Origin of the sequence: Yimella sp. RIT 621, from assembly GCF_004146205.1 — a bacterium.
Lineage (GTDB): Bacteria > Actinomycetota > Actinomycetes > Actinomycetales > Dermatophilaceae > Yimella > Yimella lutea.
Window position 1 is genome coordinate 281,157 of record NZ_SEIP01000001.1, and the last position, 57,671, is coordinate 338,827.

Annotated in this window: 48 protein-coding genes and 2 riboswitches (2 of these 50 cut by a window edge); of the genes, 7 read left to right on the forward strand and 41 right to left on the reverse strand. The window is 67.1% G+C overall.

The genetic code is table 11. From position 1 onward, the window contains the following. The 22 genes from EU513_RS01450 to mraZ all read right to left on the reverse strand — a co-directional run. Positions 1 to 2,004, reverse strand: the 5' portion of a protein-coding gene (locus EU513_RS01450; protein WP_129624060.1) for a S9 family peptidase. The gene continues 108 nt to the left of window position 1, outside the view; 2,004 of the gene's 2,112 nt are visible here — the first part of the coding sequence; it begins with the start codon at positions 2,002 to 2,004; its stop codon lies off the left edge, out of view. A gap of 79 nt (positions 2,005 to 2,083) precedes the next feature. Then, on the reverse strand, positions 2,084 to 5,656 hold the full coding sequence (gene dnaE, locus EU513_RS01455; RefSeq protein ID WP_129624061.1) for a DNA polymerase III subunit alpha: 3,573 nt from the start codon (positions 5,654 to 5,656) through the stop codon (positions 2,084 to 2,086). A gap of 84 nt (positions 5,657 to 5,740) precedes the next feature. Beyond that, positions 5,741 to 5,920, reverse strand: coding sequence for a hypothetical protein (locus EU513_RS01460; RefSeq protein WP_129624062.1), 180 nt, complete (start codon positions 5,918 to 5,920; stop codon positions 5,741 to 5,743). 76 nt (positions 5,921 to 5,996) lie between these two features. Then, entirely contained in the window at positions 5,997 to 6,923 is a 927-nt protein-coding gene (locus tag EU513_RS01465) for an RluA family pseudouridine synthase (RefSeq protein WP_205744622.1), read from the reverse strand. After that, positions 6,916 to 7,446, reverse strand: coding sequence for a signal peptidase II (lspA, locus tag EU513_RS01470; protein ID WP_240795869.1), 531 nt, complete (start codon positions 7,444 to 7,446; stop codon positions 6,916 to 6,918). Before lspA ends, EU513_RS01465 begins: the two co-directional genes overlap by 8 nt. 23 nt (positions 7,447 to 7,469) lie before the next feature. After that, the gene (locus EU513_RS01475; protein WP_240795870.1) at positions 7,470 to 8,606 is read right to left on the reverse strand and encodes a TraR/DksA C4-type zinc finger protein; all 1,137 of its coding nucleotides are present in this window, start codon (positions 8,604 to 8,606) and stop codon (positions 7,470 to 7,472) included. A gap of 170 nt (positions 8,607 to 8,776) precedes the next feature. Beyond that, positions 8,777 to 9,859: a DivIVA domain-containing protein gene (locus EU513_RS01480; protein ID WP_129624065.1), complete on the reverse strand. Its 1,083-nt coding sequence runs from the start codon at positions 9,857 to 9,859 to the stop codon at positions 8,777 to 8,779. Positions 9,860 to 9,943: 84 nt separating this feature from the next. Then, positions 9,944 to 10,222 carry a YggT family protein gene (locus tag EU513_RS01485; RefSeq protein ID WP_129624066.1) on the reverse strand — a complete coding sequence of 93 codons (279 nt, stop codon included), beginning with the start codon at positions 10,220 to 10,222 and terminating at the stop codon, positions 9,944 to 9,946. 55 nt (positions 10,223 to 10,277) lie between these two features. Beyond that, positions 10,278 to 10,787: a cell division protein SepF gene (locus EU513_RS01490; protein WP_129624067.1), complete on the reverse strand. Its 510-nt coding sequence runs from the start codon at positions 10,785 to 10,787 to the stop codon at positions 10,278 to 10,280. A 148-nt stretch (positions 10,788 to 10,935) separates the two neighbouring features. After that, positions 10,936 to 11,637 carry a YggS family pyridoxal phosphate-dependent enzyme gene (locus tag EU513_RS01495; RefSeq protein ID WP_129624068.1) on the reverse strand — a complete coding sequence of 234 codons (702 nt, stop codon included), beginning with the start codon at positions 11,635 to 11,637 and terminating at the stop codon, positions 10,936 to 10,938. Continuing rightward, positions 11,634 to 12,365, reverse strand: a complete 732-nt coding sequence (gene pgeF, locus EU513_RS01500; protein WP_129624069.1) for a peptidoglycan editing factor PgeF — start codon at positions 12,363 to 12,365, stop codon at positions 11,634 to 11,636. The genes EU513_RS01495 and pgeF overlap by 4 nt, the downstream gene beginning before the upstream one ends. 9 nt (positions 12,366 to 12,374) lie before the next feature. Further along, positions 12,375 to 13,793, reverse strand: a complete 1,419-nt coding sequence (gene ftsZ, locus EU513_RS01505) for a cell division protein FtsZ (RefSeq protein WP_129624070.1) — start codon at positions 13,791 to 13,793, stop codon at positions 12,375 to 12,377. A 116-nt stretch (positions 13,794 to 13,909) separates the two neighbouring features. Further along, on the reverse strand, positions 13,910 to 15,358 hold the full coding sequence (gene murC, locus EU513_RS01510; protein WP_129624071.1) for a UDP-N-acetylmuramate--L-alanine ligase: 1,449 nt from the start codon (positions 15,356 to 15,358) through the stop codon (positions 13,910 to 13,912). Next, complete coding sequence (gene murG / locus EU513_RS01515) at positions 15,355 to 16,455, reverse strand: undecaprenyldiphospho-muramoylpentapeptide beta-N-acetylglucosaminyltransferase (protein WP_129624072.1); 1,101 nt, start codon at positions 16,453 to 16,455, stop codon at positions 15,355 to 15,357. The genes murC and murG overlap by 4 nt, the downstream gene beginning before the upstream one ends. Positions 16,456 to 16,459: 4 nt before the next feature. Further along, the gene (gene ftsW / locus EU513_RS01520) at positions 16,460 to 17,701 is read right to left on the reverse strand and encodes a putative lipid II flippase FtsW (protein WP_129624073.1); all 1,242 of its coding nucleotides are present in this window, start codon (positions 17,699 to 17,701) and stop codon (positions 16,460 to 16,462) included. A 3-nt stretch (positions 17,702 to 17,704) separates the two neighbouring features. Beyond that, the gene (gene murD, locus EU513_RS01525) at positions 17,705 to 19,210 is read right to left on the reverse strand and encodes a UDP-N-acetylmuramoyl-L-alanine--D-glutamate ligase (protein ID WP_129624074.1); all 1,506 of its coding nucleotides are present in this window, start codon (positions 19,208 to 19,210) and stop codon (positions 17,705 to 17,707) included. Then, positions 19,207 to 20,283, reverse strand: coding sequence for a phospho-N-acetylmuramoyl-pentapeptide-transferase (mraY, locus tag EU513_RS01530; protein ID WP_129624075.1), 1,077 nt, complete (start codon positions 20,281 to 20,283; stop codon positions 19,207 to 19,209). Before mraY ends, murD begins: the two co-directional genes overlap by 4 nt. After that, complete coding sequence (gene murF / locus EU513_RS01535) at positions 20,280 to 21,674, reverse strand: UDP-N-acetylmuramoyl-tripeptide--D-alanyl-D-alanine ligase (protein ID WP_129624076.1); 1,395 nt, start codon at positions 21,672 to 21,674, stop codon at positions 20,280 to 20,282. The genes mraY and murF overlap by 4 nt, the downstream gene beginning before the upstream one ends. Continuing rightward, positions 21,671 to 23,437 carry a penicillin-binding protein 2 gene (locus EU513_RS01540; RefSeq protein ID WP_240795871.1) on the reverse strand — a complete coding sequence of 589 codons (1,767 nt, stop codon included), beginning with the start codon at positions 23,435 to 23,437 and terminating at the stop codon, positions 21,671 to 21,673. The genes murF and EU513_RS01540 overlap by 4 nt, the downstream gene beginning before the upstream one ends. A 331-nt stretch (positions 23,438 to 23,768) precedes the next feature. Next, entirely contained in the window at positions 23,769 to 24,506 is a 738-nt protein-coding gene (locus EU513_RS01545; protein ID WP_129624077.1) for a hypothetical protein, read from the reverse strand. Then, the gene (gene rsmH, locus EU513_RS01550) at positions 24,503 to 25,495 is read right to left on the reverse strand and encodes a 16S rRNA (cytosine(1402)-N(4))-methyltransferase RsmH (RefSeq protein WP_129624078.1); all 993 of its coding nucleotides are present in this window, start codon (positions 25,493 to 25,495) and stop codon (positions 24,503 to 24,505) included. Before rsmH ends, EU513_RS01545 begins: the two co-directional genes overlap by 4 nt. Before the next feature lie 180 nt (positions 25,496 to 25,675). Then, positions 25,676 to 26,110, reverse strand: coding sequence for a division/cell wall cluster transcriptional repressor MraZ (gene mraZ / locus EU513_RS01555; RefSeq protein ID WP_129624159.1), 435 nt, complete (start codon positions 26,108 to 26,110; stop codon positions 25,676 to 25,678). Positions 26,111 to 26,496: 386 nt separating this feature from the next. On the opposite strand from mraZ, the gene EU513_RS01560 reads away from it, so the two are divergent. Genes EU513_RS01560 through EU513_RS01570 form a run of 3 tightly spaced genes read left to right on the forward strand, consistent with a single transcriptional unit; the run spans position 26,497 to position 31,058 of the window. After that, positions 26,497 to 27,525: a MoxR family ATPase gene (locus tag EU513_RS01560; RefSeq protein ID WP_129624079.1), complete on the forward strand. Its 1,029-nt coding sequence runs from the start codon at positions 26,497 to 26,499 to the stop codon at positions 27,523 to 27,525. 39 nt (positions 27,526 to 27,564) lie between these two features. Then, a complete protein-coding gene (locus EU513_RS01565; protein WP_129624080.1) occupies positions 27,565 to 28,800 on the forward strand; it encodes a DUF58 domain-containing protein in 1,236 nt (411 codons plus the stop codon). Further along, on the forward strand, positions 28,797 to 31,058 hold the full coding sequence (locus EU513_RS01570; RefSeq protein ID WP_129624081.1) for a DUF3488 and transglutaminase-like domain-containing protein: 2,262 nt from the start codon (positions 28,797 to 28,799) through the stop codon (positions 31,056 to 31,058). Before EU513_RS01565 ends, EU513_RS01570 begins: the two co-directional genes overlap by 4 nt. A gap of 73 nt (positions 31,059 to 31,131) precedes the next feature. Here the strand turns inward: EU513_RS01570 and EU513_RS01575 are convergent, their stop codons facing one another. The 5 genes from EU513_RS01575 to EU513_RS01595 form a co-directional block, all read right to left on the reverse strand. Further along, complete coding sequence (locus EU513_RS01575; RefSeq protein WP_240795872.1) at positions 31,132 to 32,823, reverse strand: RNA polymerase sigma factor; 1,692 nt, start codon at positions 32,821 to 32,823, stop codon at positions 31,132 to 31,134. A 214-nt stretch (positions 32,824 to 33,037) separates the two neighbouring features. Beyond that, positions 33,038 to 33,403 (reverse strand): universal stress protein, encoded by a 366-nt coding sequence (locus tag EU513_RS01580; RefSeq protein WP_129624082.1) that lies wholly within the window; start codon positions 33,401 to 33,403, stop codon positions 33,038 to 33,040. Between the two features lie 33 nt (positions 33,404 to 33,436). After that, positions 33,437 to 34,681 carry a homoserine O-acetyltransferase gene (locus EU513_RS01585; protein ID WP_168990093.1) on the reverse strand — a complete coding sequence of 415 codons (1,245 nt, stop codon included), beginning with the start codon at positions 34,679 to 34,681 and terminating at the stop codon, positions 33,437 to 33,439. 32 nt (positions 34,682 to 34,713) lie between these two features. After that, a riboswitch (SAM riboswitch) is annotated at positions 34,714 to 34,826 on the reverse strand. 67 nt (positions 34,827 to 34,893) lie between these two features. After that, complete coding sequence (locus EU513_RS01590; RefSeq protein WP_129624083.1) at positions 34,894 to 35,922, reverse strand: DUF4192 domain-containing protein; 1,029 nt, start codon at positions 35,920 to 35,922, stop codon at positions 34,894 to 34,896. A 116-nt stretch (positions 35,923 to 36,038) separates the two neighbouring features. After that, a complete protein-coding gene (locus EU513_RS01595) occupies positions 36,039 to 36,719 on the reverse strand; it encodes an EcsC family protein (protein WP_129624084.1) in 681 nt (226 codons plus the stop codon). A gap of 74 nt (positions 36,720 to 36,793) precedes the next feature. On the opposite strand from EU513_RS01595, the gene EU513_RS01600 reads away from it, so the two are divergent. The 3 genes from EU513_RS01600 (at position 36,794) to EU513_RS01610 (ending at position 40,046) form a co-directional block, all read left to right on the forward strand. Continuing rightward, on the forward strand, positions 36,794 to 37,216 hold the full coding sequence (locus EU513_RS01600) for a SufE family protein (RefSeq protein WP_129624085.1): 423 nt from the start codon (positions 36,794 to 36,796) through the stop codon (positions 37,214 to 37,216). A 95-nt stretch (positions 37,217 to 37,311) separates the two neighbouring features. Continuing rightward, complete coding sequence (locus tag EU513_RS16060) at positions 37,312 to 38,346, forward strand: hypothetical protein (RefSeq protein WP_205744623.1); 1,035 nt, start codon at positions 37,312 to 37,314, stop codon at positions 38,344 to 38,346. Continuing rightward, a complete protein-coding gene (locus EU513_RS01610; protein ID WP_129624086.1) occupies positions 38,316 to 40,046 on the forward strand; it encodes a DNA polymerase in 1,731 nt (576 codons plus the stop codon). Before EU513_RS16060 ends, EU513_RS01610 begins: the two co-directional genes overlap by 31 nt. A 60-nt stretch (positions 40,047 to 40,106) precedes the next feature. Here EU513_RS01610 and EU513_RS01615 read toward each other — a convergent pair whose 3' ends face one another. From EU513_RS01615 to EU513_RS01635, 5 genes are all read right to left on the reverse strand, one after another. Further along, on the reverse strand, positions 40,107 to 41,027 hold the full coding sequence (locus EU513_RS01615; protein ID WP_129624087.1) for a PAC2 family protein: 921 nt from the start codon (positions 41,025 to 41,027) through the stop codon (positions 40,107 to 40,109). Between the two features lie 81 nt (positions 41,028 to 41,108). Next, on the reverse strand, positions 41,109 to 41,534 hold the full coding sequence (locus EU513_RS01620) for an HIT family protein (RefSeq protein ID WP_129624088.1): 426 nt from the start codon (positions 41,532 to 41,534) through the stop codon (positions 41,109 to 41,111). Positions 41,535 to 41,561: 27 nt separating this feature from the next. Further along, positions 41,562 to 45,554, reverse strand: a complete 3,993-nt coding sequence (gene hrpA, locus EU513_RS01625) for an ATP-dependent RNA helicase HrpA (RefSeq protein WP_129624089.1) — start codon at positions 45,552 to 45,554, stop codon at positions 41,562 to 41,564. Between the two features lie 28 nt (positions 45,555 to 45,582). Then, positions 45,583 to 46,752, reverse strand: a complete 1,170-nt coding sequence (locus EU513_RS01630; RefSeq protein ID WP_129624090.1) for a DUF4185 domain-containing protein — start codon at positions 46,750 to 46,752, stop codon at positions 45,583 to 45,585. A 34-nt stretch (positions 46,753 to 46,786) separates the two neighbouring features. Further along, a complete protein-coding gene (locus EU513_RS01635) occupies positions 46,787 to 47,644 on the reverse strand; it encodes a serine protein kinase RIO (RefSeq protein WP_205744624.1) in 858 nt (285 codons plus the stop codon). A 239-nt stretch (positions 47,645 to 47,883) separates the two neighbouring features. Then, positions 47,884 to 48,001: riboswitch (SAM riboswitch) on the forward strand. Between the two features lie 58 nt (positions 48,002 to 48,059). Between EU513_RS01635 and EU513_RS01640 the strand changes: the two genes are divergently transcribed. Further along, positions 48,060 to 49,400 (forward strand): bifunctional o-acetylhomoserine/o-acetylserine sulfhydrylase, encoded by a 1,341-nt coding sequence (locus EU513_RS01640; RefSeq protein ID WP_129624091.1) that lies wholly within the window; start codon positions 48,060 to 48,062, stop codon positions 49,398 to 49,400. On the opposite strand, the gene EU513_RS01645 is transcribed toward EU513_RS01640, so the two are convergent. The 9 genes from EU513_RS01645 to EU513_RS01685 form a co-directional block, all read right to left on the reverse strand. Next, positions 49,384 to 50,664 carry a DUF445 domain-containing protein gene (locus tag EU513_RS01645; protein ID WP_370447329.1) on the reverse strand — a complete coding sequence of 427 codons (1,281 nt, stop codon included), beginning with the start codon at positions 50,662 to 50,664 and terminating at the stop codon, positions 49,384 to 49,386. The genes EU513_RS01640 and EU513_RS01645 overlap by 17 nt on opposite strands. A 146-nt stretch (positions 50,665 to 50,810) precedes the next feature. Continuing rightward, positions 50,811 to 51,557 (reverse strand): DUF4352 domain-containing protein, encoded by a 747-nt coding sequence (locus tag EU513_RS01650; protein ID WP_129624092.1) that lies wholly within the window; start codon positions 51,555 to 51,557, stop codon positions 50,811 to 50,813. Positions 51,558 to 51,743: 186 nt separating this feature from the next. Next, a complete protein-coding gene (gene serA / locus EU513_RS01655; RefSeq protein ID WP_129624093.1) occupies positions 51,744 to 52,943 on the reverse strand; it encodes a phosphoglycerate dehydrogenase in 1,200 nt (399 codons plus the stop codon). 28 nt (positions 52,944 to 52,971) lie between these two features. Continuing rightward, positions 52,972 to 54,234, reverse strand: coding sequence for a cytochrome P450 (locus EU513_RS01660; RefSeq protein WP_129624094.1), 1,263 nt, complete (start codon positions 54,232 to 54,234; stop codon positions 52,972 to 52,974). Beyond that, a complete protein-coding gene (locus EU513_RS01665) occupies positions 54,227 to 54,568 on the reverse strand; it encodes a DUF3349 domain-containing protein (protein WP_129624095.1) in 342 nt (113 codons plus the stop codon). Before EU513_RS01665 ends, EU513_RS01660 begins: the two co-directional genes overlap by 8 nt. A gap of 1 nt (position 54,569) precedes the next feature. Continuing rightward, positions 54,570 to 54,821 (reverse strand): hypothetical protein, encoded by a 252-nt coding sequence (locus EU513_RS01670; protein ID WP_129624096.1) that lies wholly within the window; start codon positions 54,819 to 54,821, stop codon positions 54,570 to 54,572. Further along, a complete protein-coding gene (locus EU513_RS01675; protein ID WP_129624097.1) occupies positions 54,821 to 56,032 on the reverse strand; it encodes an inorganic phosphate transporter in 1,212 nt (403 codons plus the stop codon). The genes EU513_RS01670 and EU513_RS01675 overlap by 1 nt, the downstream gene beginning before the upstream one ends. Before the next feature lie 99 nt (positions 56,033 to 56,131). Further along, entirely contained in the window at positions 56,132 to 57,604 is a 1,473-nt protein-coding gene (locus tag EU513_RS01680; RefSeq protein WP_129624098.1) for an HAD-IB family hydrolase, read from the reverse strand. Between the two features lie 9 nt (positions 57,605 to 57,613). Next, positions 57,614 to 57,671, reverse strand: the end of a protein-coding gene (locus EU513_RS01685) for a triacylglycerol lipase (RefSeq protein ID WP_129624099.1). The gene runs 1,196 nt beyond the window's last position; only the last 58 of its 1,254 coding nucleotides appear in the window; its start codon lies off the right edge, out of view — the gene reads right to left on this strand; the stop codon is at positions 57,614 to 57,616.

Sequence of the window (57,671 nt, forward strand, 5' to 3'; positions counted from 1 at the left end):
CAGCACGATCGGGCGGTCGGCCCCGTTGGTGGTGATCTCGCGCAGCTGCTGCACCCACTTCACCGGTTCCACGAACGAGACGCGGGTGTCGTTGATGCTCGTGGTCGCGAGGATCGCCGGGTACTGCACGGGACGGATGTTCTCGTACGGGCTGTAACCCTTCATGTACGCGTACACGCGGGGATCCTCGATCGGGTTGCCCCATTCCTCCCATTCCCCGACCGTGAGCGGCAGGGTCGGGTCGAGGATCGTGGTGAGGGCGTCGACGAACGGCACCGCGGCGTGCACCACACGGAAGACCTCCGGCGCCCGGTTGACGACAGCACCGATGAGCAGTCCTCCGGCCGAACCTCCTTCTGCCGCAAGCCGATCCGGTGCAACCCATTGCTGATCGATCAACCAGCGCGAGCAGTCGACGAAGTCGTCGAAGGTGTTGTTCTTGGCGAGCATCTTGCCGTCGTCGTACCAGGCTCGGCCCATCTCACCGCCGCCACGCGGGTGCGCCAAGGCGTACACGACCCCTCGGTCGAGCATCGACAGTCGCAGCGCGGAGAACGCCGGATCGATGCTCACCTCGTAGGACCCATAGCCGTAGATGAATCCGGGGTTAGTGCCGTCGGCGCGGACGTCGGCCCGGCGGGCGATGTCGACCGGCACCTGGACGCCGTCCCGCGCGGTGACCCAGACCCGCTCCTCCACGTACTTCTCCGGGTCGAACCCGCGCACGTCCTGCACCTTCAGCACGGAGCTCGCTCCGTCGGAATCGACGTCCACGACCGTGCGTGGCGTGAGAAGCGACGTGGCGACGAGTTGCACCGTCGTCTGGTCATAGCTCGGATTCGAACCGGGGCCGATGCGGGGAATGCCGTTCACGTCGATCGGACGCGGGTCGCCGTACGGCTCCTCACCCGCGATCGCCTTCGACAGCAGGTCGGCGGTCGGCAGACCGCCGCGGCGCAGGAACATCGTCACGAAGCCCTCGAATGCCAGCGCCCCGAGCACCCGCTCCCCCGCAGCCGGCTCGTACACCGGCTTCCAGTTCGCTCGGCCCGGAGCTTCCAGCGGTGCCCAGGCGAGCGCAAAGTCGGCGTGAGTTCCGTTGTGCGTCACAATGATTCGGTCGCCGTCGACCTCGACCGAGTAGTCGAGTCCGTGTTTGCGGGGTTCGACGAGCAGCGGTTCGGAGAGCGGGTCACGCAGGTCGAGCAGTCGGACCTCGCTGGTCAGCTGCGACCCGGACTGGATGACCAGCCACTTGTCGTCGCGCGAGGATTCGATGCCGAGAGCGAACATCTCGTCCGCCTCCTCCAGCACCAGCACGTCGGACTCGGTGTTCGAGCCGAGTTCGTGGCGCCAAACCTGGTGAGCACGCCACGCGTCGTCGCGGCGGACGTAGAACAGGTGCGTGCCGTCGTAGGACCACGCCAGATCGTGACTCGCCTGCTTCACCGTGTGGTCGAGCACCTGTCCGGACGCGATCTCGCGAACGTCGAGGTCATAGAGCTCGCCGCCGGTGCGGTCGACCAGGATCGCCATCCGTTCCCCGGTGCGGTCGATCTCCAGTGCGGCCAGTTCGAAGAACTCCTCGCCCTCGGCTTCGGCGTTGCCGTCGACCAGCACCTGCTCCCCCGCCAGCGGCGTCCCGGGGACGGGTGTGGGTCGATCGGCGTGTGCGGATCGTGGTGTGCGGCAATGAATCTCGTACTGCTGCCCCTCGACCGTGCGCGCGTAGTACCACCAGTCACCGAGCAGAACCGGCACCGAGACGTCGTCCTGGACGATCCTGGACTTCATCTCGGCGAAGATGGCCTCCGTGCCCGCAGCGAGGTGACCGGTGACCGCCTCGGTGTACGCGTTCTCCGCCTTGACGTGCGGGAGCAGGCGCGGGTCGTCGTGGTCACGCATCCAGGCGAAGTCGTCGACGAACACGTCGCCGTGGAAGACGCGCTCACTCGGGATGCGTTCGGCCAGTGGCGGTTGCAGAGGGGTCTCAGAATCGGTCACCGGGACACGCTAACCCGCAGCGAAAGTCCGCAGAACTCGCGGGTCACCTCGCGGGTTCTGCGGACTTTCGGTTGCTGTCTCAGGCTGTCAGGCAGGTCGGGCCGAGCAGCGCCTTCAGATCGCCGAAGAGTGCGGGCGACGCCGCGACCTTCAGCTTCTCGTCGAGTTTCACCGTGACCTGACGTCCGGGCTGGACGAGGCGGATGTGCACCTCGGTGCCGCCCGGGTGTTCGGCCAGCACGCCCTTGAGCTTCAGCGCCAGACCGTTGTTGGCCCGGGCGAGCGGCATGGTCAGCACGATGGGCCCGCGCAGGTCGCCCTTGAGTTCGGGGATGGTCATCTCCTGGGCGTTGAGACTGATCGAGTCGTCGCGCGACATCACCTGCGCCCGGATCACACACACGGTGTCGGTGTTGAGCATGGTCGAGACCGTCATGTACGTCTTGGCGAAGAACAACACCTCGACCGAACCCTCGAGGTCCTCGACCTCGGCGATGGCCCACAACTCACCCTTCTTGTTGCGCTTCAGGGTGAGGCTGGTGACGAGTCCGGCGATCGTCACCTGGGAACGATCCTTGGGCGGGTCTTCGCCGAGCAGCCGCGAGATCGGGGTGTCGGCGTGCTGGGCGAGCACGTGTTCGATTCCGAAGAGCGGGTGGTCGGACACGTAGAGGCCGAGCATGTCGCGCTCGAACGCCAGCAGTGTCTGCTTGTCCCACTCGATGTCGGGGATCGGCGGCAGCGCCGCGAAGGTGACCGCGTCGTCGTCCCCGAAGCCGCCGAACAGGCTGTCCTGGCCGTGGGCCTCGTTGCGCTTCTCCTCCACCAGCGAGTCGACATACGTCTCGTGCACGTGCACCAGACCTTGGCGCTTGTGCTGCAGGTCGTCGAAAGCCCCTGCCTTGATGAGGGATTCGATGGTGCGTTTGTTGCACACCACCGCCGGCACCTTGCGCAGGAAGTCCTCGAAGGAGGTGAAGCGTCCCTTCTCCTGCCGCGCCTGCACGATGCCGTCGACGACGTTGCCGCCGACATTGCGTACAGCGGCCAGACCGAAACGGATGTCCTCGCCGACAGCGGTGAAGTCGTCGATCGACTCGTTGACATCGGGCGGCAACACCTTGATGCCGAGCTTGCGCGTGTCGGCGAGGTAGATCGCCATCTTGTCCTTGGAGTCCTCGACGGACGTCAGCAGCGCCGCGGCGTACTCGGCCGGGTAGTTCGCCTTCAGGTAGGCGGTCCAGCAGGACACGAGTGCGTACCCGGCGGCGTGCGACTTGTTGAAGGCGTAGCCCGCGAACGGGAGCATGACGTCCCACAACGCCTGGGTGGCTTCCTTGGAGTAGCCGTTGGCGGTCATTCCGGCGGAGAAGTTGTCCCACTCCTTCGCCAGCACCTCGGGCTTCTTCTTACCCATGGCACGACGCAACAGGTCTGCACCACCGAGGGTGTACCCGGCCAGCTCCCGGGCGATCGCCATGATCTGCTCCTGGTAGATGAGCAGGTGGTAGGTCTCACCCAGGATCGGGTCGAGCGCGTCCTTCAGCTCGGGGTGGATCGCGGCGATCGGCTTGCGACCGTTCTTGCGGTCGGCGTAATCGGTGTGCGCGTTCGCTGCCATCGGTCCCGGCCGGTACAGCGCGAGCACAGCGGTGATGTCCTCGAACCCGGTCGGCGCCATCTGACGCAGCAGCGTCCGCATCCCGCCGCCGTCGAGCTGGAACACACCGAGCGTGTCACCACGACCGAGCAACTCGTAGGTCTTCGGGTCGTCCAGCGGGATCGTCTCGGTGCTGATCTGCTCGCCACGGTTGGCCTCGATGTTCTTCAGCGCCTGGTCGATGATGCCGAGGTTGCGCAGCCCCAGGAAGTCCATCTTGACCAGGCCCATGTCCTCGCACTGAGGGTAGGAGAACCCGGTGATGATCGTGCCGTCCTTGTCGCGGCGATGCATCGGGATCAGGTCGAGCAACGGCTCGGACGACAGGATGACGGCGGCCGCGTGCACACCGGTGCCACGGATCTTGCCCTCGAGGCCGCGCGCGGTCTCGAAGATCTTCTTCACCTCCGGCTGGGCCTCGATCATCGATCGGAAGTCGACGCCCTCGTTGTAGCGCGGGTGGTCCTTGTCGTAGGTCGAGGCCAGCGGAACGCCCTTGCCCTGGACGTCGGGCGGCATCGCCTTGGAGATCTGGTCGCCGAGGCTGAACGGGAAACCGAGGATTCGGTTCGCGTCCTTGATGGCGGCCTTGGCCTTGATGGTGGAGAAGGTGTTGACCTGCGCTGTGTAGGCGGCGCCGTACTTCTCGGTGACGTAGCGAACCATCTTGTCGCGCTGGCGGTCGTCGAAGTCGAGGTCGACGTCGGGTGGGCTGATGCGCTCGGGGTTGAGGAATCGCTCGAACAGCAGGCCGTGTTCGAGCGGGTCGAGCTCGATGATGCGGGTCAGGTAGGCGACCAGCGAACCGGCGGCAGAACCACGACCCGGGCCGAGCGGGATGCCGTTGTCCCGCGCGTACTTGCAGATGTCGGCGACCACGAGGAAGTAGGAGCTGAAGCCCATCGGCTCGATGACCGACATCTCGGTCTCGATGCGCTCCCAGACGCCGTCGGGCACCTGGTCGCCGTACCGCTCGGTGACGCCGATCTTGATCTGTTCGCGCAGGTACTGCGACTGGGTCTGCTCGGCGGGGACGTCGGGGAACTGCGGCATCCGGTCGATGTGCTTGAAGACGTCTTCGTAACTCTCGATCTGTTCGGCGATGCGCAACGTGTTGTCGCACGCCTGCGGCAGCTCCCGGAACAGTTCACGCATTTCGTCGGCCGACTTGATGTAGTAACCCGACCCGTTGAACTTGAACCGGCTGGGGTCATCCTTGTTGCGGCCGACGCCGACACACAGCAGGTCGTCGTGGCTGTCGGCCTGGTCTTCGGTGACGTAGTGGGAGTCGTTGGTGGCCAGCAGCGGCAGGTCGAGACGCTTGGCGACCCGCAACAGGTTCTCGCGGACCTGGCGCTCGATGTCGACGCCGTGGTCCATCAGCTCGAGGTAGAAGTTCTCCTTGCCGAAGATGTCCTGCAGTTCGGCCGCCGCCGCACAGGCCTCCTCGAACTGCCCCAAGCGAAGCCGGGTCTGAACCGCGCCGGAGGGGCAGCCGGTGGTGGCGATGATGCCCTCGGAGCGCGCCGCCATGATCTCGTTGTCCATGCGCGGCTTGCCGTAGAAACCCTCGAAGCTGGCCAGCGAGCTCAGCGCGAACAGGTTGCGCAGACCCGTCGCGTTCTTGGCCCACATCGTCATGTGCAGGTAACGACCGCCACCGGAGATGTCCTTGCCACCCTCGCCGTCGACGTTGTTGTCGCGCTGACCGCTGGTGGCCCAGAACTCCTGCTTGCGGTTGCGCCGGTCGGACGGCGCGACATACGCCTCGATGCCGATGATCGGCTTCACGTCGGGGAAATCCTTGGCCGCGCCCTGGAAGTCGTAGGCGCCGAACATGTTGCCGTGATCGCTCATGGCGACGGCCGGCATGCCGAGGCGATCGACCTCCGCCAGCAGCGGTTTCACCTGCGCAGCACCGTCGAGCATCGAGTACTCGGTGTGCACGTGGAGGTGGACGAAATCGCTGCGGGTGTGGCTCTGGCTGGACATCGCGACGAGTCTAAGTCCGACCTGCGACAGCCGCCTCCTCAGCGCGCACGGTGGGACGAATGAGGCCTGTGTTATGTCCCCCGGTCAGGAGCGGTCCTCTTCGATGTGCTCAGCAATGGCGCGGTGAACGACGGCGACGAATGACAGGAACAAGCACCCGACCAGTAGCGAGCCGGCGAGGGTCAGCAGGTCCGAAACCGGTTGTCCGAGGGCGAACTGCATGACCCCGAAGCCACCGACGAGGACGGCAGAGATGAGTGCCACGACGCAGAGCAGTCGTGAAATCTTTTACGACAGGCGTTCGTTGGATGCGGTCGCACGTGACGCTCGGCGTCCGAGGTCAGCCACGAGCAACCTCGAGCGCGTGCTGCAGGTCCGCAGGGTACGGACTCTCGAAAGTCACCCACTCCCCTGAACCCGGGTGCTCGAAGCCGAGCTTCACCGCGTGCAACCACTGGCGGTCGAGGCCGAGCTTCTTGGCCACGGTGGGGTCGGACCCGTAGAGCGGATCGCCGACGCAGGGGTGGTGCAGCGCGGAGAAGTGCACCCGGATCTGATGGGTGCGGCCGGTCTCCAGGTGGATTTCGAGCAGCGACATCGATCGGAAGGCCTCGAGCAGTTCATAGTGGGTCACGCTCTCGCGACCCGACTGCATCACCGCGAACTTGTAGTCGTGATTGGGGTGGCGACCGATCGGAGCCTCGATCGTGCCGACGACAGGGTCCGGAAGTCCTTGCACGAGAGCGTGATACGTCTTGTCGACGGTCCGGTCACGGAACGCCTGCTTGAGCACCGTGTAGGCCCGCTCCGACTTGGCGACGACCATCAGACCGGACGTGCCGACGTCGAGGCGCTGGACGATGCCCTGCCGCTCCGGAGCACCCGAGGTGGAGATGCGGTAACCGGCCCCGGCCAGTCCGCTCACGACGTCCGGACCGTCCCAACCGACACTCGGATGGGCCGCGACCCCCGCGGGTTTGTCGACGACGACGATCTCGCTGTCGTCGTGGATGATGCGCAGGTTGTCGATCTTCTGGGGCTTGACCTGTGGGGTGCGGTCGACCTGCGCGGGGATGTCGACTTCGAGCCACTGACCGGCACTCACACGGTCGGACTTGGCGACCGGACGATGGTCGAGGGTCACCGCACCTGAGGTGACCAGTTCGACCGCACGGGTCCGGGAAAGACCGAGCATCCGAGCCATTGCGGCGTCGACGCGTTCGCCTTCGAGACCTTCGGGAATCGACAGCGCTTTGAGTTCACTCATCGTCGGACACCTGCCTGCTGTGGGCCGGCGCATCCTCGGTCACTTTGGTGCCGTCGAGACCGATGCCGCGGATCGACAGCAACGCGATCAGACAGGCGGCGGTGACGACGCAGATGTCGGCGACATTGAAGATCGGCCAGTTCGGCAGTTCGAGGAAGTCGACGACATGCCCTTTGCCGAAGCCGGGCTCACGGAAGAAACGGTCGGTCAGGTTGCCGAGCGCCCCGCCGATCAGCAGACCCAGACCGAGCGCCCAGACCCGACTGCGCAGCTTGCGTGCCGAGTAGATGGTGAACGCGATGACGACGCACGCGATGATCGTCAACACCCAGGTCGCGTTCGTGCCGATGGAGAACGCCGCGCCCGGGTTGAACGTCAGCCGCAGCTGCACCAGCGTCCCGATCAACTCTCGTGGCTGCCCGGGTTCGAGGGCCGCCAGGGCCCACTCCTTGGTGCCCTGGTCGAGGGCGAACCCGGTCGCAGCGACCACTGCGAGCAGGCCGACGGACCCTCGACGGGTCACGCGGGATCTACGGACGGATGGACTCAGCGGCGTTCCTGCTTCTGTTTGCATTGCAGGCACAGTGTCGCACGCGGGAAGGCCTGCAGCCGAAGCTTGCCGATCGGCTTGCCGCAGCTTTCGCACTGACCGTAGGTGCCGTCATCGGTGCGGGCCAGCGCGCGCGCCGCCTGCTCCATCGACGCACGGTTGGTCTGGGCGAGCGAGTACTCGTACTCCCGCTCGAGGGCTTTGCTGCCGACGTCGGCCTGGTCGTCACCCGCCCCTACATTGCCGTCGTCGAGGAGACCGGCGATGTCGGCTTCGATCGACTTCAGCTCGTGCTCGAAGTGGTTGATCTCGTCGGTGAGTTCCTTGCGCACGTCGGCGATCTCGTCTGCGGTCCACGGCGATTCGTCCTCGCGGACGACGAGATCGGCAGCCGCCTTCGCGGAGCTCTTCTTCGCCGGGGGCACCGGCACCGGCGCGGCCTGTGCCTCGATGGCGGTCTTGACCGGAGCCTTGGACGCGGCCTTCTTCGTCGGCGCGCTCTTGGCCGCGGTGGCCTTCGTCGGCGCAGCCTTCTCGGTGGTCGCGGCCTTCGCCGTCGCCTTCTTGGCGGGCGTCGTCTTGGCAGCTGCCTCGGTGGTTGCCGCCGTCGTGGACGACGCCTTGTGTGCTGCAGCCTTCGCCGGGGCGCTCTTCGTCGCCTTCTTGGCCGCGCTCGCCGAGGTCTTTGCGGGTGCCTTCTTCACAGTGGTCTTCTTGGCGGTGGTCTTCTTGGCGGTGGTCGTCTTCGCAGCGGTCTTCTTGGCGGTGCTCTTCGCAGCTGCTTTCGCCGGTGCAGCCTTGGTCGTGCTTTTCGCTGCCGACGCGGCGGACCCGGCCGCCGTCGTCTTCTTCGCGGTGGTCTGTGCCGTGGTCGCCTTCTTGGCAGGAGCCGAATTCTTGGCAGCACTCTTTGCCGGAGCCGTCTTCGCGGCCGACTTCTTGGCAGTGGTCTTCTTCGCCGCGGGGACAGCCTTCTTGGTCGGTGCTTCCTCGGTGCCGTTCGAGGCCGCACGACCGCGACCGACCCCCGCCGCGCGCCCGACGACTCCGCCCGCACTGCGAAGGAGCGACCCGACGCGTGAACCCTGCTGCTTGTCTGACGCCGCCATGCCGGCCTTTCGTGAGTGGGTCACCCACCGGCGACCGAGACATCCGCCACACCGACGGATTGCCCGAGAATATGCGAATCACTCGCAGGTTTGGGGCCGAAACGCCAGAACATTGCGGGAATCCGGCTGGTACTGAACGCAACAGGCAGCCACTCCGACGCGGAGTGGCTGCCCGTCGACGGACGGAGGACCAATCAGCCCTGTTTGTCGCCCTTGACGTCGTCGAGGCCGACGGTCTTGAGCTGGTCGAGCTGACCCTCGATGTAGCCGCGCAGCTTGCTGCGGTAGTCGCTCTCGAACCCACGCAGCGATTCAATCTTCGCGTTCAGACCGTCGCGCTGTGAACCGAGATCGGTCAGCACTGAAGTGCGCTCGTCGGTCGCGGTCTTGATCAGGTCGTCGTGACGGGTCTGACCGGTGTTGATCAGTTCGTCATGGCGTGCCTGGCCGGTCTTGATCAGGTCGTCGTGCTTGGCCTGACCCGCGGAGACCAGTTCGTCGTGCTTGGCCTGACCGGTGGAGATGAACTCGTCGTACTTGCGCTGACCGGTCTTGATCAGGTCATCGCGCTTGGCGTTGGCCTCGCCGACCACCTTGTCGTGGTGGTTCTTGGCGTCGCTGATGAGCTTGTCGCGCGTGGTCTCGCCCTCGCGCACGTGCTCGTCGTGCAGCTTCTGCGCCAGCGCGATGACGCCGGCGGCTCCACCCGCTGCGCCACCGGCGAAACCGTGAGCGCCACCGTCGGGCTGCTGCGGTGCGGCAGCGGCGGCAGGCGCCTGAGCGGCGCGGTCCTTGGCGTCCTTCAGCTCCTGCTCGGCCTGCGTGACCTGTGCCCGCAACTCCTGCAGCTTCTTCTGCTCGGCCTGGGTGTCGCGCTGCGCCTCGGCGAGCTGTTCCCGAGCGGTCTTCAGACGGCCCTCGACATCCTTGAGCTCACGCTCGGCGCCGGCGACCTTCGCCGCCGCTGCCTGCGAGTCCTGCGAAGGAGCGGATGAGGCCGGGGTGACGACCGGAGTCGCCTGCGTCGGCGCATCGGTGGACGCGGCCGGGACCGACGTCGCGGAATCGCTCTTACCGAGATTCGCCGGGCGACCGGAGGAACGACGGCAGTCGGCCAATTGGGCTGCGAGGTCTTCGTTCTCGGCGTTCAGCCGGCGCAACTCGACGACGATCTCGTCGAGGAAGTCGTCCACCTGAATCTCGTCATAGCCGCTCTTACCGAAGCCCTTCGGCTTGGTGAATTCCTTCTTGACTACGTCCTCAGGCGTCAACGCCATGTGGTCACCTCTTGGGGCCCATCAGGTCGATACGTGCGCACGCGGGACGGCACGACGAACCGACGATCGAAATTACGTCGCCGGTCAGCTTATGACACCGAGCAGCAAACTCACACTCAGCATGAGGACCAGGAACGCGAGGTCGAGCCGCACCTGCCCCAGACGCAGCGGCGGAATGACCTTGCGCAACGCCTTGAGCGGCGGGTCGGTCAGGGTGTAGACGCCCTCGGCGACCACCAGCACCGGACCCTTGGGACGCCACTCACGGGCGAAGACCTGGATCCAGTCGAACACCAGCCGAGCCAGCAGGACGATGAAATACAGGTACAGGATCGTCGCGAGTACGGATCTCAGCTGTTCCACTTACCACTCCAGACGATTGCGGCGAGCCCCGGACAAGGCCCGCCGCGTCATCATCTCAGCTCTGGTTGAACAGACCGCGCGAGGCCTTGGCGTCGCTGCCCGTGGTGGCCACCTCGACGCCCGACGGCGACAGCAGGAAGACCTTCGCCGTCACGCGCTCGATGGTGCCGTGCAGACCGAAGACCAGACCGGCGGCGAAGTCGACCAAGCGCTTGGCGTCGGTGTCGTCCATGTCGGAGAGGTTCATGATGACCGGGATTCCGTTACGGAAGCTTTCGCCGATCTCCTTCGCCTCGTTGTAGGTGCGCGGGTGGATCGCGTTGATACGGCTCATGTCGCCTGCCTTGGGGTGCGCCGCGACCGCAGCGATGTTCTTACGCAAAGGAGTGACCGCAGCAGGCTGCGTCTCGACCTCGGGCTCGTGCTCGACGTCGAAACCCGAGTCGGAGTAGTCGTCGTAGCCGTCGTGGTATTCGGGGCCGTACTCGTCGTATTCGTCCTTGTAGCGACGGTCTTCCTCGGCGAGTCCGAGGTACGCCATGGTCTTGCGCAGTGCGCCTGCCATCAGATGCTCCTTGAAGCGGTGAGCCGCTGGGTCGTCCGGTGTGGTCGCGGCTGACGCTACCGGCGCGGCGCACCGATGCCGTGGATTACCTACTGCGACACGCGGACACGACTTCGCATGCGCCCGGCGCAGGCCCCGGCCGGGCAGGTCAGAGGCTCGGGCGTGGCCCGAGAATCGCGCTGCCGACCCGGACGTGTGTCGCGCCGTGCTCGATCGCGGCTTCGAGGTCACCGCTCATACCCGCGGAGATGCAGTCTGCCCCCGGGTGCACCGCCTGCACCGCGCCGGCGAGTTCAGCGAGCCGGGCAAATGCATCTCCGGCGTCGCCGCCGCGGGGCGCGACGGCCATGACCCCACGCAGGGTCAGGCGGTCGGCATCGGCGACCGACTGCGCCAGATCGAGCAGATCGTCGGCCAGGACTCCCCCGCGTCCGGGGTCGGTGCCATCGAGGTCGACCTGCAACATGACGTCCACATCGCGTTCGTGGCGGGCTGCGCCCTTGGCCAGCGCGTTCACGATCTTCGCGCGGTCGACCGACTGGACGACGTCGGCATACGCCGACACGTGGCCGGCCTTGTTCGACTGCAACTGCCCGACGAAATGGACGCGCACGCCTTCACGTTCCGCAGCCGGCAGGTCGGCCAGCTTCTGCGAGGCCTCCTGATCCTTGTTCTCACCGATGTGCTGAACGCCCAGATCGATCAATCGACGGACGTCGTCGACCGGGAAGTACTTGGTGATGACGACGAGGTCCACCTCGCCCGGGTCGCGACCGACCGACCGTGCGGCACCGGCGATGCGCCGCTGCACCGTCGTCAGGTTGTCGCGGAGTTCCGCCGAGCGGCTCATGCGGCGTTCCTGCGCAGCGCGACCACGCCGGCAAAGCGGCCGGCTCCGTGGTCACGGCGGTGGGAGAACAGATTCTGCTCCTCACGGGTGCACCCTGGCACCCAGTCGAGGGGCACCCCCAGATCGTGCAACTGCGAGACCACGCCGCCGGCGACATCGATCGCGGCGGTGCCCGACCAACTCACCGCATGACTCGCCGGGAACTGCTGCGCTGCAACGCTTCTCATCTCGTCCGGCACTTCGTAGCAACGCCCGCACACCGACGGTCCGACGACGGCGCGCAGGTCGGCGGCGCCGAGCGAACGCATCTTCTGCACGGTGTTCGGGACGACTCCCGCAACCATGCCCGGCCGCCCGGCGTGCACCGCCGCGACAAGCGGGCGATCGGTGGCGTACAGCAACACCGGGGTGCAGTCGGCCACGAGCACGACGAGCGCTTGGTCGAAGTCGGCCCCGATCTGGGCGTCTGCGCTCGGCGCGGGGTCGCACGGCAGCACCGCAACATCCGCGCCGTGAACCTGCGCCATGAAGTTCAGGGCGGACGCCGGTAGCTCGAGGGCGTCGGCCACTCGAGCGCGATTGGTCGCCACGGCGTCCGCGTCGTCACCGACGTGTCCTGCGAGGTTCAGCGAACTCCATCCGCCGGTGCTCACGCCGCCGGCGACATCAGTGAACGCGAGGTCGACGAACCAGTCGCCGACCTCGCGTCGTTCACGCCACCAGAACAATGGCGGTGATCACTTCAGGAAGTCGGGAACGTCCAGGTCGTCGTCACCGTCGTCGAACGTCACCTCACGCGGCGGGCGCGAGGTAGAGGACTGCTGGACGTGACCGGGCTGCTGGCGACCCTGACCATCCGGGCCCTGCCCTCCACCCTGCTGACCCGACTGCTGACCCGACTGCTGACCGTCACGCTGCTGGCCCGAGTTGGCTCCGCCCTGCTGACCCTGCTGGCCACCCTGGCCGAGCTGGGGACGCTGCCCGCCCTGCTGCGCGCCGCCGGACTGCTGGCCCGCCGGGATCGCGCCGGCCGCCTCGGCCGGCGACTGCACCCGCTGACCACCCTGCTGGCCCGACTGCTGGCCCGACTGCTGGCCCGACTGCTGCGCGTTCTGCTGCCCGCCCTGCTGGCTCACCTGTCCCGGAGCCTGCCGCTGCGGCGAACCCTGGATCTGACCGAGCGCACGGTCGTCGGTGCGCTTCTGAGGAGCACCACCGTCGAAGCCGGCCGCGATGACGGTGACGCGCACCTCGTCGCCGAGGGCGTCGTCGATGACCGCACCGAAGATGATGTTGGCCTCCGGGTGAGCGGCTTCCTGCACCAGGCGTGCCGCCTCGTTGATCTCGAACAGACCCAGGTCGCTACCACCCTGGACCGACAGCAGCACGCCCTGCGCGCCGTCGATGCTGGCTTCGAGCAGCGGGCTGGAGATCGCGAACTCGGCGGCCTGGACCGCACGGTCCTCGCCGCGGGCCGAACCGATTCCCATGAGCGCGGAGCCCGCGCCCTGCATGACCGACTTCACGTCGGCGAAGTCGAGGTTGATCAGACCCGGGGTCGTGATCAGGTCGGTGATGCCCTGGACACCGGACAGCAACACCTGGTCGGCGCTGCGGAAGGCGTCGAGCATCGATACGTTGCGGTCGCTGATCGACAGCAGTCGGTCGTTCGGGATGACGATGAGGGTGTCGACCTCGTCACGCAGCGCGTTGATGCCGAGATCGGCCTGACCCGCTCGGCGGCGTCCTTCGAAGGTGAACGGGCGGGTGACCACACCGATGGTGAGCGCGCCGAGGTTCTTGGCGATCTTCGCGACGACCGGTGCACCACCGGTACCGGTGCCACCACCTTCGCCTGCGGTCACGAAGACCATGTCGGCACCCTTGAGGACCTCTTCGATCTCTTCCTGGTGGTCCTCGGCGGCCTTGCGACCGACCTCGGGGTCGGCGCCCGCGCCGAGCCCACGGGTCAGCTCACGACCGACCTCGAGCTTCACGTCGGCGTCGCACATGAGCAATGCCTGCGCGTCGGTGTTGATCGCGATGAACTCGACGCCCTTGAGCCCCTGTTCGATCATCCGGTTCACGGCGTTCACCCCGCCGCCGCCGATGCCGACGACCTTGATGACTGCGAGGTAATTCTGCGGAGATGCCACGAACGTTGGCCTTCCTGTCGAGATCTATGGTCTTCAGTCGATGGGCGACGTCATGCCACGGGTAACCCAAGGTACTTGCGCCGCATGTTACGCGTTCTCCTGGCCCGCCGCGACTGTCAAGTTCGACTTGACGTTGACTCGGCCAGGCGCTCCAGGATCTGCGGTCCGAGGGCGGTGACGTCGCCGGCACCCACCGTGAGGACGAGGTCGCCCGGACGCGCCGTGGTGACGACGAGGTCGACCGTCTCCTGAGCCGAGTGCGTCCGGGTACAGGGACGACGCATGGCCTGGGCGATCAGATCACTCGTCACACCCTCGACCGGCTGCTCGCGAGCCCCGTAGATGTTCATCAGCAGCACGACGTCAGCACCGTCGAGCGCCTCGGCCATACCGATCGCCTGGTCGCGAGTACGGCTGTACAGGTGCGGCTGGAAGACGACGATCAGCCGGCCGTCGCCACGCAGATGCCGACCGGTGCGCACGGCCGCCGCGAGCTTTCCCTGGTTGTGGGCGTAGTCGTCGACGACGCGGATGCCGCCGACCTCACCCTTGAGTTCGCACCGGCGCGACGTGCCCCGGAACGCCGCCACCGAAGCGACCGCATCAACCGGGTCGACACCGAACCCGTACACCAACGCAGCGACCACGCCGGCGGCGTTCTCCAGGTTGTGACAACCCGGAACGTTGAGTTGAAGGTTATGCGCGTTTCCCGCTGTATCCCACAGAAGGCAGCCGGCCGACCAACCCTGCTCCGCGAGCTTCTCGATCCGGACGTCCGCGCCCTCCTGCGTGCCGTAGGTGAGCACCGTTCGTCCGTGGTCCCGGGCCCAGCGAGCAAGATCCGCGCTGCCCGGATCGTCTGCACAGCACACGATGAGGCCGTCCGGATCCGTGGTGAGGGCGAAGGCGCGGTACGCCTCGACCAGCCGCTCAGTGGTGCCGTAGAAGTCGAGGTGGTCGTCCTTGACGCTGGTGATGATCGCGACGCGCGGGTGGTAGACGACGAACGATCCGTCGCTCTCATCGGCCTCGACGACGAACTCCTGCCCTGCTCCGACTCCTGAATTCGCTCCGACACCGAGAACCTCGGCACCGATCGCGAACGACGGGTCACGCCCGAGGTCGCGCAGCGCTGCCGTGGCGATACCGGACGTGCTGGTCTTGCCGTTCGCCCCTGCGACGGCCAACGCGGACCGAGTCTCGAGCACCAACGCCAGACCCTGCGAACGGTGCAACACCGGCAGGCCGCGTCGACGGACCTCGGACAGTTCGGGGTTGTCCTCCTTGATCGCGGACGACACCACGACCAGCGTTCCGTCGGGCAACGCAGCAGCCGTGGCGGCCTCGTAGCCGATGGTGATCCCGATTCCTTCGGCCGCGAGTTTGTCCAGCACCGGCACCTCGGCATTGTCCGAGCCGCTGACCTCCAACCCGCGAGCACGCATCAGCCGCGCGACTCCGGACATGCCCGAGCCGCCGACGGCGATGAAATGTACGCGGTGAACCTTCTCGAGTGCCGGGAGCGGCGCGTTGAAGTCGAATCGCTCGTTGACGCCGTTGCTCACCTGTTCTCCTCCACCGACTCGGCGATCGAACGCTCGGCGAGGTCGACCAACGCGTCCGCGGCGCCGGCGTGCTGCTGTTCCCGCATGGCCGCACTCATGATCGAGAGCCGATCGGCGTCCGTGACGAGTCCGACCAGTTCGCTCTCGACCCACGAGCGGGTGAAATCGTCGTTGTCGATGAGCAGCGCTCCCCCGGCGGCGACGGTGTCGGCGGCATTCAGCTTCTGCTCACCGTTGCCGATCGGCAACGGGACGTACACCGACGGCAGTCCCACCGCGCTCGTCTCGCAGACCATTCCCGCACCGGACCTGGTGACGACCAGGTCGGCGGCTGCGTAACACAGGTCCATCCGGTCGGCATATTCGAGCACGGTGTACGGCGCCTTCGCCTCCGCGGCGTCGAAGCCTTTGCCACGTCCCGTGAGGTGAAGAACCTGGACGCCGGCTTCGGCGAGCGCGTCGCGCGCACCCCACACGGCTTCGTTCAACGAGAGGGCACCCAGCGATCCGCCGGTGACCAACAGTGTCGGCCGTTCGGCGTCCAGCCCGAACGTCTCACGAGCCTGACCTCGCAGTGCCGAGCGATCGAGTTCGGTGATCTCCCGTCGCAGCGGCAGTCCGATGACCTCGGCGCCGGGCAACGGCGTGCTGGAGAAGGTGGTGGCGACGTACGGCGTCATCCGGGCACCGAGCTTGTTGGCCAAGCCCGGACGGGCGTTCTGCTCATGGATGACGAAGGGCGTCCTGCGTCCGCGGGCAGCAAGATAGGCCGGCGTGCTGACGTGTCCGCCGAAACCGATGACCACCTGGGCGTCGCGTTCGTCGAGCAGATTGCGGGTGCGCTTGACGGCCTTGTGGAAGCTACCCGGGAAACGGACGGCAGCACCGTTCGGACGACGAGGGAACGCGACCTTCGGGATGAGGGTCAGGTCGTAGCCGCGCGCGGGCACGAGGTCTTCTTCCAGCCCACCTTCGCTGCCGAGCACTGAAATCTCGACCTGTGGGTGGCGGGCACGCAGCGCGTCCGCGGTGGCCAGCAGGGGCGACACATGGCCGGCGGTTCCACCGCCGGCCAGGACTACTCGTTCGATCGTCATGGGATCATCTTCCGCGTCGACCGGTGGGCAGGATCGCCCGGGTGCGGCCTACCAGCTTCGGACGTTGGGCGAGTGCCGCCTTGCATTCGGGTTCGTTGCGAGCGAACGACATGACCATGCCGAGCGCGAACAGACTGGTGACCAACTGGGAGCCACCGGATGAAACCAGCGGCAACGGCACACCGATGACCGGCAGCAGTCCCAGCACGGAGGCCATGTTGATCGTTGCCTGCACCAGGATCCACGCCATCACGCCGGTGGTCGCCAAGCGGACGAAGAAGTCTTTGCTGGTTGAGATCAGGCGGTAGCAGGCGTAACCGATGGCCAGGTAGAGGCACAGCACGGTCAACGTGCCGGGCAGGCCGAGTTCCTCGCCGAGGATGGCGAAGATGAAGTCGTTGTGGGCCTCGGCCATCCAACCCCACTTCTCTCGGCTGGCACCCAGGCCAACTCCCCACCAGCCACCGTCGGCGAGGGCGTACTTGCCGTGCACCGGCTGCCAGCAGCCGTCCTGGAGGGCACCCTCGGAGCAGCCGCCGAGCCAGGTGCTGATCCGGCCCATACGGTTGCCGGAGGTCCACACCAACACGGTGGCCGTCGCAGCGGCGACGGCGAGGCTGATGCCGAAGATCCGCAGTTTGATTCCGGCGACGAAGAGCACCGAACCGAGGATCGCCGCCAGCACCAAGGTCGTGCCGAGGTCGTGACCACCCATCACCAGTGCCATGAAGCCCAGGCCGCACGGGAAGATCAACGGGATCACCACGTGCTTGAACTCCGCCAGCCGCTTGCGCTTCATCGTCAGTACGCCTGCGGCCAACAGCACCAGAGAGATCTTGCCGAACTCCGACGGCTGCATCCGGAAACCGGCGACCTCGATCCAGTTGGTATTGCCCATGACGCTGACACCCAACGGGCTGAACACCAGGAGTTGCAGCGCCATGGCGAGCAGGAAGGTCGGCCAGCCCAGGTGCCGCCAGACCTTCATCGGCATCCGCGCCGCCACCACGGCGCCGATCACACCGATCACCGCGAACATCGCCTGGCTCTTGAAGACGGTGAACGAGGAGCCGGACTGTTGATAGGAGGTGACGCTCGAGGCGGACAGCACCATGATCAGACCGAGCACGGTCAGTCCGCTGGTCGCGCCGAGCAGCAGGTAGTACGGGGCCGTCGGCGACTCCATCCGCTGCAGCGTGGCACGCAGGTCGACGCGCCCGGTGCCAGCCGGTGAGTGAGCGGTCATCGCTCAGTCGGTGTTCGCCAGCGTGCGTGCAGCGGCGGCGAAGGCTTCGCCGCGGGCACCGTACGAGGCGAACATGTCGAGCGACGCCGCAGCCGGCGAGAGCAGGACGACGTCGCCCGGGTGTGCCAGGTCGGCAGCACGGCGCACAGCTTCGTCCATGACCTCAGTCTCGGTGCGATCGAGCACGACCACCGGAACATCCGGTGCGTGTCGCCTGATTGCCTGCGCGATCAGTTCCCGGTCGGCGCCGATGAGCACGGCAGCGCGCAGCCGAGAGGCGTTGTCGGCCACAAGGGCATCGACATCGGCTCCCTTGAGCTGACCACCGGCGACCCACACGATCGAATCGAAGGCACGCATCGCGGCCTCGGCGGCAGGCGGGTTGGTGGCCTTGGAGTCGTCGACGAAGCGCACGTCACCACGGGTCAGGACGTTCGCCATCCGGTGTGGCTGCGGCTGATAGGCGCGTAGTCCGTCACGCACCGCCAGCGGTCGAACGCCATACGCACGCGCCAGGGCGGCTGCGGCGAGAGCGTCCGAGACATAGTGCGGCGCCGGCGGGTTGCCCTCGCGTCCGAGGTCCTTGCGCTGACACAGTTCGGCGGCCTGGTGGGCTCGGTCCTCGACGAACGCGCGGTCAGCGAGCACATCGTCCACGACCCCCAGCATCGAGGGGTGCGGCGTCTTGAGGGTGAATCCGACGGCGCGGCAACCCTCCACGACATCGGCGTCCTCCACGAGCTTCTCGGTGGTGGGGTCGTCGACGTTGTAGACGCACGCGACCTGGGTGCGGTCGAAGATGCGGCCTTTCTGCCTGCGGTACTCCTCGAAGGACCCGTGCCAGTCGATGTGGTCGGGAGCGACATTGAGCAGACAGGATGCATACGGGGAGATGCTGCGCGACCAATGCAACTGGAAGGTCGACAGTTCGACGGCGAGCACCTCGTAGGGTTGCGGGTGCAGAACTGCTTCGAGGATCGGCAGCCCGACATTGCCGGCCGCGGTGGCCCGTAGACCGGCGGAGCGCAGGATCTGTTCGAGCATGGTCACCGCGGTGGTCTTGCCGTTGGTACCGGTGATCGTCAGCCATGGCGCCGCACCCTGTCGCGGTCGCATCCGCCAGGCGAGTTCGACCTCCCCCCAGACGGGGACGCCGCCCGCTGCGGCGGACCGCATGAACGGGTGATCCGGTCGGACGCCGGGCGAGGTGACGATCAGGTCGGTGCCTGCCGGTACCTGTTGCTGATGCTCGTTTCCCCAGCGGATCTCGGCACCGAGGATCTCCAGGATCTTGGCGCGCTCCTGCACGGTCCCGGACTCGTCGGTCGACAGGACCGTGACCTTCGCACCGCGTTCCAGCAGCGCATCGGCGGCGGCGTAACCCGACAGGCCGAGGCCCATCACGACGATGTCAAGGCCGGACCAATCGGCGTCGCGATGCGTGAGGTCACGCTCGCCCCCGCGGGGTTCGTACGAAGGGTCGACCGGCCAGAGCTGGTCGGCGGTCATCCGGCAACCCATTCGGCGTAGAACAGTCCGAGTCCGAGTGCCACGCAGAGCCCGGCGATGATCCAGAACCGGATCACGACCGTGACCTCGTTCCACCCGACCATCTCGAAGTGGTGATGCAACGGCGCCATCCGGAACACGCGTTTGCCGCGAGACTTGAACGACCCGACCTGGATGATCACCGACAGGGTCTCCAGCACGAACAGCCCGGCGAGAATCACGACGAGCAGTTCGGTGCGGGTCATGATCGCCAGACCGGCCAGCGCCCCGCCGAGCGCGAGCGAGCCGGTGTCGCCCATGAAGATCTTCGCGGGGGTGGCGTTCCACCACAGGAATCCGAAGCAGGCACCCATCACGCAGGCCGCCACCAGGGCGAGGTCGTGCGGGTCGCGGACGTCGTAACACTTGTTGCTGCCGATCGTTTCGCAGTTCTGGTTGAACTGCCAGATCGAGATGAGCACGTAGGCGGCGAACACCATGACGCTTGCGCCGGTGAGCAGTCCGTCGAGACCGTCGGTCAGGTTGGTGCCGTTGGAGGTGCCCGCGATGATGAGGTTCGCCCAGAGCACGAACAGCACCATGCCGACGCCGGTGCCGGCGAACGCCAGGTCGAACCAGGTGTCGCGCACGAAGGACACCTTGTAACTGGCCGGAGTACGTCCGCCGGTGTCGGGGAAGTTGAGGGCCAACAGCGCGAAGGAGACGCCGACGAAGGTCTGCGCGACCAGCTTCTGCCAGGCCCGCAACCCGAGTGAACGCTGGTTGCTTATCTTGATCCAGTCATCGGCGAACCCGACCGCGCCGAGGCCGACGATCAGGTAGATCACCAGCAGTCCGGAGACGGACGGCGCCGTCCACAACACCAGATGCGCCAGGAAGTACCCGAGCACACAACCGACGATGATGACGGCGCCACCCATCGTGGGCGTGCCGCGCTTGGTGTGGTGCGTCGTGGGGCCGTCGTCACGGATGAACTGTCCGTAGCCCTTACGGACGAGGAACTTGATGAACGCCGGAGTGCCGACCAGGCCGGTGGCGAGTGCGATCAACGCACCGATCAAGATGGCCTTCACGCCCTGGCACCCTTTCCGTCCGTGTCCACGAGCCGATCGCCAAGGTAGCGCAGTCCGGAGTCACGGCTTGATTTCAGCAGGGCGATGTCGCCCGGCTTCAACGTACCGGTGAGCAACCGGAACGCGGCGTCGACGTCGTCGACGTGTTTGCACTCCACCCCTGCGGCCTGCGCGGCGCTGCCGATCGCGTCCGCGCCGGCACCGACGGTGATCAGCAGGTCGACGCCGAACTCGGCCGCCTTGCGTCCCACGCCGGCGTGTTCTTCGGCCGATGATTCGCCGAGTTCGAGCATTTGACCCAGCACCGCGACCTTGCGACCGCAGGCCGTCATCGTGGCCAGCGCGCGCAGGGCCGCAGCCATCGAGTCGGGATTGGCGTTGTAGGCGTCGTTGACGATCGTGACGCCGTTGCCGAGTTCATGCACTTCCATCCGCCAGCGGCTGACCGCGGCGGCGTTCTCGAACACGGACACGATGTGGTCGGCGTCCACACCCAGATGGCGGGCGGCCGCGTAGACCGCGAGTGAGTTGCCGACGTGGTGAACCCCGAACAGTCCCAACCGGATTCGACGCGGCTCACCGTCGCCGACGAGTGTGTACGAGGCACGCGACTTGTCGTCGAGTTCGATGTCGACGGCACGCAGGTCGGCGTCCTCACCAGTACCGACCAGCAGGACCGGGGCCATGCTGCGGCTCTTCATCGCCGCGACGCGCGGGTCGTCGGCGTTCAGGACGGCCAGACCGTCTGCAGGGAGCGCCTCGACGAGCTCACCCTTGGTCTGCGCGATCGCCTCCACCGATCCGAACTCCCCCACGTGGGCGCGTCCGACATTGAGCACGATGCCGACCTGCGGCGGTGCGATCCGGGTGAGGTAGGCGATGTGCCCCACACCGTCGGCGCCCATCTCCGCGACGAGGTAGCGGGTACCCGTGCTGACGCGGCACACGGTGAGCGGCACCCCCATCTCGGAGTTGAACGAACCCTCGGGGACCACCGACTCCGCCAGCGGTGACAGCACTTGACCGAGAAGGTCCTTGGTGGACGTCTTGCCCGAGCTGCCGGTGATGCCGACGATCCGCAGGTCATCGGCACGGTCGACGACGGCTCGTGCGAGGACGCCGAACGCGGTCTGCACGTCGTCGACGACGACCGTCGGCATGCCCTCGACCGCCCGACTGCCCAGTGTCGCGACCGCGCCCGATTCGGCTGCCGCAGAAGCGAAGTCGTGGCCATCGGCGAACTCACCGACCCGTGCGACGTACAGGCTTCCCGGTTCGGCCAGACGTGAGTCGGAGATCACCGCGCCATCGACCCGGACATCGCCTGCGTCTGCCGGCTCCAACCGTCCGCCGACCGCGTCGGCGATCTGGCGCAGGGTCATTGTGATCATTGCTTCTCGCTCTTCGGTGGGACGTACTTCAGGTCGTACAGGGTCGGCTTGCTACTGCTGGGTGGAACGTGACCGTGACGCAGCGCGGCCTGCATCAACTGGGAGAACACCGGGGCGGCGATCTCACCGCCGTAGATGCTCACCGCCTGCGGACGCTGCAGGGTCACCGACACGATGTACTGCGGCTTCTCCGCCGGCGCGAACCCGATGAACGAGGCCGTGTAACCGGCGTAGCGGCGGGTCTTCTCGTCGTACCGCTCCGCGGTACCGGTCTTGCCCGCGACGTTGTACCCCGGAACCGCCGCCTTCGGTGCGGTGCCCCCCTCGCCGACGACGGACTGCAGCATCCGGCTGACTTCACCGGCGACCTTCGGCGACACGACCTGAACAGCGACCCGGTCGTCCTGCGCAGCGGTGTAGCCACCGGATCCGTCGCCGACACCCTTCACCAGCTTGAGCGGCTCGCGGACGCCGCCGTTCGCGATCGTCTGGAACACCGAGACCTGCTGCATGGAGTTACCGCTGACGCCCTGACCGAACATCACGGTGTACCGCGTGGGACCCTTCAACTTGTCGACCGGCGGAACATACCCGGAACTCTCTCCGGGGAATCGGACTCCGGTCGGAACGCCGAGACCGAACTTGTTCATGTAGCCCCGCAGCACCTGCGGCGACAACTTCTCCCCGACCTGGATCGTGCCGGTGTTGGAGGAGTCGGCAAGGATCCCTGCCGTCGTGTACTTCTCTGTGGGGTGCGGATGGGAGTCCTTGAACTTCTGGTCGGCACGCTCCAACTGGTAGGGCACGGTGAACACCGACTGCGGGGTCACCTTGCCTTCTTCGAGCGCAGCAGCCATCGTGATCACCTTGCTGGTCGAACCCGGCTCGTAGGCGTCGGCGAAGGGGCGCGACAGCAGTGAACCCTTGGCCGAGGCGATCTGGTTGTTGTCGAAGCTGGGATAACTGGCGGCCGCGACGATGTTGCCCTTGACGTCGGTCACGACAGCCTCACCCGACAGCGACTTGGTGCTCTTCACCTGTGCGGCGATGAGGTTCTGCGCCGTCCACTGCAAGTCGTTGTTGATCGTGAGTTGCACCGGCTTGCCGTCGACGGCAGGCGTGTCGGAATTGTCGGCGGTCGCGATCACGGTGCCGTCGGCCGCGCGTTCGTACACATGCGTGCCCGGCTTGCCGTTGAGTCGGCGGTTCTGCATCGCCTCGATGCCACCGCCGGGGCTGCCGTCGGCTCCCACCCACCCGATGAGCGGCGCGACCGATGTGCCCTGCGGGTACTCGCGCTTGACCGTTCGTTCGCTGAAGATGCCGGGGATGCGCAGATCGCTGACCTGCGTCCACTGCTGCGGCGAGACGTCCTTGACCAGGTACAGGAAACGCCGATTCTGCGTCTCGGCACGCTGCAAGGAGGAGCTGAGGGCTGCGGGATCGGCACCGACGATCGCCGCGATCGCCTCCGCGGCGCCCTTGAGTCCCATCTTCGTCTTCTTCACGCTGCCGTCAGGCTGCCGGTCACGCTTGACCCAGGTCGAAGCGGCCAACGGGTCGGCGGTGATGTTGCGTCGTTCGACAGACCTGGCCAGCGTGATGCCGTCGGCATCCACCACCTCGCCGCGCATGGCGGGAATCGTCACCCGATTGGCGCGTTCGGAGAAAGCCTGCTGCGACACCGAGGCTGCGTCGAGACCCTGAACCCGCAGCAACTGAGCGGCGAACACGGTGAAGATCATCGCGAACGCGACCAGCAACGCGCGAGCGCGACGACGCGGGTGTCCCAGACCGAGCTGGACCGGAAGACGCGGCCTGGAGCGGCCGGAGCCACCGGTCTGCGGACGGGGAGCGGCGCTCGATCCGGTGCGCGGACGAGCGGTGGAACCACTGCTGCGACGACCGGCGCGTGCGGCCGCCAGGTCGATCGTGGGCGAGGGACGTGAGGAGTTCCCGGAAGTCCTGCCCGCCGGTCGCGGCGGCCGGGTCGGGCGACCTGCCGTGCGCGGGTTCGAGGACCTGCGCGTGGACGATGACGTGCTGGATGACGTGCTGGATCGCGAACCCGGTCGACGGGACTGCGTCACTGGCTCACCTCGCGGACGTCGGCGTGGGCGACGTCGTCTTCTCGTTCTTCTGGGGGGCGGGCTTGGTGGCCGTGCCACCCGTGGACTTCGGGCTGTTCTGCGGCTTGGTGCTGGGCTTGGTGCTGGGCTTGGTGCTGGGCTTGGTGCTAGGTGTCGCGGTCGCCTTGTCCGACGGTTTGGTCGAAGCTGCGGGCGGCGCCGGCTTCTTTGCCTCCGGCGCTGCCTTGGGCTTCGGCTTCTCCACCAGTCCTGCCTTGCCCGCCGAGTTCACGGCGAGTTCGGCGATCGGGGTGGCCGGTGTCCTGGGCAACGTGCTCACGGTAAACGGGGCGGTCGCAGCGCTGCCTTCCGCCACGCCGACGAGTCGGTGATCGGAGGCGCGCACGTACCGAATCTTCCCGGCCGGCACCATCCCGAACTCCTGCGCCTTGAGCGCGACCTGCTGCGGAGCACGGGCGTAGGTGAGTTGTGTGCCCAGTTCCTGGTCCTTGGCCGACAGCCGGGACGAGGCATTCTGCAGGTCACCGATCGTGTACTGCTGCTGGGCTCGTGCAGTGTTGAGCAGGAGCACGGTGAGCAGGCCGCCGACCAGCAGCGTCGCGCAGAGGATGACGAAACCGACTCCCCCCTCGCTCGTGTGCGTCGCCGGCTGGACGAGCTTGAGCCGCGCACGGGTGGCGGTCGGGTTGGCTCCCCGCGGGGCGCGGCGGACCGTCAACGGGCGGGCGGTGGCCTGGCTCATCGCTTGGTTCCCTTCGTGGCACGGATTCGTTCAGCTACGCGCAGACGGGCGGACGCCGCGCGCGGGTTCGTGTTCACCTCGGCGTCGCCGGGTTGCTCGGCGCCACGGGTGAGGAGTTTCAGGTAGGGCTTGTGTTCGGGCAGTTCGACCGGCAGACCGGCGGGGGCGGTCGAACGCGCGCCGGCCTGCAGTTCGTGCTTGGTGATGCGGTCCTCGAGCGAGTGGTAGGACAGCACCGCGATGCGTCCCCCGATCGCGAGCGCATCGATCGCCGCAGGCAAGGCGGCCTGCCAGCTGAGCAGTTCGGCGTTCACCTCGATGCGCAGTGCCTGGAAGGTCCGCTTCCCGGGGTGCCCGCCGGTGCGTTGCGAGGCCGCCGGGATGGCGTCCCGCAGCACCTGCATGAGTTCGTCGGAGGTGCGGATCGGCGACTGCTCACGGCGCCGCACGATCGCCTTGGCGACCTTGCCGGCGAACCGTTCCTCGCCGTACTCCCGCAGGATGCGCCGAAGGTCGCCCTCGTCGTACTCGGCGATGACATCGGCGGCGGTCATCCCCTGGGTCTGATCCATCCGCATGTCCAAGGCGGCGTCCCGGCTGTAGGAGAAACCGCGCTCGGTCTCATCGAGCTGCAGGGAACTGACACCCAGGTCGAACAAGGCCGCGTCAACGCGATGGACGTCGAGTTCGGCCAGTTCCTCGATCGCGTCGTCGTAGCGAGCATGCACCGGAATGAACCGGTCCCCGAACTGTGCCAACCGCTCCCCCGCCAGACGCAGCGCTTCCGTGTCGCGGTCGACGCCGTACGCGACCGCGTCCGGACAGGCCTTGAGGATCGCCTCGGTGTGACCACCCATGCCGAGCGTTCCGTCGAGGTACACCGGACGCAGACCTGACTCTCCTGTGACCAGTGCCGGACGCAGCAGCTCGATGATGCGGTCGCGCATGACCGGAACGTGGCGGTCGGCCACTGTCCGGTTGTCGCTCATCGCTTCGCCTTTCGCTCGTCTGCGGTGTGTTGTCGGTGGTGGGCGGTGAATCTTGTGGTGGCGATTCCTGCGGGTTGCCGTTTTCTGATCTCCGGTCCCCAGCCGCTGCATGTCGTCGGCACCGGGGAAGTGATGTCGACGCGCACGCGTCAGCGGATGGAGGCCACAGGTCAGAAGAGGTCAGAACAGACCGCCAGGAATCACCTCCTGTGCCTGGTCGGCGAACTCGTCCTCGGTGCTGGCCAGCAGTTCGTTCCACGCCTCGGTGGCCCACAACTCGACCCGGTTGCCGGCGCCGATCACCGTGCACTCCTTGGTGAGACCGGCGTATTCCCGCAGGATCGCGGGGATCGTGACGCGCCCCTGCTTGTCGGGGATCTCGTCCGAGGCGGCCGACAGCAGCACACGCTGGAAATTGCGGGCCGCCTTGTTGGTGACCGGGGTGCGGCTCATTTCTGCGGCGAGCTTTTCGAAGTCGGCCATCGCGAAGACGTACAGGCAGCGCTCCTGACCACGGGTGATGACCAGCCCGGAAGCGAGCTTCTCGCGGAACTTGGCGGGCAGGAACATGCGGCCCTTGTCATCCAGTCGGGGCTGATGGGTACCGAGAAACAAGGTCATCCTCACCGCCCCTTCCCGCCCGATCGATTCCGCAGTGCTCCTGTTTGCTCCACTTTACTCCACCAGACCCCACCTGTCGCCCTCAAAGAGATCGAATTCGGACTCTTTTCGAGTGTTTTCCCAGGTCAGAGCCACTGGTGCGTGGTGGAGGGATTCTCGGCCATCTCTTCGATCAATCCACGCGACAACGGGCGAAAAATGGGACAGCTGCACGTTGAACCACCGGAAACCCGGGTGATCGTCGGGTCGGGTGAAGCGTGGTTGCGTTCTTCAGCGCCGGACCCGACGGGACGGTGGAGCAAAGTGGAGGATGAGTGAGCCGAGCAAGTCGTGGCCAACCGGTGATGGGATCCGGGGCCGTGGTCGGGCAGGATCTACCCATGCAGGATGCGTCGCAACTCGCCAGAACCGAGGACGATCACCGGATCCGAGGCGAGAGCGACCCTGATCCGCAGCTGTCACTGGACGAGGTGCACGACCTCGCCGCACGCATTCACGAGGCGGTGTCCTCGGTCATCGAGGGTAAGTCGGACGCCGTGCGCACCGCGATCATCGTGCTGCTCGCCGAAGGTCACCTGTTGATCGAGGATGTACCGGGCGTCGGCAAGACGATGCTCGCCAAGACGCTCGCCCGGTCGATCGACGGCACGATGCGACGGATCCAGTTCACGCCGGACCTGCTGCCCAGTGACATCACCGGCGTCAGTGTCTTCAACCAGGATGCCCGCACGTTCGAATTTCGTCCGGGAGCGGTGTTCGCCAACCTCGTGGTCGGCGACGAGATCAACCGGGCCTCGCCCAAGACCCAGTCCGCGCTCCTGGAGTGCATGGAAGAGGCACAGGTCACCGTCGACGGCACGACCTACGAGTTGTCGCGCCCGTTCATGGTGATGGCCACCCAGAACCCGATCGAGATGGAGGGCACCTACCCGTTGCCCGAAGCGCAGCGCGACCGGTTCATGGCCCGTATCTCGATGGGGTACCCGACCGCCGCCGCCGAACTGGCCATGCTCGACTCGCACGGTGCGGGCAGTCCGCTGGCGCGGCTGCGCCCGGTCACAGATGCGACGTCCGTCGCGGCAGCGATCGCCCGCGTCGCCCAGGTCTACGCGAGCCCCGCCCTGCGCCAGTACGTCGTCGACATCGTGACAGCCACCCGCTCGACCTCCGCGCTTCGCCTCGGCGCCTCGCCGCGTGCCGCTCTCGGTCTGCTGCGTGCGGCGCGGGCCAACGCTGCACTCGATCGCCGCGACCACGTCATCCCCGAGGATGTCCAACGGGTCGCCCTCCCGGTTCTGGCACACCGGGTGATCCTGAGCGCCGACCAGCAGCACCTGCGGCATGGTGCAGGCGAGGTGCTGGAGCAACTCCTGCAGCGGGTGCCGGTGCCCGCGGCTTCCGCCCGCTGAATCGCGCGTTCGGCATCCTGAGTACAAGGTGAGCACCAGATGAAGAAGGCACGACTGACCACCCGCGGCCGGTCGTTCCTGTCTGCGGGGCTCACCCTCCTGGTCGGCGGCGTCGTGCTGGGTTTCCTGGATGTCGTGCGTCTGGGTGGCCTTCTGCTCGCCCTGGTCGTTGCGACCTGGTGGTTGTCGCGGCGGCGGGACCGCCGCGTCGAGGTGGCCCGGCAACTACAGCCTGATGTCGTCACCGCCGGATCCCGATGTGCGATCACCCTCACCTTCACCAACACCGACCGACGCCGGTCCCGCTACGGCCTGGCTCAGGAGACCCTCGACTACACCCTCGGTGATTCACCCCGATTCGTCCTGCCCGGCATGGGAGCCGGCGAATCCCGGGTGGTGGAGTACACCGTTCAACCACGGGTCCGCGGTGAGCACGACGTGGGTCCTGTGCACGTCAGCATCCGCGACCCGTTCGGAATGACCGAACGACACGTCACCGTCCAGGCGGTCGACCGGCTGCTGGTGCTCCCCCGCATCGTGGCGCTCGGTGCCAGCCATCCGCCCGGCGCCGGTTCGGGGCAGGAAGGAACGACCCCCGCGATGATCGCGCTGCACGGCGAGGAGGACGTCAGTCTGCGCAACTACCAGGACGGCGACGATCTGCGTAAGGTGCACTGGCCCGCCACGGCGCACCGCGGAGAACTGATGGTCCGGCAGCTCGACCGCCCGGCGAGGCGGTCCTGCGTCCTGCTGCTCGACTCGCGTTCCAGCGCGCACGCCGGACACGGCGAGCATTCATCCTTCGAGTGGGCGGTCAGCGCGCTGGCCTCCATCGCGGCCCGAATGCACGAACTCGGTTATCTGGTGCACCTGGTGAGCAAGGAGACGGTTGCTGCGGGAGCACACCTGAGCGATCTGCCACCGACGGTGGTCCAACTGTGGCTGGCACGTGCCGCCCTCGGCGGCGACGACACGAACTTCGCCTCGGTCCTCAAGGGCGCTCACGATGTGGCAGGCACCGGAGCTGTCGTGGTCTCTGCCGTCGCCGACGACCTCGCCGGACTGCTGAACGATCTGGGATCGCTGCGTCAGCCGGGCGCGTCCGCCCTCGCCCTTCGCCTCGACACCGCGTCCTTCGGCGGTCCTTCGCCGCAGCGGACGGTCGGCCTCGCCGACTACGGCTGGCGCGTCGTCGATGTATCCGCCGACATGACGATCGAGCAGGCGTGGAACACCATCACCAGGCGTTCGCTGGTACGGGTGGGTGCGTTGTGAGGTTCCGTCAAGCCCCACTGACGCTGCTGGCCGGCGTCACCGCACTGATCGCGGCGTGGCCGATCACGACCCTCGTCCGCGGCAGCGACTGGGTCTGGGATGCCGTGCTCGTTGTCGCACTGGCGCTCGGGTGCGCGGTCCTTGCTCGCGCGGTGCACATCCCGGAGTTCGCGGTGGTCTGGGTGCAGTTCGTGGTGGTCGCGGGAGCGTTGTGGTTCCTGTATGTCCGAGGTTCCGGCGAGCCCACCGTCGACACGGTCAGGGCCCTGATCACCGAGGCAGACGGCACCATCCGCAAGTATGCGGCTCCCGCGCCGGAAACCGAGGGGCTGCGGTTCGCGATCGTCGGTCTGATCGCGATGCTGGCCGTGCTCACCGATGTCCTTGCCGTCGGTCTGGCTGCCCCGGCTGTTGCAGGCCTGCCGATCATGAGCATCTACCTGATCAGTGCGGCGAACACGACGGACGGCCTCGCGCCGCATTACTTCCTCGCCGCGGCGACGGGCTGGCTGTTGATGGTGGGCCTGACTGCCCGAGGAAACGTCCAGCGCTGGTCCAACACGACGGCCCGCGCCACTGCTCCCACTCTGCTCGGCGATCGGCTGGGACTGGGCGGCTTCGCGTCGGTCGCGCGGACGGTGGGTTTGCTGGCGTTGATCGGCGCACTGGTGGTGCCGCACGTACTGCCGTCGACCGACCAGCGTTACCTCGGCGAAGGACTCGGCCGGCGCACCGGCGGCACCGGCTCGGTCGGACTGTCGAACACCCTCGACGTCAGTCGGAGTCTGGTGAGCAACGACCGCACACCGGTGATCACCTACAGCACTCAGGACCCGACGCCCGGACCCCTGCGGGTGTTCACCTCATCGGCCTACAACGACGGGCAGTGGAGCCAGACGGACCCGGCAGATCAGCAAGGCGGCTCGGACAACGCGCGGATCCAACCGGCCGGACTGCGACCCGATGCGGGCTACGTCGAGCAGTCGATCCGGGTCGAGTCCAGCACTCTCACCGCAGGCCTGCTCGCGACCCCGACCCCGACGCTCAGCGTCGACCTCGGGGGTGCCTCCTGGCAGTACGACCCCACGACATCGGTCATCAGCCCGCAACGCAGCGTGTCGCAGTACTCGGTGAAATATGCACTGCTCGGACCGTCGGCTCGTCCGACCTCCAGGTCCACCCCGGAGGGGTTCGAGCGCGACCTGGCCATCGATCCCCGAGCGCTGCCGGAGCTGCGGCGCACGCTGTCACGCATCGAGGGCGGTGACAACCCGTTCGAGCGAGCGGTCGCTATCCAGGACTACCTGCGCTCCGGCGGCGGTTTCACCTACTCCCTCACGCTGGCCCCGACCCGGCGCACGGTGAACGACCAGACCGCCGACCCGATCACCAACTTCCTGCTCACCAAGCAGGGCTATTGCGTCCAGTTCGCCACCGCGATGATCATGCTCGCTCGACTGGAGCAGATTCCTGCACGGATGGCCATCGGATTCCTCGGCGGCAGCCCCTCGCTGAGTGCCGACCAGTACACCGTCATCCAGTCCGACGCTCACGCCTGGCCCGAGTTGTACTTCCCCGGTCTGGGCTGGACGCGGTTCGAGCCGACTCCGGGCAGCCGCGCCGCAAGCGTTCCCGACTACGCCGTGCCGCAGACCAGCGGGCCGAGCCGTACCGAGCGGCCGGAGCAGACGACACCGACCACCTCGGCCGACGCGTCCACCGCTCCCGCCCAGACGTCGTCCGCCACCGACAGCGGCGGCGGCACCGGCTCGGACACTCCGTCCTGGTTCGGCACCGCTTTCAAGTACCTCGGTTGGCTGGTGCTCGTAGCGCTGTTCCTCGGTCTGCTGGGTTCGTTCCTGCCGATGGCCGCTCGACGAGAAGCCGAAAGACGGCGACGCACCGACGACCTGCGTGAACAGGTGGAGGCCGACTGGCTCACCTTCCGCGACGACCTGGACGACCTCGGCGTCCCCCACCCACCCGATGTCTCACCCCGTGCCCAACTTCAGCACTACCGGCGAGCAGGTGCCCTGGGCAGCGAGTCCTCGCAGGCCCTCGACCGTGCCACGCGCACCTTGGAGAAGGCCCGATACGGACGTGCGGACGACGATCTGGACGTCCGCACCGACACCGCCGCCGTCATCGAGGCCGTCCGCCGCAACGCAGGCTTCCGCCACAAGTTGGTCCACCGATTCGCTCCGCGCACCGGACGCCGGTGGTTCCTGCGCAAGGTGATGCCCTGGCGCAAGGACTGACGTCAGCGGCGCCCCACACACGCACGCAGAAAGGGCCCCGTCGCCGGGGCCCTTTCCTGTTGTTCGAACCGGATCAGTCCAGGTAGTCGCGCAGCACCTGGGAACGCGAGGGGTGACGCAGCTTGCTCATCGTCTTGGACTCGATCTGGCGGATCCGCTCACGCGTCACGCCGTAGACCTTGCCGATCTCGTCCAGGGTTTTCGGCTGACCGTCGGTCAGACCGAAGCGCATCGCCACCACGCCGGCCTCACGCTCGGACAAGGTGTCCAGCACCGAGTGCAGTTGTTCCTGCAGCAGCGTGAAGCTCACTGCATCAGCCGGGACGACCGCCTCGGAGTCCTCGATGAGGTCACCGAACTCGCTGTCGCCGTCCTCGCCGAGCGGAGTGTGCAGCGAAATCGGCTCGCGACCGTACTTCTGCACCTCCACGACCTTCTCCGGAGTCATGTCGAGCTCCTTGGCAAGCTCCTCCGGAGTGGGTTCGCGTCCGAGGTCCTGCAGCATCTGACGCTGCACGCGAGCCAGCTTGTTGATGACCTCGACCATGTGCACGGGGATACGGATGGTGCGCGCCTGGTCGGCCATCGCTCGGGTGATCGCCTGACGGATCCACCATGTGGCGTAGGTCGAGAACTTGTAACCCTTGGTGTAGTCGAACTTCTCGACCGCACGGATCAGACCGAGGTTGCCCTCCTGGATCAGGTCGAGGAAGAGCATGCCGCGGCCGGTGTACCTCTTGGCGAGCGAGACGACCAGTCGCAGGTTGGCCTCGAGCAGGTGGTTCTTGGCCTTCTTACCGTCCTGGGCGATCCACCACAGCTCACGCTTGATGGTCATGTCCATCTTCTCGCCGGAGTTGAGCTTCTCCTCCGCGAACAGACCGGCCTCGATGCGCTTGGCGAGCTCGACCTCCTGCTCGGCGTTGAGCAGGGCGACCTTTCCGATCTGCTTCAGGTAGTCCTTCACCGGGTCGGCGGTGGCACCGGCGGTGACGACCTGCTGCGCGGGGGCGTCGTCCTCGTCGTCCTGACGGATGACGAATCCGCCGGTCTCTGTCTCCTCGGCCTTCGTCTCCTCGGTGGACTCCGCGGTGGACTCCTCGGCGTCGTCGTCCTTGGCCTCGTCCTTTTCGGAGTTGACGACGGTCTTCGGGTCGACCTTCGCTTCGTCGCCGAGCTCCAGGTCGACATCCTCGATCTCGACCTCTTCGAGCTCGACCTCGTCGCCCTTCTTCACCGCGGTCTTCTTGGCCGTGGACTTCTTCGCAGCGCTCTTGGCGACAGCCTTCTTCGCCGGGACAGCCTCTGCGACCTCGTCCGCCACCGCGCTCTTGGCGGCGGTCTTCTTGGCCGGCGCCTTCGCGGTGGTCTTCTTCGCCGCGCTCTTGGCAGCGGTCTTCTTCGCCGGAGCCTTCGCAACCGCTGTGTCGTCGGCCGAATCGTCCTGCGCCGCAGCGGTCTTGGCGGTGGTGGTCTTGGCCGCGGTCTTCTTCGCCGGAGCTTTCTTCGCAGCAGTCTTGCGCGCGGCAGTCTTCTTGACGGGGACGATCTCGGGGACCTCGACGGCGATGCCCTGCCGGTCGAGCTCCTTCAGCACCGCCTTCATCCGCTTCGGCTCCAGCGACGCTTCTTCCAGCGCCGCCTTCACGTCGTCGCCGTCGACCGATCCGGTCGCGGCACCCTTCTCGAGCAGTTGCTGCAGGGCCGGGTGGGAGAATTCAGCCGGAAGCTGTTTGGTCTCAGCGGTTTTCGACGCGGAAGTCACTGACTACCTTCCATTCCGTTGCGGGGCTGTGCCGATGGCACGAGGGCATAACGACACACCGCCGAGTGGCGGTTCACCGATGGGGATTTCAAGCATTCGCGGTTCACTCTTCGGGTCGGGCCCGAAGCGGGGCGCGTACTTGTAGACATTATAAAACGACGCGCTGCCCGCGGCCCAATCCCGGGGCGTTCCCGAACGCAGTAGGACCGAGTCTTCAGGCGGTGTCGGGCTTGACCGTGAGCACCGGAACCGGTGCGTCCAGCATGATGCGTTGCGCGTTCGTGCCGAGGATCAGCTTGCCGACGGTCGTGCGGCGCCGCAGCCCGATCACGATCAGACTCGCGTCCAGATCGCGTGCAGTCGCCAGGAAGGACTCGACGAGGTCTTGGCCCCCGAGCGCGGGCGTGACGGTGACCGACGCCGCGCCGGACGCGTCCGCGAGCGCCTGCGCCCGCGGCTCGGCGGTTCGGTCGAGCGGCACGACGCTCACCTCGAGCCCTTGGGCTCGCCCCTGAGCGGCGGCTGCGGCGAACGCCGCCTCTCCCTCGGGCGTGGCCAGGAATGCCACCACGATCCTCATCAACTCTCCCCTTCTCCTTCGTCGTCGGCGACGCTACCCCACCCGGGGGGTGGAGCCGGCCGACCCCGCAGGCAGAGCGTCGGTGACGATCGCTTCGATCTGGTCGGTCTCGACCAGGAAGCCGTCATGACCGCACACGGACCGGATCAGCGAGGTGCGTACGCCGGCGGCCGCTGCCAATTCGTGCGACAGATGTGGAGGGAAGAGACGGTCGGAGTCGACGGCGGCCACGTGAAGGCGTCCGGGGTAGGCCGCGACGACGGCTGCGACACCCCCACGACCGCGTCCGATGTCGTGAGTCGCCATCGCACGGGTCAGATGTAGGTAGCTTCCGGCGTCGAACCGACGGACGAGTTTGCCGGCCTGGTGGTCCAGGTAGCTCTCGACGGCGAAGCGTCCGCCACCGAGCGGGTCCTCAGTGCTCTGCGGCTTTACACCGAACCGCTGCTCGAGTTCGTCGGCGCTGCGATAGGTCGTGTGCGCGATGCGACGAGCCAGACCGAGGCCCGCACGTGGCCCGGGGCCGGGGTAGTAGTCACCGGCGCAGTAGTCGGGGTCGGAGCTGATCGCGAGTTCCTGTGCTTGTCCCCAGGCGATCTGGTCGGCCGTCGCACAACCGGTCGTCGCGATCGCGAGCACGCTGTCGCAACGCTGCGGGAAGCTGCCCAGCCATTCCAGCGCACGCATGCCGCCCATTGAGCCGCCGAGCACCAGTTGCCAGCGTTCGATGCCGAGGTGATCGGCGAGGGCGGCCTCGACCAGCACTTGGTCGCGGATGGTGATCTGCGGGAAGCGTGATCCCCATGGGCGCCCGTCCGGGGCCGGGCTGCTCGGGCCGGTGGTGCCACGGCATCCCCCGAGCACGTTCGAGGCCACGATGAAGAAGCGGTCGGTGTCCAGCGGAGCACCCGGCCCGATGAGGCCGGGCCACCATCCGCCGCTGGGTTGACCCGGACCCGTCGCACCGACGACGTGCGCGTCACCGGTGAGGGCATGCTCGACCAGGATCGCGTTGTCGGCCATCTCCGAGAGGGTGCCCCAGGTCTGGTAGCCGACCAAGACATCGTCGATCGTGCGTCCGGATTCGAGCGTGAAGGCCCCGGCATCGAAGCGACGCAGCGCAGGATTGTCGTACGGGTCGTTCTCGATCGCTGCACTCTGCGCAGGAGTCTTCGGTCGCAACCCTGGGGCAGCCGGGGTCATGAGCGTCGAACGGGCGTGGTTGTGCCGGGCCGAAACCGACGTCGACGGCGTGCCCGTGTGGTGACTGCTGCTCATCGCCTCTCCCAGCGGAACCGGGGGCTCATGCAGCCCCGCGCTTGTCGCCGACCGAACGGTCGGGACCTTGTCCTCACCCGGGGCACCCCACGCGGTGGAGGGTTGCCGCCCAGCAAGCCGGGGCTTGACGCTGGGACTCTTGACGGGAGCGACGATACCTCAGAGCGCGCGTTCGGACAGCCCCCTGTTCTTGCACCGGACACGCTGCAGGGTCAGGCTGCCGGGTCGATGCGTCCGCCGGGCAGCGTGCCTGTCAGGAGGCAGTTGCGGACGAGACTCGCGAGCCGACATCCGGGATCGGCCTCGAAGGCACGGTCCAGCGCGATGGTGGCCACCGCGCTTCCGCCGTCGGCCCACTCGGACGCCGCGACGCAGGCCCAGAGCGGAGCCGACAGCTGTGCCGGGACGCGGCATGCCCAGCGAATGAGGATGTGCACCGTCCCGGCGCGCTCGGCGCGATTCGGCGACGGGAGCTCGCCGGACTGCCGCCACCGGTCCCGGTCACTTCTGCTCAGCCGGGTCGGTGGGAACACATCCGGACGCAGCCAGCACAGCAGTCCGTCGCGCACGCCGACAACCTGGACGGCCGCGAGGGCCCGACTCACCGTCACCGGGTCGTCGAGCGCAGCAGGGTCGCCGCGAAGGATCCGATGGACGGCAACCAGTTCGAGGTCGCGGCCGGTTTCGAGGTCCGCCTCCATGACGCTCCACAATTCCTCGACCTCGGCAGCGATCTGCGCTTCGTCCTGAGTCGGGGTGCACCGGTTCTCCAGGTCGTCACGACTGGGTGCGGGACTGCAGCCGCGGTAGACGGCTTCGACGGCCGCCGGGATCAGGTGTGCCTCGGTCAGCGGGGTCCGCTGCTCCGGGCACTGTCCACAGCAGCACCACAGAGCCGCCCAGGTGGACGTGCCGTTATCGACCTCCCAAACGTGAACCAGCTCGATTCCGTTGCAGCGCAGGGCGGTTCGTAGTACCGACGAGGTGAGGAGGACAGCTTCGCCGTCGCCGTAGTTCACCAGTGCGGCGCTTGCCAAGGTGCGCAGACGTCCCTGGCCGATCAGATGGGCGATGTCGTTCACCGCCTCCGGCACCACCGGATCGAAGCGGGCGGTGACGACCAGATGGTCGTCCTCGTCGAAGCCGACGAGGACGACGCTGTCGGACGGGTTGAACCCGAGTTGGTAGGGCACGTAGGCCAGCAGTTCGCCGGCTCCGGTCAGGGCAGGGATCGGTTCCATCCGCTGACTTCAGCGCCGGCGGGAGACTCCTGTCGTGCTCCCTTGCACCGGTTGTGGAGGACACGCCGAGCGGGATCGGGCTGTGCACAACCGGTCCCGCTCCGTCGGTCATGCGATCAGCGTCGAGGGAACTGCTCCGCGGCGTTCTTGGCGACCTTGTGCAGCATCCAGGAGTCCATGCCGGCGCCGATGAAACCGCCGGCGAAGGGGATGGCCTTACCCAGACGGGTGGCGACCTTCTCCCCCACCTGGCCGATCAGCCGGAACCCGACGGCCTTGTTGACGACCATCAGCACCGGGGGCGGCAACTGCTGGGCGGCCATGCCGGCCAGGCGACCGGTGGCGACGACGCCGGCCTTGTTGATGATGTCGTTGGCGTCGGCGCCGACCAGGGTCAGCAGGATTGCCGACCGCAGGCTGGGGTCACGCAGGTCGTAGCCACGAATGTGGGCCACAGCCGCCACCATGCGGGTGGACAGCAGGTAGAAGCCCGCGACGTTCGCCGGCAGCGCGACGGCCATCGTGACGAAGCCACCCAGGCCGGTGACGAACCCGTTGGCGGCAGCAAGGCGACGAGTGTCGGAGACGATCTCCTTGATCGCCTTCTCCTGGTCGCCACCGCTGTCCTGCAGTGCCTTCGCAGCAATCTTCTGGGCGGAGTCGAAACTGCCCTTGCCGTCGATACCGACCTGAAGAAGCTTCTCGGCGAACCCGAGGGCGGAACTACCCATCGGTCCACTGTCGAGCTTCACCGGGACGTTCTTCTGGTCGTCCTTCTTGTCTCCGAATCCGAACATGTGGCTCATCATGGCAGCCGGACGCGGCCGACAGCGGCTGCCGCGAGGCTGAATCCGTCGGCGATGATGGCGTGATGGAAACGCTGTCGGAGCTTCTGGACGAAGCGGCCATGGTGCCGTTGGCCGAACGACTGGAGTGGCTGGTCGAACTGGGTGAGGACCTGCCCGCGCCGTCGGCTGCCGCAGGTGAGTTGCGCCGGCTGCCCGAGTGCCAGTCGCCGGTGAGTTGGGCGGCCCGACTGGACGCGTCCGATGTCTTCCATCTGGCCATCACGGTGCCGTCGAGCGCGGTCGTCGTACGCGGATTCGCCGGACTGATCGTGCCGACGCTGGACGGGCGAGCGGCGCAGCAGGTGCGTACCGCTCCGGCGGATCTGGTCGGGCAACTCGGTCTCGGCGATGCGGTCTCGCCGTTGCGCCTGCGCGGGTTGCACGCACTGTGGAATCACGTCCGGGCTGCTGCCGAACCGGTCGAGGACCCTGCCGGGCTCGCCTGATCGTCCTGAATCGAGCGCCACCGGCGCGGGATTCCCCGCAGACAGCAGCGAGGCGGTAGCCGATCGCTGGGCCACGATGGGCTACTTTTGTCGGCATGTCCAATTCTTCCGGCAACAAGAACGCGATGTTGGCGATTCCGGCCGCGGCTGCCCTCCTCGGTCTGATCCTCGTGCTGGTCAGCGCGCTGGCCAGCCCGAAGGTGAGCCTGAACGGGTTCTCCAACGGTCAGAGCGTGGAATCGTCCGCCTTCTCCGTCTACAGCACCGAGCAGAGCGACCGTGGCAACGCACAGTGCAGCGTGGTCGCGAACGGCAACACCACCTCGTTCGGTCAGCCGTCCGAGGACTTCTCGGTGGAGGCCGACGGAAAGAAGTACTGGGAGATCGGTCGCAGCCCCGACGGCATGGCCAAGGCCTCCTACGAGACCAAGTGCGAGAACGCCAAAGGTCAGTTGTTTGCCGGTAACCGCGCCGACAACATCGGCGGCGGGTGGCGCACTCCGGTGCTGATCCTTGGTCTGCTGTTGCTGCTCGGCGGCATCCTGGGCACCGTCCTGATGATGATGCGTCGCAAGAAGTCGCGGTCGACCGGCTCGGGTTACGACAACACCTACAACCAGGGTGGCTACCAGTACGGCCAGGGCTACAGCGACGGTTACGGCACGCCGGGCTCCTACGGTGTCTCCGCGGGCTCCCAGACCCCGGCTCAGGGCACCCAGGGCTACGGCCAGCAGCACAACCAGCAGGGTGGTTACGGACAGCAGGCGTATGGCCAGCAGCCCCAGCAGGGTGGCTACGGCCAGCAGCCCGGTCAGCAGGGCTACGGCCAGCAGCCCCAGCAGGGTGGCTACGGCCAGCAGCCCGGTCAGCAGGGATACGGACAGCAGGCGTATGGCCAGCAGCCGCAACAGGGCGGCTACGGCCAGCAGCACGGCCAGCAGGGTGGTTACGGACAGCAGCAGGGTGGCGATGTCTCGGACGCCGCGACCCAGGCGGTGAACCGTGACGACGTGCGCGCGGCCGGTGGCGCAGACGCCCCGACCCAGGCGCAGCCGGGCCAGCAGGGCTACGGCCAGCAGGGCCAGCACGGTCAGTCCGGGTGGGAGCCCCCGCAGGACGGTCAGCGCTGAGCGCACCAGAACACACGGCAACCCCGCAGCGATCGCTGCGGGGTTCGCTGTCTGTTGCGGCCGCGGTCGTGGTCTCTCCCGGCGGGCAGGTGTGCGTTGTCGACGAGCAGGTGAGTCACCACCGTGATGCACGCGCGGTACACGAAGCCGGCGTCCTCGAGGGACGGCGCGTGGTCTGGTGGAGCGCTTCCTCGGCCCGCGCCCTCATCGGCGACGGCCGGTTGTCACGCGTCTGGGACGTCGCCGCCGTTCACCGTTTGATCGCGGGGGGCCACCGGGACGACCCTGTCGCGGTCTGGTCGACGCGGTTCGGGCTGCCGATCCCCGCCCCCATCGAGGAACGTCAGGCACGGCCGGGTGGGCCCGACCTGTTCGCAGGTCTCGCCGACGAGGACACCACGTTGAGTCCGGGGCAGCCGTTGCCGGCACGGACAGGATCGCCGGAGTGGTTGCGTGACGGCGGAAACCGCGAACTGTGGGGTCGTGCCGCTCTCGACACAGCGTTGTGGCAGGCCGATGTGCTCGATGATCGATGTGGCGGTTTGTCCTGTGCAACAAGCGAATCCGGGGCCGCGATGCTCTGCGTCGAGTTGGAGGAGCACGGACTGCCGATCGACCGGCCCACGCTCGAAGGGTTGATCGCCCAGGCGGCGGGACCGCGTCCGACCGACGACCGGCATGCTGCGGAGATTCGCCGCGGCCGAGATGCCGTCGTGTGGCAGCACCTTCCCGGTGGTGGGAGCATCGACCTTCGCAACCCGCTGGCCGTGCGGGACATGTTGCGGCGCAGCGGAATCAATGTCGAGGACACTCGCGCCTGGCATCTGGAGCCGTATCGGGCCGGGTCGCCCCTGGTCGACGCCTTGCTGGACTGGCGCAAGGCCGAACGGATCGCGACGACGTACGGGTGGCATTGGCTCGATCGTTTCGTGGGTCCCGACGATCGGCTACGCGGAGAGTGGGACGCCTCCGACGGAGGGGCCGGTCGGATGACCGCCGGGTCCGGGCTGCACAGCCTGCCCGCTCCTCTGCGTCCCGGTGTGGCAGCCGCAGCCGGTCACGTCCTGGTGCGCGCCGATCTCGGTCAGATCGAGCCGCGCGTCCTTGCGGTCGTGTCGCGCGACCCGGCCCTGGCCGAGGCCACCCGCGCCGATGATCTGTACGCGGAGATCGCGACGGATCTGAGTGTCGACCGCCCGACGGCGAAGATCGCGATGCTGGCCGCGATGTACGGCCAGACGAGCGGCACCGCCGGTCAGGTGCTGGGCCGGCTGGAGCACACCTACCCGGTGGCGATGGCGTACCTGCGGGATGCAGCCCTACAAGGTGAACGCGGTGAGTCGGTGATGACGTACGGCGGACGCCTGGTCCCTGTCTCCGTGGGCCCGGACGACACCTCTGCTCGCGCACGTGGCCGCGGACGGTTCACCCGCAATGCCGTCGTCCAGGGTGCGGCGGCGGAGTTCTTCAAGGCGTGGGCGCTCACCGTCCGGGCTGCGATTGCACCGCTCGGCGGCGAGATCGTCCTCTGCCTGCACGACGAACTGCTGGTGCATACCCCTGCCGCACAGGCGGATTCGACGATGCAGGCGGTTGAGACCGCGCTGCAGGACGCGGCCAGACGCTGGTCGGAGGGCGCGCCGGTGCGGTTCGTGGCCGACACCGGGATCTTCCAGCGCTGGAGCGAGGCCAAAGAATGAAAGTCCGCAGAACGCGCGGGTGACCTGCGCAGTTCTGCGGACTTTCAGTGTCCGGGCGGCTCAGTCCTCGTCGTCGTCGCCGACCTCGGTGCGCAGGAACTCCTCGAACTCGGCACCGATCTCCTCGGCGCTCGGAAGTTCGGCCAGTTCGGTGGCCAGCAGGTTCTGCCGCTGACGCCCCTGCGCGAACGCGTCGTACTGCTGCTCAATGCCCTGCACCACGTCGCGGATCTCGGGGTTGGCCTCGATCTGCCGGCTGATCTCGGCGCGGTGCAGTTCGGCCTGCATCGCCAGGTCGGTCACCGGCAGCGACAACCCGGTGAACCCCACGATCGTGTCGATCGCGGCCACCGTGGCGTCGCCGAAGTCCATCGCTGCGAGGTAGTGGGGCACGTGCAGCGCCAGGCCGATCGCGTCAACGCCCGACTCACCGAGGCGAAGGTGGACCAGCTGCTCCAGGTTGCCGGGCACCTGCACCTCGCCGAAGACGGCGTCGTTGTCGGGGATGAGACGCCGGTCGGTCGCGTACTTGGTCATACCCACCGGGCGGGTGTGCGGCACCGCCATCGGGATGCCGTGCGCACTGATGACGAGCTGGACGCCGAGGCGTCGGGTCAACACGCGAACGGCTTCACTGACACGCTCCCACTGGTAGTCCGGCTCCGGGCCCGCGAGCAACAGGTAGGGCGTGCCCTCGTCGTCGGTCAGGCGGTAGAGGTTGAGGGAAGGGTCCTCATACGAGGTGAATCGGTCGCGCTCGAAGGTCATCAGCGGACGCCGTCCGCGGTAGTCGAGCAGTTGATCGATGTCGAAGGACGCGACGACGACCGGGTCACCGTTGGCCAGCAAGTGCTGGACGAGTAGCCGTTGGGTGTTGCCGGCGTCGATCAACCCGCCGAGCGCGACGATCAGCGTCCGCGCGCCGAGTTCACTGGCGTGGGCGTCCTGCTCGAAACGGACGAGCTCCATCGGGTCCCGCATGGGAAGTCTCCTGGTCGAAGGAAAGAAGGTCTCTGCCGCGGTTCAACGTGCTGCACAGCGCGGTCATTCCCCCGGGTGGGATCAGTCCGGCACGTGCTCGCTGTTCCCTTGCTCACGCAGCGCGTCGCGCAGCCGCTGCGCATTCGCGGCGAGCACCTTCTGGTCCTGGCCCTTGGTCACGTTGTGGACATCGAAGTCCTCGACACCGTTGGCCGGCCAGACATGCACGTGCAGGTGCGGCACCTCGAAACCCTCGACGAGGACCCCCACCCGGGCGCTGTCCCAGGCAGCATGCTGGGCCCTGCCGATGGTCTGCGCGACCTGCGTGAGGTGGCTCAGCAGCTGCGGTGAGGCATCGAGCCAGTGGTCGATCTCCTCGCGCGGCACCACGACGGTGTGGCCGTCGGTCAGCGGGTCGATCACCAGGAAGGCGACGCAGGAGTCGTCCTTCCAGACGAAGTGACCGGGGATCTCGCCGTCGATGATCTTCGTGAACAAAGTCGCCATGGGTCGAGCCTAACGACGCACCAGCGATCAGGTGGCGTCCTCGACCTCGTCCATCGCCTTGAAGATGCGCTTGATCGAGATGGGCCCGGCCGTGCCGAGTTTCTGGGCGAACAGGCTGACCCGCAGCTCTTCGATCATCCAACGCAGCGCGACGACGTCCGGGTCGGTGTGGCGGGCAGCCGGCAGCTTGGCGAGCAGCTTGTCGAGTTCTGCGCGGACGTGGTCGACATCGCCCTGACGTTCGGCGTCCCGGGCAATGTCGGTGGGCGCCTTCTCGATGCGTTCGAGCATCGCACGCAGGTGGACGCGCAGCCGCGGAAGCCGGGCGGCGCCGGTCTCGGCCACGAAACCCGGGTGGATCAGCGACGCGTATTGCCGCTCCAACTGTTTCCTCAGATCGGCGGTGGACGGCGCGGTCATCCGGTCGAGTGCCAGACGCACCTGGCGAGCCACGTCGAGACACGGACCGACCCGATCGACGATTTCGATCACCTCCGGGACGATCTGCTGCCGAACGACGAGCAGCGCCGTCTCGTACTGCTGCGGGTCACGGACGCGTCCGCCGGGCAGTTCGCGAGCGATGATCGCGTCGACCGCACACGCGAGGATGTCGTCGTACAACGCGTCCCGGGTGGGGTGCGGGTGGTTGCCGAGGGCGAGCTTCTGGGTGTTGCTCAGCAGCCCGAGAATCCGGTTCCACGGCACATCGGTGTTGAGCAGCACCAGGCGACGGACGCCGAAGTGGGTCGCGTACTCGCGCTCGGACGGGCTCGGGAGCACCTGCAGCGCAACGGAATCGCCTTGATCGACGAGCGCCGGGTAGCCGACGACGGTGCGTCCGCCGCTCCTGCTCTCGACCTTGTCCTGCAGCGTCAGGTCGTCCCAGGAGCGAATTCCCTTGCGCTCCAGTGCTTCTCCAACACTGGACATTGCTTGCCGAACCGAACCCTGAAGCTGTTGCTGCAGGAGCGGAAGGTCCTTGCCCTCCGCGAGCTTCTTGCCGCCCTTGCCCTCGATCCGGAAGGTCATCCGCAGGTGGTCCGGCACGCGCGACCAGTCCCATTCCCCGCGCGGGATCCGAACGCGGCTGCGGTCGAACAGGACATCGGCAAGTGCATCCACCAGATCCTGGCCGGAAGCCGAATCCAGCTGTGCGACGGCGGCTCTGGCGTGGTCGGGAGTCGGCACGAAGTGCTTGCGGGTGTTCTTGGGCAACGACTTCAACAGGGCGGTCACCAATTCCTCGCGCACCCCGGGCACCGACCAGTCGAAGCCAACGTCCTGCACCTGGTTCAACTGTTCCACGGGGATGTGCGCCGTGACTCCATCGGCATCGGAACCCGGGTCGAACTGGTAACTCAGCCGCAGGTTCAGCTCGCCCTGGTGCCAGGCCTTGGGGAAGTCCGTCGTGTCGAGGTCGGCTGCTTCGTCGGTGAGCAGCAGGTCGCGGGTGAACGTCAGCAGCTTGCCTTGCTTCTTGCTCTGCCCCTTCCACCACCGGTCGAAGTGCGCCCCGGAGACGATGTCGTCCGGCAGCCGTTCGTCGTAGAACTCGAACAGCACGTCGTCGTCGACCACCAGATCGCGCCGGCGGGTGCGCTCCTCCAGTTCACCGACCTCGCGCAGCAGGGCACGGTTGTCGTGGAAGAAGCGGTGATGGGTCTGCCACTCCCCCTCGACCAGTGCGTGCCGGATGAACAACTCCCGCGCGTACGCCTGATCGATCCGCCCGAACGACACCGGCCTCCCGGCGGCCAGCGGGACGCCGTACAGGGTCACCCGTTCGCTGCAGATCGCCTGCGCCTGCTTCTTCTCCCATCGCGGGTCGGAGTAACTGCGTCTGAGCAGATGCTGTCCGGCCGCCTCGACCCACGCCGGATCGACGCGGGCATTGGTACGTGCCCACAGGCGCGTGGTCTCGACCAGTTCACCGGCCATCAACCAGTCGGGTTGAGCGCGGAACAGCACCGAGCCGGGCTGGATGGCGAAGCGGGCCTGCCGGGCGCCGAGGTAGTCACGAGCGTCCCGGTCGCGCAGGCCGACGTGCGAGAGCAACCCGGTGAGCAACGCCTGGTGCACGGTGTCGTCCGCGGCCTTGTTGTCACTGGGCTGCAGCTTGAGCTGTTTGCAGATATCGCGCAGTTGAGCGTGCAGGTCCTGCCACTCGCGCACGCGCAGGTAATGCAGGTACTCCTGCTTGCACATGCGACGGAAAGCACTGCCGGACAACGCTTTCTGCTGTTCGCGCAGGTAGTTCCACAGGTTCAGGACGGTGAGGAAATCGCTCGACTCGTGCTTGAACCGGGCATGGCTCTGGTCGGCCTGGGTCTGCTGATCGGCGGGTCGTTCACGCGGGTCCTGGATCGACATCAGGGCGACGATCGGCAACACCTCACGCAACGATCCGTTGCGGGAGGCCTCGACGATCATTCGAGCCAGCCGCGGGTCGACCGGCAGCGTCGCGATCGCGCGACCGTCGGCGGTGAGCCGCCGCCGGCCCCGGCGTCCGTCGCCGCTCTCACGTCCGGTCTCGTCGTCGATCGCGTTCAGCTCGTGCAACAGACGCAGTCCGTCGGTAATCTGCCGGCTGTCGGGCGGCTGCACGAACGGGAAACGCGCGACATCGCCCAGGCCCAGCGAGATCATCTGCAGGATGACGGACGCGAGGTTCGTGCGCAGGATCTCCGGGTCGGTGAACTCGGGGCGCGCCTCGAAATCCTCCTGCGAGTACAACCGGATCGCGATGCCGTCGGCCAGGCGGCCGCAGCGTCCGGACCGCTGGTTGGCGCTGGCCTGGGAGATGGGCTCGATCGGCAACCGCTGCACCTTGGTGCGCTGGCTGTACCGGGAGATGCGCGCGGTGCCTGTGTCGATCACGTACCGGATGCCCGGCACGGTCAACGAGGTCTCGGCCACGTTGGTGGACACCACGATCCGGCGTCCGTCGTGCTTGGCGAACACCCGGTGCTGTTCGGCTGCCGACAACCGACCGTACAGCGGGACGATCTCGGTGTTCGGCAGGCCGAGACCCTTGAGCGCGTCGGTGGCGTCGCGAATCTCGCGTTCGCCGGAGCAGAACACCAGCACGTCCTGCGGGCCACCATCGTCGACGCGACTGCTGTTGCCGGGTCGAGGTCCCCGCGAAGTATCGACCGACGCAGGAGAGAGAACCTCGTCGGGTGACCACAATTCCTCGATGGCGTCGATGATGCCGGTGACCTGGTCAATGTCGACGAGGTTCGGGGCGGCGTCCGCGCCCTTGCCGGGCACCTCACGCACGAGCGGTCGGTAGCGCACCTCCACCGGGTAGGTCCGTCCGGACACCTCGATGATCGGCACCGGGTTACCTTGTGTCGCAAAGTGATCGGCGAAACGCTGTGGGTCGATGGTCGCCGAGGTGATGATCACCTTGAGGTCGGGACGTTTGGGCAACAGTTGCTTGAGATAGCCGAGGATGAAGTCGATGTTGAGCGAGCGCTCGTGTGCCTCGTCGATGATGATCGTGTCGTACTGACTGAGCATCCGGTCCCGCTGCAACTGCGACAACAGGATGCCGTCGGTCATCACCTTGACGAGGGTGTCGCGGCTCGAGGTGTCGGTGAATCGCACCTGGTAGCCGACGGTCTGCCCCAGCTCGGTGCCCAGTTCCTCGGCGATCCGCTCGGCGACCGAGCGGGCCGCGAGCCGGCGGGGTTGGGTGTGACCGATCGTGCCGCTGACCCCGCGGCCGAGTTCGAGGCAGATCTTCGGGATCTGGGTCGTCTTTCCCGAACCCGTCTCACCCGCGATGACCACGACCTGGTGGTCACGGATGGCCTCGGCGATCTCGTCCTTGGCGGCGACGACCGGCAGGTCCGGATACGTGATCTGCGGCACGGACGCGCGGCGGTGCTCGATCTGTTGGGGGGACAGACCCCGCGGACGACGGTCCGCGCCGGCCTTGCGCTGCGGACGACGACGGCCGGAGCGAGGGCGCTCAGGCGAACTGTTCGGCGCGCGGTTGGGTGTGGGTTCAGTCATGAGGGATCGGTCGATTGTCCCAGATCACTCACGGCATCGGCACCTCGATAAACACCGGACGCGAGGCCTTGGGTCGCTGCAGGAGGTCGACGACCGATTTTGCGACGCGCGAGACCGACACCAGCAGCTTGCCGCTCGCCAGGTCGAACTCCGGATGAGCGAGTGGTTGGTAACTGACGACCTGCCCACGCTCGTAGGGGAAGTGCGTCGTCGACCGGACCGTCCAGGGACCCTGCGGGCTGTTCGCAGTCCAGACCGCGACGGTGTCGGTCAGGTCCCCGCCGAGCTTGGAGACAGCCAGGTAATCGTTGCCCCGCTTGTGCACACTCAACGCCTGGGAGACACCGCTGCCCGAGTCGATGACCGGCCGGACGGCGGATTCCTGCGCGTCCCAGCCGGCACCGTCCCAGTACTGCCAGGTCGACCTGAGCGTGACGGTGTCCGCGGCGGCACGCGCCAGCACCAGTTCGCGCGGCCCGGGACCGCCGGAGCGTTGGCGGGAACCGTAGATGTAGATCCACTCGTCGTCCGCCAGCAGCGCACTCCCCCAGTTGATCTGGGTCGGGTCCACTCGATCCGGCGTCACCGGCGTGACGACCGGACGGGCCGCGACGCCGCTGTGCGGCACGCGCAGCGATGCGATCGACATGCCGAGGTAGTCGAACCCGAAGATGTCGGCCGAGGTGCGTCGCACCCGACTGCATGCGACGAGCACGTCGTCGTACGTGCTGCGAGAAACGGCCGTCATCGACGATGGCCAGCACACCGAGCCCGCACTGTTCGCAAGGAACGGACCCGCCGGGTCGACCCACTGGGAGGTGCACCGCCCCTTGGTCACCAACGCCGAGCTCGACACGAACCGTGGGCGGAACTCCCCCGCCCGCGCGGTGTCTCCGAAGACCCACAGCGTGCGTCCGTCACCGAGTCGGACGGTGACTCCGACGTCCGCCGCGCGCCACTGCGGCAGGTTGTCCAGCCCTTCCATCCAGGTGTTCGCGTGCTGCGCCCCCGTCCACGGACGCGGGTCGACGCACGCCTGCCCGCCGACCGGCTCCTGCACCTCCAGGGCGCTTCCCACGGTGGCGGGGCTGACCGACGACCAGGACTCCTGGGGATAGGTCGGCGGCTGCGGCGGACGACTGCACGCCGTGACCGTGAAAGTCACGGCCACGACCACGGCGCCGAGTCTGCGAAGCACGCGGCAAGCCTATGCAGCGCGCGCAGCGCAGGCCTCAGAATGCGTACCCGAGCAGTTCGGCGAAGAGTTCGTCGCCGTCGCACGCGTGGCCCTTCGAGGAGAACCAGGTGCAGACGTTCACGCAATCGCGGTGCAGGAACTCGACCCCGTTGGGGTTGGCGATCACGTCGACGATCTGGGGCAGATCGATCAGCACGAGGCCGGACTCGGCCACAAGGATGTTGTACGCCGACAGATCTCCGTGCACGATTCCCTTGCCGCACAACACGATCAGTGCAGCACGCAGTTGATCGAACCAGACCTCCAGTTGTTCTGCGGTCGGCCGCGTGGCAGCCAGGCGGGGTGCCGGGCGGCCGTCGGCGTCGACGACCAACTCCATCAGGATCTCTCGACCGTCGATCTGCACCGGGTACGGCACCGGCACGCCGCTGGTCCACAGGTCGACCAGCGCCGACCATTCGGCCTGCGCCCAGACACCGGCAGCGACCTGCTTGCCGAACGCGGTCCCGGTGGCGACGGCTCGAGCTTCTCGGGTGTCCTTGATCCGTCGACCTTCGGTATACCCGGCGTGCCGGCGGAAGGATCGATGCTCGGCGTCGCGATAGCGCTTGGCCGCCATCAGCGTGCTGCATTGGGGCGCGCAGACGGCGGTGCGCTCGATGACGAAGACGTCGGCTTCCTTGCCGGTCTTGAGCACACCGAGCTCGGTGTCGATGGACTCGTCATGGGTCACGACCCAGGACGGGCGGGGTTCGGGGCCGCGCTGCAGCCGTTCGATGCTGCTCCAGGTCGACCATCGCTGCCCGTCGGGCAGGTCGACCGGGACGAAGGGATCGATCAGTGGGGTGTCGGGAGCGAACGCGCCCTGCGGCGCGCGAGTTTCGTTCTGCACGAGTGGTATTCCGTTTCTCGGAAGGGTCTGCTCTGATGCTGGACGCGGCAGTCGTGCCGCTGCTGGTTCCTCATCGGCTCCTCCTTCGAACGGGCGCTCCCACGGACGGGGTACGCGACTGCTCCCAGGCTGTCGAACATCGGACGTCCGCGGCAACCGAATTTCCGGACCATCGGCGACCGTCCGGATACAGAGACCTGTCTTCAGCCGGCGGACGCCGCTCACGTAATCTGGCGTCAGGTCATGAGCGTCAGCGACAAGCCCCGGCTCGCTGGCCGGCAACCCTCCACCGCGGTGGGGTGCCCCGGGTGAAGACCTGGCCGGACGGTGCAGATCGCCGCCCGGCAAGCGCGGACGCGAACGTCGGTCCGCCGCAGGCGGATCGAGCGCCTGCACCGAGCAGGAGGAGACGCCGATGAACGACACCCAGAACCCCGGCCAGGACAGCGCTGCCGAGTGGTCCTTCGAGACCCGTCAGATCCACGCCGGACAGGTCGTCGACGAGACGACCGGCGCGCGGGCGTTGCCGATCTACCAGACCACGTCGTACGTGTTCAAGGACACCGAGCACGCGAAGAACCTGTTCGCGCTCAGCGAGTTCGGCAACATCTACACCCGTTTGATGAACCCGACGACGGACGCCGTCGAGCAGCGGATCGCCAGCCTGGAAGGCGGCGTCGGCGCTCTGCTCGTGGCCTCCGGACAGGCCGCCGAGACGCTGGCGATCCTCAACATCGCCGAGGCGGGTTCGCACATCGTCGCCAGCCCGGCGCTGTACGGCGGCACGGCGAACCTGTTGAAGTACACGCTGCCGAAGTTCGGGATCGAGGTCACGTTCGTCGAGGACTCCCGCGATCTCGACCAGTGGCGCACTGCGGTGCGTCCGAACACCAAGCTCTTCTTCGGAGAGTCCGTGTCGAACCCGAAGGCGGAGATCCTCGACATCGAGGGCGTTGCCGGCGTCGCGCACGAGGCCGGCGTGCCGTTGATCGTCGACAACACCGTCGCGATGCCCTACGTGCTGCGTCCCATCGAGTACGGCGCCGACATCGTCGTCCACTCCGCGACCAAGTACCTCGGCGGCCACGGCACCTCGATCGCGGGGGCGATCGTCGACTCGGGCAACTTCGACTTCGGTAAGGACCCGGAGAGGTTCCCGAACTACAACACGCCCGAGGAGAGCTACCACGGATTGGTCTACGCCCGTGATCTCGGCGTGGGGAGCCCGCTCGGGGCCAACCTCGCGTTCATCCTCAAGGCGCGCGTGCAGTTGCTGCGTGACCTCGGCGCGGCAGTCTCCCCGTTCAACGCCTTTCTCATCGCCCAGGGCATCGAGACCCTGAGCCTGCGCATCGAGCGCCACCTGGAGAATGCGCACAAGGTGGCACAGTTCCTGCAGGGTCACGACCAGGTGGAGAAGGTCGTCTGGGCCTCGTTGCCGGACAACGACTTCCACGACCTCGCGCAGAAGTACACGCCGCAGGGCTCGGGTGCAGTCATCTCCTTCGAGATCACCGGCGGCCTCGAAGCCGGCAAGAAGTTCGTCGAGGCACTGCAACTGCATTCGCACGTGGCCAATATCGGTGACGTGCGTTCGCTGGTGATCCACCCGGCATCGACGACGCACAGCCAGGGCTCGGACGAGGACCGCCTCGCCGCAGGCGTGACCCCGGGTCTCGTGCGCCTGGCCGTGGGCATCGAGCACATCGACGACATCCTTGCCGACCTGAAGACCGGCTTCAGAGCAGCTGGCTGAGGGTGTGGATCAGCAGACCCACGAGACCACCGACGATGGTGCCGTTGATCCGGATGAACTGCAGGTCTCGGCCGACGTGCAACTCGATGCGCTCGGCGGCCTCGTTTCCGTCCCACTTGTCGATGGTCTGGGAGATGACCGTCGACAGTTCACGCCCGTAGGTGCGCACGACGTACCCGACGGTCTCGGCGAGGCGACGATCGAGCGAAGCACGCAGTTCGTCGTCCCGGACGACTCGCGCGCCGAGGTCGTGCAACGCGACCGCGAGACGGGCGCGCAGTTCGCCGTCGGGGTCGCCCAGGGCTTCGACGACTGCTCGGCGTACCGAACCCCAGAGCGAGACAAGTGAATTGCCGACCGACGGGTGCTCGAGAAAGCGCTCCTTGATGGCCTCGGCCTTCGCGATCGTGTCTTCGTCGTTCTGCAGGTCATCAGCCAGGGTGGCGAGCAGGTTGTCCAGCGCCTGCCGCGCCGAGTGGTTCGGGTCGTCCCGGACGTCGGCGAGCCATTTGACGATCTCCAGGTGCACGCGCGCGGTGACGGTGTCGTCCAGCCACTTCGGCGACCACCACGGGGCGCGTTGGCCGAGGATCTCGGTGATCGTCGCCTCGTTGTGCTCGGCCCAGTTGTGCAGTTCACGAATGCCGATGTCGACGAGACCGTGGTGCGAACCGTCCTCGACCACACCCTGCAGCAGGTGTCCGGTGAGCGGGCCGACCGGCTCCCGACCCAGGCGGGGCAGGAGGATCCGGTCGAGCAGGTGACGCACCTCGTCGTCCTTGATCGACGTCACGGCCTTGCTGAGCGCGGGGGCCGCTTCGGTGACGACGCGCCCTGCGTTGCCCGGCTCCTGCAGCCAATGGCCCAGCCGCAGGGGAATCTGCGCACTGGCCAGTCGGGTGTTGACGTTGTCCTCGGTGAGGAAGTTGTCGGTGACGAAGTCCTCGAGGCTGTGCGCGATCTGGTCCTTGCGTTTGGGGATGATCGCGGTGTGCGGGATCGGCAGTCGCAGCGGATGCCGGAACAACGCCGTCACCGCGAACCAGTCGGCGACCGCGCCGACCATTGCTGCCTCGGACGCTGCATTCACATAACCCCACGCGCCGCCACGTCCATGGGTCAGCACGAAGACGATCGCGGCAAGGACGAGCAGGCCGAGGGCGACGGCTCGCATACGGCGCAGGCCGGCGCGGCGTTCCTCGTCGCCGGCCGACAGGATCGGGCCGCTGGACGCAGCGGTCGACCGATCGGGGGTGCTGTTCACGGTGTCAGTCAAGCTGGTCGCCGCCTCCTGTGCCACGGCGGCCGGTGGAACCGGTCACCTTCTCCGAGAGCCCATCGACAACGAAAGATCGGCCACACTCCCGAACGACGGGAGTGGGCCGATCATTCCGTGAATCGACGGCTTGGTCAGCCCTGCCAGCCGTAGCCGGCCTCGGTGCCACCCTTGTAGTCGCTGTTCCACAGCAGCGTGTACTTGCTGTAGTCCTTGTTCTTGGGCACGACGAAGACCATCTTGCCGCTGTACTCCGTCGTCTTGTCATTGATCGACTCGACGTCGAGCATGTCCTTGCCCAGCACGACGTTGTTCGACGAACTGGAAGCACGGGTGCAGTTGCGGCCGTTCTCGTCGATCAGGGAGAAGGCCAGCGGCGTTGCGACGTAGAAGCCGTCCGCGCTGGTCCGCTTGAACTTCACGTCGAAGATGAGCGCCTGGGTGTCGTCGTCGTACGGGTAGTCCGTGCCGCCGTCCTTCGCCTCGCCCTTGGAGATCGTCAGGTCGAGGGTCGCGTCACCCACGTCACCGGTCACCGACTGGGTCTCCCCGTACTTCTTCACCTTGGTGCCGGAGCCCTTGACGATGTAGTAGCTGCTGGTGTTGTTGCACTGCCCGGCGGCCGAGCTCTGGCTGACGCCGCCGCCGGCGCTGCTCGAGGAACTCGTGCTGCTCGACTCGGTCGAGGACGACGAGGAACTGCTCTCGGTCGACGACGGGCTCTGCGAGGACGAGCTGGAGCTCTCGGTGGACGACGGACTCTGGGTGGTGCTGCTCGTCGGCTGGGCCACCGGCGGTGCGCTGTCCTGGCACGCGGTGAGTCCGAGTGTGCACGCGGCCACGACCGCAACGGCGAGCGAACGCTGACGCTTGGTGTTCATGTGGTTCTCCTCCTGTGGTTCAGTTCCCCCCGTGGCGCGCCGCGCGACGGTCCTGAGTGCGAAGTTTAACGAGGTACGGCGCAGCGGGCTGCCAGCCGTCCCCTTGTTCGATGAGCAGAAGCCTTGCGGTTCCGGTGGTTCCGACTGCCCCGCGGCCCGGTCGGTTCCCCGTACGCCCGACTTTCTTCAGATCACCCGCAGGCGGATGGTCTCCGACAGCTCCTGCAGTTCGGTGATCGCGGCCTGCGGCAGGTCCCGGACGTCGGTGACCACGTAGCCGATGCTGCCCAGGGTGCCGAGCAACTGGCCTTCGATGTTCACGCCGTGATGGGCGAGCACGTTGTTGACCGTCGCGAGCACACCCGGGGTGTTGGAGTGGAAGTGCAGGATCCGGCGGTCGCCCGGGTGTCCTTCGAGGGTGAGGGCAGGCAGGTTGACGCTGAGCGTCGTCGTTCCCCGCTGCATGAAGTCGCGCAGCTTGCCGGCGACGAACCGGCCGATGTCCTCCTGCGCCTCCTCGGTCGATCCGCCGATGTGCGGCGTGAGCACGACATTCGGGATGCCCTGCAACGGCGACTCGAACCGGTCGCCGCGCGCCTTGGGTTCGACCGGGAACACATCGACCGAAGCACCGGCGATGTGGCCGGCGAGCAGTTGCTCACGCAGCGCGTCGTAGTCGACGACGAAACCGCGCGACAGGTTCAGGAACAGCGAACGCGGACGCATCTTGGCGAACTGCTCGGCCCCGAAGAACCCGGCGTTGCCCTCGCGTCCGTCGACGTGCAGCGTGACGACCTCGGCGATCTCCAGCAGTTCGTCCAGCGAGTCGCACCGGCGGGCGTTGCCGAGCGCGAGTTTGTCCTCGCTGTCGTAGAAGTACACCTGCAGGCCGAGCATCTCGGCGACGACCGACAATTGGCTGCCGATGTTGCCGTAGCCGACGATGCCGATCCGACGGCCACGGATCTCGTGGCTGCCCTTGGCGTTCTTGTCCCACACACCGCTGTGCAGCGCCGAGTCCTTCTCGGTGAGGCGGCGGGCCATCACGATGATCTCGGCGATCGCGAGTTCGACGACGCTTCGGGTGTTGCTGAACGGGGCGTTGAACACGACGATCCCGCGCTCGGCGGCACTCGCCTTGTCGATCTGGTTGGTGCCGATGCAGAAGGCGCCGATGGCCTGCAATTGATCGGCGGATTCGATCACCCGGGCGGTGACGTCGGTCTTGGACCGGAGGCCGAGCAGGTCGACCCCCACGAGTGCGGCGATCAGTTCGTCCTCGTCCATCGCTCCCGCGTGGCTGACGACCTCGATCCCGCTGTCGCGCAGCAACGCTTCGGCCAGGGGGTGGATGCTCTCCAACAACAGTGCCTTCACGCGGGCCATTCTGACAGCGCGGTCGCGCGCTGCCGGCTCAGGTCCGCGATACGGGCTGTGTGAGAAAGCGCACCTGCAACTCCTGCAATCCGCGGATCACGAACGTCGGATGGTACTCCGGCTCCCGCATGAGTTCGAGGTTCGGCGCAGCGGTCGCGATGCGGTGCAACATCGCGGTGAGTTCGGCGCGGGCCAGCGGGGCCCCGATGCAGAAGTGGACGCCGGCACCGAAGCCGATGTGGGTCGTCTCGCCGCGGGCCGCATCGAAGACGTCGGCGTCGGGAAAGCGCTGCGGGTCGCGGTTGGCCGAACCGAACAGCATCGCGATCCGCTCCCCCGTCTCGAACCTGCGGCCGGCCAGCTCGACGGGTTCGAGCACCCATCGTTCGAACATCTGCAGGGGCGGGTCGAAGCGCAGCATCTCCTCGACCGCCACGATCGGCTCGACCTCGCCGCCGGTGATTCTCGCCCATTGGTCGGGACGCTGCAGCAGCGCGTTGAGACCGTTGCCGAGGGTGTTCACCGTGGCTTCGTGCCCGGCGTTGAGCAGGACGATGACCGTGCAGACGATCTCGTCGACGGTCAGCCGGTCGCCCTCGTCGGCGACGAGGACGAGTTCGGAGACGAGGTCGGTACCCGGCGTCCGCCGTCGTTCCTCGATGAGTTCCTGGACGAAGTCGACGAACTGCCCCGCTGCCCGTTCGGCGTCCGTGCGCTGCTGTTCGGTCGTAGATATCTCGTACATCTTCACGATCGCGTGGGACCAGTCGAGCAAGTTCGGGCCGTGTTCCTGCGGCACCCCGAGCAATTCACAGATGACCGAGATGGAGAAGGGCTGCGCGAGCCGGGAGATGACGTCGACTCCGCCCTGCGCGTCGCCGGTGTCGCGTGCGCCGCGGAACGCCACATCCGCCAACTGCGCGATCTGCGGTTCGAACTCGCGGACCGCCTTGGCGGTGAACACCTTCGTCACCAGCCGGCGAATTCTGGTGTGGTCCGGGGGTTCGAGATTCAGCAGCGACCAGCGTTCGGATTCGACGAAACGCGGAAAGCTCGACTCCATGTCGCAAAGGCCCGGACGTCCGAATTCGGCCGGTGTGTGACGGTGCTCGAAACTGCGCCCGAGCGAGCGATTGCGCAGCGCGGCATGCACATCGGCGAAGTGCGGAATGAGCCAGACGTCGCGTTCGGCGTACCGGACAGTTCGACCGGCGGCACGCAGTCCGGTGAGCACCGGGTAAGGATCGGCGATGAACGACGGGTCCGACGGTGCGAACCCGAGTTCTGTCGCGTCAGACATCGCCGGCCTCTCGGTCGTCCGTCTCGGGCGAGATCACGCCGGCGCGGGCTACTCCCGGATCGCGCCAACCGGCGTTGTACAGGCGTTTGCTGACCCGGGCGATGTCGTCGTCGGTGGGCAGAGCGTGGGCGACATTCTTGACGGACTCACGGATCTCGTCCTCGTCGACCTCCCCGCCACGGCTGCGCCGCAACTCGGTGACGACCTGCTCGATCTCGTTGTCGGTCAGCGAACGCTGCAGCACCGACAGCAGTGGGCTGTAGTCCGACGGCAGGACACCCTCGGGGTAGCCCTCGCGCAACCAGTTGACGAATTGGGTGAGCGGGTTGTGCATGTCAGAAAACCGTGATCCCGAGGTAGTGCGACAAGGACTTACGCGTGATCCACAGGATCGCGACCAGCACCATGATGCCGACCAACGCGAACCCCGTCCACGCCATCGCGAGCGTACCGCGACGAGCGATCACACTGTCGACGTGGTCCGCGCGATCCCACATGCGCAGGGCGAGCACGTAGATGACCGGCAGGCCGACACCGAAGACGAGTCCGGCGAGCACGACGTTGAGCATCGAGTCGAGAATCTTCATCAGTGCGCCGCTCCCGCCGACGCCGGGACGGGCGGCTCGGCCTCGTTGTCGTCCCAGTCCCGGTTGACGTTGTGGGCGGTGACCGCCTGGCGGCGACTGCGCTGGTACATGTACACCGACAGCGCGACCAGGACACCGAAGATCACCAGGTCACCGGCCAGTCCCCCGATCAACCGGGAGACGAACAGGCAGAGTGCGCCGATCAAACCTGCACTGGGCAGGGTGATCAGCCACGCGGTGACCATCCGGGCCGCGACACCCCAGCGCACCTGCGCCTGCGGCTTGCCGACGCCGGAACCGATGATCGAACCGGTCGCGACGTGGGTGGTCGACAGCGCCATGCCGAAATGGCTGGAGGTCAGAATGATCGCCGCCGAGGACGCCTGCGCGGCCATTCCCTGCGCCGGTTCGATGTCGACCAGGCCCTTACCGAGCGTGCGGATGATGCGCCAGCCGCCGAGGTAGGTGCCGAGCGCGATGGCGATGGCACAACTGACGATGATCCAGACCGGCAGACCGTTCTGCTCGATGCCGTCGACCGTCAGGTCGCCCTGCACCATGAGTGCGAGCGCGATGACACCCATCGTCTTCTGCGCGTCACCGGTGCCGTGGGCGAGCGACACCAGGCTGGCCGTGCCGACCTGACCCCAGCGGAACGCACTGTTCTTCTTGCGCTCACTGCGCACCGATCGCGACAACAGGTAGATCAGTGCCGTGCCGAGGGCGGCGATACACCCGGCGATCAACGGCGACAACACCGCCGGCAGCAGGATCTTGGCCGTGACACCGTCCCACTTGACGCCCTCGAGTCCCATGCCCGCGATGCCCGCGCCCACGAGCCCGCCGAACAGGGCGTGGGAGGAACTGGACGGCAGCCCGAGCAACCAGGTGAACAGGTTCCACAGGATGCCACCGATCAACCCGGCGAACACGATCGTCATCGCCAATGACGGACTGATCCCGCTGAGCAATGAACCGTCCGAGGCCTGCAACCGCAGGATGTCCTTGGTGACGGTGACCGCGACCTCCACCGACAGGAAGCCACCCACGAGATTCAACAGCGCCGACAGCGTGACCGCCGTCTTCGGCTTCAGCGCACCGGTGGCGATGGATGTTGCCATGGCGTTTCCCGTGTCGTGGAAGCCGTTGGTGAAGTCGAACCCCAGCGCCGTGATGACGACCAGCGTCAACACGAGAATCTCGGTGGTCATGCCCGCAGTCTGACGACGTGCGGCCACCTGACGCAAACCCGCAGTTCACCGCGGCGAACAGGCGGGGCCAGCAGCGTTCAGAACGCGTTCAGTTCCTGTTCACCGCCGCTTCAGTGCTGCCTTGCGCCCCTTTGCGGTGTTGGCTGCGATGGTCCGCTCGATGTCGGGCAGATCGCTCTGCGGGATGCGACCACCGGGGTAGGTCGAGGCCACCTGCTCGATGCTGGTCGGCTTCAGGCCCTTCGCCGCATCGGGCAGGATCGCCGAGATCGCCGCCATGATGCGTTTTGTGTCGGCCTGCTCCGAGCGGTACTTCAACTCCACCGGTTCGCCGATGTTGACCACGATCTTCGGCGGGTTCAGAAAACTCAGCACATTGGGCGCAGCGGCAGCACGCGGCCAGACCAGTTCGGTCCCGCTGAGCGCAAACGGAATGACCGGCGCCTTCGTCATGGCCGCGAGGCGCGCCGTGCCGGGGTAGCCGCGCAACTCATCGCAGAAGAAGTCGAGTCCGCGCGGGATCGTCCCCTGCGGCATCACGCCGACCAGGTCACCGCCGGCGAGCGCGACCGCCGCCTCCTCCAGCGGGTCGGCCGCGTCCGGATCGCGATGGTCACGGTCGACGCTCAGGCCACCGAGCATCCGCAACACCGGTCCGAGCAGCGGCACGTCGAACATCTCGCGCTTGGCCAGAAAGCTCGCGCCGCGCCCCGTGCGTCCGACGACGACCGCCATGGTCGCCATGTCGAAGTAGCTGCGGTGGTTGCCGGCGAAGATCGCGGGACCGTCTGCGGGGATGTTCTCCAGCCCGTTGATCTCGAACCTCACGTACGGGAAGGTCTCCGGCCGGGCCAGCATCAGCGCGAGCCGGCGGGCTTCCAGGTCGACCACCGGCAAGGTGAGAGTGCCGGGCGGCGCATCGAAGGACAGGATCGGCCAGCGCTTGGCCATGGCGACCACCAGCAGTCGCGGGTCAGGGTTGACCGCACCGGGGTTGCCGACCGCGGTGAGCAGCGGAATGTCGAACACCGAGTCGGAATAGGCGAAGGATTCCTCGAGGTCGACGTCGTTGGCGGCCGCCCAGTCGCGGACGGCGGCCAACTTCCCCCAGGACCACACGAACCGGCCCTCGTGGCGCCCGTTGTACGTACCGTTCTCACCGACGGCGTACCGGGTGGCGATCACGTCGTCGAACCCGAGCGCATCGGCCAGCGGCTTGATGAGGTGGTACGGCGTGGTTGTCGCCATGACCACCTTTCGGCCTGCGTCGTGGTGCTGTTCGACCAGAATTCGGGCGAACGGGCCTACTTGGTCGACGAGCACCTCGGCGGCCTTGTGGGCCGCGTCGTCGAATGCGCCGTCGGGTTTGCCGGCCGCTATGAGCACGGCTTGTCGCGCGAGCGCGATGGAGCCGAGCGTCTCACCGAAGGCGTTCATCCACCAGAACAGCAATGACTCACCGGGCAGCTTCGACCCCACCACCCCGCTCTCGCGCATCGCGCGGGAAAGGGCCGGACCCGAGGCCTTGCGGACGAGGGTGCGATCGAGGTCGAAGAAGGCTGCGCCGGACATGCTGTGAGGTTAGTCGCCCGGGTGACGCAAAGGGAGCTGTTTCACCCCGAGGCGCTCGGCGAGGACG

Excerpts from the sequence above, each read along its gene's own strand:
- dnaE (WP_129624061.1), bottom strand. The coding sequence starts at position 5,656 with ATGTCCAGCCAGAGCCACACCCGCAGCGATTTCGTCCACCTCCACGTG.
- EU513_RS01640 (WP_129624091.1), top strand. The coding sequence starts at position 48,060 with ATGAACGACACCCAGAACCCCGGCCAGGACAGCGCTGCCGAGTGGTCC.
- murD (WP_129624074.1), bottom strand. The coding sequence starts at position 19,210 with ATGACCGCCGACCAGCTCTGGCCGGTCGACCCTTCGTACGAACCCCGC.
- EU513_RS01545 (WP_129624077.1), bottom strand. The coding sequence starts at position 24,506 with ATGAGCCAGGCCACCGCCCGCCCGTTGACGGTCCGCCGCGCCCCGCGG.
- murF (WP_129624076.1), bottom strand. The coding sequence starts at position 21,674 with ATGATCACAATGACCCTGCGCCAGATCGCCGACGCGGTCGGCGGACGG.
- ftsW (WP_129624073.1), bottom strand. The coding sequence starts at position 17,701 with ATGACCGCTCACTCACCGGCTGGCACCGGGCGCGTCGACCTGCGTGCC.
- EU513_RS16060 (WP_205744623.1), top strand. The coding sequence starts at position 37,312 with ATGTCCAATTCTTCCGGCAACAAGAACGCGATGTTGGCGATTCCGGCC.
- EU513_RS01565 (WP_129624080.1), top strand. The coding sequence starts at position 27,565 with ATGAAGAAGGCACGACTGACCACCCGCGGCCGGTCGTTCCTGTCTGCG.
- EU513_RS01465 (WP_205744622.1), bottom strand. The coding sequence starts at position 6,923 with ATGAGTGAACTCAAAGCGCTGTCGATTCCCGAAGGTCTCGAAGGCGAA.
- serA (WP_129624093.1), bottom strand. The coding sequence starts at position 52,943 with ATGGCCCGCGTGAAGGCACTGTTGTTGGAGAGCATCCACCCCCTGGCC.
- EU513_RS01680 (WP_129624098.1), bottom strand. The coding sequence starts at position 57,604 with ATGTCCGGCGCAGCCTTCTTCGACCTCGATCGCACCCTCGTCCGCAAG.
- EU513_RS01650 (WP_129624092.1), bottom strand. The coding sequence starts at position 51,557 with ATGAACACCAAGCGTCAGCGTTCGCTCGCCGTTGCGGTCGTGGCCGCG.
- EU513_RS01580 (WP_129624082.1), bottom strand. The coding sequence starts at position 33,403 with ATGAGGATCGTGGTGGCATTCCTGGCCACGCCCGAGGGAGAGGCGGCG.
- EU513_RS01620 (WP_129624088.1), bottom strand. The coding sequence starts at position 41,534 with ATGGCGACTTTGTTCACGAAGATCATCGACGGCGAGATCCCCGGTCAC.
- EU513_RS01600 (WP_129624085.1), top strand. The coding sequence starts at position 36,794 with ATGGAAACGCTGTCGGAGCTTCTGGACGAAGCGGCCATGGTGCCGTTG.
- murG (WP_129624072.1), bottom strand. The coding sequence starts at position 16,455 with ATGACGATCGAACGAGTAGTCCTGGCCGGCGGTGGAACCGCCGGCCAT.
- EU513_RS01675 (WP_129624097.1), bottom strand. The coding sequence starts at position 56,032 with ATGACCACCGAGATTCTCGTGTTGACGCTGGTCGTCATCACGGCGCTG.
- EU513_RS01590 (WP_129624083.1), bottom strand. The coding sequence starts at position 35,922 with ATGGAACCGATCCCTGCCCTGACCGGAGCCGGCGAACTGCTGGCCTAC.
- EU513_RS01670 (WP_129624096.1), bottom strand. The coding sequence starts at position 54,821 with ATGAAGATTCTCGACTCGATGCTCAACGTCGTGCTCGCCGGACTCGTC.
- EU513_RS01585 (WP_168990093.1), bottom strand. The coding sequence starts at position 34,681 with ATGAGCAGCAGTCACCACACGGGCACGCCGTCGACGTCGGTTTCGGCC.
- EU513_RS01595 (WP_129624084.1), bottom strand. The coding sequence starts at position 36,719 with ATGTTCGGATTCGGAGACAAGAAGGACGACCAGAAGAACGTCCCGGTG.
- rsmH (WP_129624078.1), bottom strand. The coding sequence starts at position 25,495 with ATGAGCGACAACCGGACAGTGGCCGACCGCCACGTTCCGGTCATGCGC.
- EU513_RS01490 (WP_129624067.1), bottom strand. The coding sequence starts at position 10,787 with ATGGCAGGCGCACTGCGCAAGACCATGGCGTACCTCGGACTCGCCGAG.
- EU513_RS01480 (WP_129624065.1), bottom strand. The coding sequence starts at position 9,859 with ATGGCGTTGACGCCTGAGGACGTAGTCAAGAAGGAATTCACCAAGCCG.
- EU513_RS01615 (WP_129624087.1), bottom strand. The coding sequence starts at position 41,027 with ATGCGGGACCCGATGGAGCTCGTCCGTTTCGAGCAGGACGCCCACGCC.
- EU513_RS01495 (WP_129624068.1), bottom strand. The coding sequence starts at position 11,637 with ATGAGCCGCTCGGCGGAACTCCGCGACAACCTGACGACGGTGCAGCGG.
- EU513_RS01665 (WP_129624095.1), bottom strand. The coding sequence starts at position 54,568 with ATGCACAACCCGCTCACCCAATTCGTCAACTGGTTGCGCGAGGGCTAC.
- EU513_RS01560 (WP_129624079.1), top strand. The coding sequence starts at position 26,497 with ATGCAGGATGCGTCGCAACTCGCCAGAACCGAGGACGATCACCGGATC.
- EU513_RS01660 (WP_129624094.1), bottom strand. The coding sequence starts at position 54,234 with ATGTCTGACGCGACAGAACTCGGGTTCGCACCGTCGGACCCGTCGTTC.
- hrpA (WP_129624089.1), bottom strand. The coding sequence starts at position 45,554 with ATGACTGAACCCACACCCAACCGCGCGCCGAACAGTTCGCCTGAGCGC.